Here is a 57671-nt window from a genome sequence, read left to right as displayed (position 1 = left end):
GTTTGTCTTGAGGGATACTCGGAAAACATTTTTGCACATCTAATTGCGCAACGTATTTAACTTCTTTGTTTCGCAGCCATCTGCACACATGTTGCATGCCCCACACAGGACCGCGACCGGGAATACTCGCACATTGATATTCACCAATACGTTTCATCAAATCACGCATTGAATAAACGGCAACGTAGTCAAATAACTGTTGGCTTACATGTTGAATACCGATACGTCTTACTTTTTTACTGGATTCATCAACTTTTGTTTTGTACCAAATTGGAATGAAATGAAGATTATGATTTACAAGAGAATCATGTATGTAGTTTGCTGCAACGTTGATGAGAAGATCTTTGTCACCTCGCCGTATTATGTCGTGAATGGATCTTTTGTTTGTTCCGATTAGCTTTACGAAAAACTCTATTGTATCACGGCGTTTCCATTTCTTTTTTAAACAATCCGCTGCACATATTTTTAAAAATTGTATGTTTGTAATATCTATATCTTTACAATATCTTTTCGTGTTGATTCCCTTTCTAAATGTTAGGTCAATCGCTATACGCGATTGTTTGTCATACAGGGCTTTCGACTAACTACTAACCCCGTCCTATTTACGACAATTTTCAGCCACTAATTTTTTAGTCGGCTGTGGAGTATTAAACTACAACTTCTCGTTGCGAAAAATAGAGCAATAAAATAAAAAGATTGCAAACAATCCGCGGACAAGTAGTTCCAGTTCGCCCTGTCAAGCCTGTTCCTGCAATTCAAGTAAGAAGAACCTGCATTCGAACCATTCCTGAGATTACCGCTGCTCTATCAGTCCCAATATAAAAAATAGGGGATTACTCCCCTCTGCTACGCATTCACCCCTCTATAGGGTCAATCGGCGGACAAGTAGAACCAGAACACCCCGGCAAGCCAGTTCCAGCAAGCCAAGCAAGAAGAACCAGCATTCGAACCAAGCCAGAGAGCACCGCCCTGTAAATATTCTCTAGCACCAGAAGTTACTGTACCTCCGGCGTAACATCTGTCTCCATAACCTTGAGCTTCACTGGTTGCAGATATAGCAGGATACCAAGCGCCGGTTTCGGTATCTACTCCAATGTCTCCAACCCACCAGTCTGCTCCGGAGTAATCTGGAATAGTTCCAACCTCTTTATATGTGCTGCGAATTTTTGATGTATCAGTAACGTGCGTTACACCATTTTTGGCAGCGTACACTTTTTTTGAACTATCTGCCTGAAACTCCATCACTGTATCACTGGATACAATATAACCGCCAACAGCATACTCAGTACCCTGCACACGATACGGATGTTTACCAGAAGTATTACTCCCCACAGACCCATCGTGTTTTCCAATGACGCGATTGGTTTCGCCAGTATATGCGTGCATTGTTGATAAAATTACAGACGATGACAAGGAGTCAGTAAGAGCAACCTTAGTAGTATTAAACCCATCAGATATATCTAGGTAAACTGCTTTATTACCATCATCCATATCTTCAATTCTCAGTATCTTAACATCGTCAGCATAAGTGTGCATTGATATTTGTCCTCTGTCTTTGTTTAAAGAACCATTGTTATTAGAGGCATATCCTACGGATACACAAGTACCAACCTCTAAGTTTGCTGCTTGCGCGGAAGTTACAGGGAAATAGGTATCTTTCTCAGAACGCTCAACAGCAGCGTCATACTGTAAATTATAATTCGTCAAGCCTGCACATATTCTTTGCGAGTTTTTTATGTTTCCTTTGATTGCATTAAACACGATCTGAAAAGTATTACGAACTGTTCCGGCACCTTTATATCCAGCACCTTTTTTACCATAGTTAGTAATAATATTCTGATAAGATTGATTTCGTGCTACTTTTGCATTTGGTTGCGAACGAAGTTTTCCATCGGAAGCTATTACAGACGGGTACGCAGAATGGCACCAGTATGCATTTACTGTTCCATTTGCATTTACACATTCTGGCCACGGAACTAAACCATATTGTTCGTTCGGAGAATCCGAAATGGTTACTAAGGTGTATTGCTCATTTGAATCATCCCAATTCCAATAAAATGACATACCAAAAGAACCAACATCTACAGCTCCGGATTCCGCGTAATTACTATCGCCCTCGATAGCTGTAATTTTAATATCTCCGTTATCTTCGCGGATATAGTTGCAATGCCACCAATCAAACAACGGAATGGTTGCGTAATCATCTACTCCCTCGTCAGTATCAGTAGACGGAGTGAAGCTCAGTCCTTCGTTGTCTAATAACTTAATTCCGGTTGGAGTAGGGTTAGTTGCTGATTTCCATAATTTTGTTTGATATACTTTGCCGTCTCTATGATAATTAAAATAATCTGTAAGGGTATTTATACTTGGACGATTGCGCATTAAATCTAATAGAAGCTGAATTTTATCACCTGTGGTTTTAGCTTCGGCAGCAACGTTTTCTTTTGTTAAAGTGGTATCAACAGAGACATTTATATCCTTAATCTTTTCTTCGATCTGTGGAATTATCGGATCACCATTAGCATCCAAAAGCGCTTCGGATATTGTAACTGGATAAATGGTTTCATTTTTTGAGTCTTTGAGTGTTTTTATTTTTGCCATAATCGTCCTCCTGAAAAGCTCTGCCGCCACGGCGGCAGAGCTTTAAATCTATAATCATTCGCCACGAATTCATCCGGCGCGTAAAATTTCATAGTAAATCTTGTTGTCTTTTACTGAGATGTGAGAATATAAATCTCCGGTTGATAATGACAACATGTGCGTTTGACTATTCTGTTTATATAATAAAACAAGTTGATCTGAGATATTTTCGAAAGTATCAATGTTGCTATATAAATTTAAGTTGTCTACGAAATACAGTTCGCAAAAACTATCCTGAGTTTCTAAAACAGGGATTTTATCAACCGACAGAGTTTTTATAGGACTAACCTCTGAGTTGGCAACCTTGTCTTCCAGAGCAATTACTCTTGAATTCAGTTCTTCATATTCTGTTGGCTCTCAGTATCGGGAAAGAAGTTAGACTAACAGTTTGTTCCATATCTCCATCTATAACTCTCTTCTATGTAAACGTTGGATTGATCAAAAGCTCTGCCGCCGCGGCGGCAGAGCTTTTGAGTTTATTTTGCAAACAACGATCTTTGCAAAACCGGAAATAAAGAGTTTAATTTTCTATCGGCGTTAAAGTTATTGCGCCGTCTGCAACATTGACCGTATATTGCTGAGTCACATCGCCGTTGGAATTTGTGACACGAATCAAACTGCATTGACTGACTGTATCACATTCAACAGCAAGTAACGAGTTTGGTGTTGGTGACAACGGTTGTCCTTCCCAATCATAAAATGGGAACGGATGACTCGTTTTGAAAAACTTCGTATCAAACTCAAAACGAACATAATCCCAAGCACCGTTTGTCTTAACCCTGACCCCAGTGCCGCTATTTCTTGAATCGACATGTATAGTGCCATATTCACCTAAGTCGTAAATTTTCACCCATCTATCTTGTGATACTGTAAATGTGTTTGCTGTGTCGTTAGGTGCCCGTCCTTTAAGATATATAATAGCCACGTAATTCTTGTGGTTGCTGCCGTTATATAAATATATTGTATTTGCATTATTGACAGCCATCCACTCACTAGAGGTAAAATCCTCACGAGGCATAGTAAAGCTATTGTCTGAAACGGTATACGAATAATCGTGATACTTGTTAGAATAAAGCGTTTTGTAATCGAAGGGAATACCTAGAATATATGCCATTGAATTTGTATTAGTTTCATTCCAATCACTCTGTACAATCCGATCTTTTACACTCTTAACTTGAGATACGGTGACTAATTTATTTGAAACATCACTCATATAATCACCTTCTTTATGATTGCATTGCTTCGTTAAACTCATCATCTATAGCAACCAAAGCAGAAATTGCATCATCTACATACTTCTTTGTTGCTGGATGATAGTCCGCTGTCGGAGTATATTCAGTTGTGTTTCTTATACCCAGAACATCGGCTTTGTAAGCATAACTAAGATTTCTGACGCTTTTAAACGTTCCGTCTGAATTATAATCGAATACTGTTGAGCCGTTAGTTCCATAACTAACAATAACACCGGTTCCGTTATTTTTAATAACTACAAGTTGTCGACCAGCCTTTCCACTGGCAACCCCACTTTGACGTCCATTCTTATCCCAGAATTGGAACATTATAAAGCCATCATCTTCCGTAATGAAAACGAAATCATTTGCATTAACTTCTGATGTTATCTTAATAATTTCTTGCTTACCAAGAACATCATCAACCTCGTATGTATATTCAGCACCATATTTAGCAATCTCAGACAAAGGACGAATAGCCTTTATAGCAGAGTTTAAATCTAATGACTCTTTAACTTCTGCACCCTTATCTACAATTTCTTGCTTAATAGCCTCAATAGATGAAGATATTTCTTCTATATCCTTCTCATCTGTCGCACGTACATACTCATCTTCTATTTTCTGTACCTTTTGTGCTAATTCTGCTGACGCTCCGGAAGACGAACCGTTGTTGCGTAAAGCTAGTGCTCTAGCAATTATATCTTGCATATCCTCCCCTACCCTTTACATTTCCCACCATTTATGTTCATCTTCGTCATAAATATAAATCTTCTTAGTGTCCATCTCATACAGCGTTGACCCATTGCCGATTGCTCTGCCATCAAATATTTTGATTGGTTTTGAGTCAGTGCTTTTAGCCACTAACTCCATTTTTGCATGAGATGGGGCATCCATATAAGTATTTAAAGTAATCATTCTATCCCTTCTTCTTTATAGTTGCTCAGAATAGGCAATTGATTTACTCTCGCTATTTGACTGCTAACATAGCTATTACCATTGAACACGTGTACATATTCCTCGTATAATTCATTTAACGACTTCTTTTTCTCAGGCGTGATAGCACCTTTTTCCAATGCTAAATCGCATTGATGTACAATTGTATTTCTTACCTGCTTAAAATTAAATTCTTTTTGTTCTTTGAATGATTCTCGCATCAAAGCAAGCGCAGCTTCAATTTTATCAAAACGATTATTTTGTTGCTTGACTGCTTCGATTAGTTCAGAGTATTCGACTTGATGTTCTCTGATTTCATCGAACCAATTAAAAATCTTAATGAAAAATTTATATGCAGTTCCACCGATAACGCCTAGCACAATAAGCCAAGTTACCAAATCGTTCAGAGCAATATTACCTATGAGAGTCCAAGCATCTTCGGTATTCATAAGCTCTCCTTACTTGCTAACACCTGTACCAATAAATCCTAAATTCTTTAACACCTGTGCAAGCATTTCACGTGAAACATAAGCGTGCGGATCAGAACCATCTAAAATTCCAGCTTCGGTAGCTGCGCTGAATGCAGTCTTTGCCCAAGATGACGGTTCTGCACTACGATCAAATACGCCAATCTTTTTGAGTACAATCGCAAATTCCTGTCGGGTTAGCGGTGCTTGTGGACGGTCGTTATCTAAAATGCCCGCTGCTACAGCATCCGTCCATACAGACTTTGCCCAGTCGGACACAGCAAGTTTCGCTTGCTTGTTTGCTTCATCAGCAATTATTTTTCTTACTTCTGCTTCTGTCATATCTTCAACCTTTTCTGTTTTTGTTGCACTGTTTGTATGATTCTCAGACGCTTTGCTAATCATGTAATAATAGTCAAAAGACGCATCAGATGTTACCGGAGATACATATACAACGCCTTTTGTACTGCTGGTTGTTACTTTGGATTTTCTCCCATAAATCGACCACTTCTTTGATGTGATATACGGATCTATGATCGTCACTCTATTTGATGTAGCAGCCACCATGGCTACAAAATGTCCTGAGTTCGAGAACACTTTATTTGAACCAGTGGTATGGCACAAACACATGCCGCCGGTAGCAGCGTGCTTACGTGCTTTGCTATCGCTGGTAGTGTACTCATACACAAAACCGCCGTATTTCTTTTTTGCAGCGGATAAGAGAGTAGATGGAATAGTTCCCCCATCTACTCTTGCACCACATGAACGAGCCAATGAGCACATCTCTTTGATAGACGTTTTTGTTCCGCAAAGATTAACTAAAATATTTCGCAGTGATGACGGACAACAACCAGAAGTATAAATAGTTTTACCTCTACCTCCGACCCAGTTATAAGAGGAGTTAGGGTAATTTGTTTGAAGGTCTACGTTGTAAGCCATTACTTCATCGCTGCCTTTTTAACTTCCTTTTCCAGTTTCATCTGTTTGTCTGCTTGAATTGCTGACTGAGTAAAGCTGTTGTTTTTCCACCACGAAACACCAGTCATAACGATGGTGCATCCCAGCGATACAATCTGATAAATATCACTCTCGGCTAAGTCAAGCGGAGTGTGGCCGGTAACAGCTAATACCTGATTAAATAATGCCAAACCTGTAACAATTGTGCGCGCAATAGTATCAGAAGAAATCTTATACATAAAACAAACCTCCTAAGTGAAAAGCTCTGCCGCCGCAGCGGCAGAGCTTTTGTTACACGTAAAATTCCTCTTTTATGTTGTTGATGTTGTTGGATAATTACCCATGCCCTCTGCTGTGATATGTAGATAACCACTCACCGTGCCGGATGCGTGGCGAACCAAATATCCGGTTGGCGGCGTAACTTTACCAGCTTTATCAGCAGGCCAGAAAAAAGCACCGTTATTATTCGTAGAATAGAATTGAATATGAACTACAGGATCATCCGTGAATCCATAACAGTAGTTGTACCATGACGGCTTAAACGCATTATTAGAACGGTACAGCGATCCCATCTGTATATTACATGCGAGATTGGTAACTGGAATACGTCCGACTAAACGCAAGTATCCGTCAGAGAATCTTTCAACGTGCCAAATACCCGGATCTTTTTTCGCTGAATCATGAATGTATTTGGAAGCTACGTCAAAACCGTTTCTTTTAACGTCAGAATTAAAAGCAGCAGTTCCGTGAAAAGATGCCGTATCCGAGAGCGTGAGGCTACTAAAAGTAGATACTGGCTGATGGAATATTACTGATCCGTTAAAATCACAGTTTGGTTTAATGTCGAAGTTGCCCATGGACATTGATGTAGTGCCACCGGTTCCGCCTACAACGTGGGAAAAAGAAGTTCCTGTGCGTTCACCGAGCTGAATATCATAGTGTCCACTCGAAGTGTCTTGATATTTAATGACATCCAACTGGCCTTTGTAATTGCTTTGATAGAGCGCAATTGTATCATAAGCAACAAAACTTGTTGCAGACACTTTACCTTCAATGGTGCTGTCTCCTGATAAGTGCATGTTGGTTGCATTGATTTCGGTAGAAAATAATTCGTCAGTATTCACAGTTCTTGAAGTCACCGCTTTTGCATCCAATTGGTCGGTAGAAATACAACCATCTTTAATTGAGGTTGTTCCGATTTGATGAATTACCCATTGTGATCCGTCCCAGTGATACATGCCTCCCTTAGATTTATCTTGACTGGTATCGAACCACACATCTCCAACTTGTAAATCTTCTGTTGGAGCAGAATCTTGGTAGAAGACCTTTCGCTGTTTTCGTTCAACAACTTCTTCTATGTTTTGCTCCAAATCAGTAAATGTATGCTGACATGAGGTTAATAAGCTCATTCGATCACTTCCTTACTTTGATACGTCACATTGCAAAGTTGCAATACTATCAATATCATCTGCGGACAAATAAATTACTTTGCCCGTCTTATCAAATGCAGATTCTTTTCCGTTTTTGTCCTGCTTATACCAAGTGTACGTTAACTCTTGCTTATCAGAAGATGACTGCCATGCAGAACCGGAATACTTCATCAGAGTTACAGCTTTGTTCGTATGGTCAATTTTGTACCAATACATTCCGTCAGAAGGAGAGGACGGAGCACTCTCTGAAATAGAGCCTTTGAGTGCATCTACTTCTTTTTGATTAGTGCGAACAATAATGTATGGAACAACGCCACCAATACCATTCTTTACAGTGAAGCCACCAATACTCAACATCTCAGACACATAAGGGTCTGATTTATCTTCAATCGTAATAACATCTACATAAGACTTAGATTTATATGTCATCGTACAGCGATAAGACTGTACGTTAATTACATCAGAGCCTTGTACAGTGTAAGTAGCAGACGTTGCATCACTAATATTTGTCCACTGGCCAGAAATATATTTTGCCCACTGATAAGTAGCCCCACTTGATATTACGGTAGAGCCATCATAAGCAGACGTTGCTAATGTCAAAGAACCGGATTGATTTTGAATCACTGTGCCATTCGGAGCATACACCGAAAACGTGATCGCATTTTCTCCGGCAGCACCAGAGCCACCCTTGGTTGATTTAGACCATGAGAATTTCTTGACTACTGTTGTCCCAGAGATTGTAAATGTCAAATCAATTGTGCCGTTCATAGTAGATGCATTGCCTAAAGTTGAATTTGCAGACACAGATAAAACAATAGAACCGGAAGCGGACGCGGTGGCAGCAGTATTACTTTTTGTCGTTACGCCACTAGGAAGGGTACCAACAGAGCAAGTGCAAGCAGTTTGCACAGTGCCAAGGTATCCGGTAAAGGGGATAGTAATCTCTAAATCGGTTACAACTTTGCCATCACTGGTACAAGCAATGGTTTGCGCCTCGTTGCCTAAAACGATTGACAAACCACCCTGTCCTGTTGAACCAGCAGTACCGTCATAAAGTTTCGAAATAGATACAGTATCATACACATCAGCATCATTAGTGATAACTCGGATCTGCGCAACATCGTTTACAAACACAGAATGAGTAGGCTTAACAATCAAAGTGCTTCCAGTAATAGTTGTATTATCGGAAGTCGTAGGATAATTTACCCATGCACCAGAACTGTTTTTATATTTCCATGCAGAGATAACCACGCCCTGTGCTTGTGCTGTCAGAGTTGCTTGTGCTGTACCTACCAGATTAGCATTCTTATCATACTTAAAAACATATGTATCAGAATCAACACTGACAAGATGTGCGTTAGACGCATTGCGTACCAGCGTATAAGTAATATCAGAACTGATATTGACTGTGTTCTTTGTCTCGGCATCGTAATAACTAATATAACAAATATAAGTTAACATACCGGAATTAGCAGAAGCCAGTGTGTTCTTAGCTACGGTCAGAACGCCTGTTGTAGAAACCGTTTCATTATTAGATGAAGAAACAGAAGTTTCGGTGCCAGAACCATCTTTGCGTTTCCAAGAAATAGTTAATCCAGTAGAACCAAGTGTTACTCCTGTTTGATCTAAAAAAACAACCGGAGTTAAAGTTAACTTCTCTGTTTGCCAGTTTGGAGCATAAGAATCCGTGTCTGGATCATAAACCTGAGACTTCGGTAAATTTGAAGTAATATATGCTGATAACTTTCGCTGGTCTGTAATGTCAACAAAAGTCTGCTGTGAAGATGTTAAAACAGCCATTTACTTTTCCTTTCTTATCTTAGATGGTGACATCACACGAAAAAGATGCGGTCTGATACACATCCTCGGTAGATACCGTAATCGTCTTCATACCTTGATGATGCGAATCCCAGTCGGTGTCAGAATCGGTATCGCCGGAATATCTGTGCCAATTAAATCCAGAAGCATCTAAAGTATCTGTGATGTCCGTGTCCCACGAATACACGTGACACTCAATCTGAGCGGTTTGATCTCGCGTATTAAAAATTGTAGAGCCAACAACCACGGTTTCAACTCGATACATTTTTGAGTTCTGGATATTGTCAATCTTGTCTGTAATATCTCCCAGAGACGAATTTTTATCAGACGAACCAATTTTTACAGATCCATTTAAAACCAGTTCGCCTTCATCATCTAAATATAGAAGGGGAGTGGTTGTTTCTTTTCCGTCTGCGTTTATATCTTTGCGTTGAATTTTAAATATCTTGTCCGGTGCTTTTCCAGATTCTTTATTTGCTGTTAAAGTGAAACCGTCAGAATCCAATTGAATAGAATTATTTGAATTATAAATTCCAACATCTTTGGATAAGATAATATTACCGGTAACTGTGTCGGCAATGAGTCCGTAAGCTTCTACAATCTCATTCGTCTTTGGATCTGTATAATAAAATGTACCGATGCCAGCCTTTGATGTTTTCCATCCATCGTTCGTGTAATACAAGCCATGATTGATGATCTTAACTTGTTTGTCTGCATAAGTATCAGTCATTGGGTCGTATTCTCGTAGTAACATTCCCGAATCTGTGATTTGTAAATTTTGATTCTGAGAATCATTTACGATCTTCATATTCGTCAGAGTCAACCCGTCATTAACCCAAGTGTCTAACTTATTGCTGCTTTGCTGTCCGTGCCCGGCTTGTCGGCTTACGCTGTCGTAAGAGGTTGCCATCGAAGAAGATTTTTCAATTACAGATTGGAGATCAGAATACCCACCAACTATTTTTTCTACGTCCGAAAAGGTCACATCTAATTGCTTGATAGAAGAAAATTTAATTTCGTAATCAATTAACCGAAGACGATTTATTTTGTTATCAACTCTCGCACGCATCCAGTTGCCGACCTGAAATTTATCTACAATAGGAGCAAACTCTGGTATCGTCAACAAATTCGATAAAGTAGCCGTGATTGAATGTTGCAACGTAGCAGAGCGATAAATTTCTTTCGTTGCCGTTTTTATAAATTCTAAAGCGTTGGCTACAAGCTGGGCATTGTCCAAACCATCGGAGATATAATTTGTGTTACTATATTTATCTTCGCGCCGATAAATATAAAGCTCGTTCCACAAATCGTCTCCCAGATTTTTTTTAAAATTCAAAGCATTCTGAATGTTTAAACGTTCCGTTTCTAAAATAGTTTCCATACCGTCAACAATAACACTGCCGTCTGTTGATTTCGTTCCGGCAACTATAGCAATCTCGGATTCTCTTGTCTTAATCTCAGACTCAAGTGCTGTTAGTTTCTCGTGGTAGGGCACGTATAAATCTTTATACAAACTATTTGATTCATCTGCAATACCTTGCTGGATTAACAAATCAATGCAAGCATTACAACAATCATAAAAATCTTTAAGAGATGTTAATCCATATTTTTTAATTGTCTGCGTAAACTCCGCTGTAGTTTGTTTAAATAGACTGACAATATCATTACTGTCGGCAATCTTACGAGACAATACCGAATCTAATCTTTGCTTGATATATGTTTCATTATCATCTGAAATTGAAACAGAGATATTGTTACTGGTCGCAGTATCTTCTTCATTGGAATAGTTCGTCACAATAAAAGTACCAGTCCACGTATGTGTAGAATCATCATAAGAACTTGAGCCAATCCGTGTTTGATACCGCGGGTCAATAAACAATTTAGCTCGGTCAAGCACCATGCTGCTGATTGTAGTCTCACTAGCTTTTTTGAGACTCGATACCGCGACAGGGGAGAGAGGAGTAGAAGGCAGTGTTGTGACCTGTTCTTGGGCAGTGGTATCAGCAGGTTTCGGTGACGGCATCATACTGTGACGCAGATATAATTCAAAATCAATTGTGTCATAGTAATAGTTCATCAATTCCGGAAATCCTGTAATAGTAGCAGGAATAGTTTTATATCCGTTAGTATCTGTTCTATATTTCTCAACTAGCGTGTTGTATTGAGATGTAATTTCCGTATCCGGCTTATATGCGTATTCGTTCTGATATTTTTGATATAACGCATCATAATCATCGAGAGCTTTTACCAATGCCGGTGACATATCCGCTTTATCGTCCTCGGAAAAATAATATATATATGATGAACCATTCGGATTGCAGCTACGAATAACCGCAGTCATTAAATCGTCTCCGCCTTCAAGTCGGAAACAATTCTTTACTGAGCCAGTGTCCGAAGAATAAGTTAAATCGCTTGCTACGTTATCGGCAGAGATAAAGATAGTTGTATCTTCTCCGTACCCCTGTTTGATGTCTGTGTTGCCACACTTCGGACAAACAGAAAAATAATCTTCTCGGTGTCCACACTTAGGACAATACGACTCTAGATCATACAGTGAAATATTTCTGTCAATAGTACCAGAAGAATTTGTCTCCAATGAGATTTCTACATAACAATGAATTTCTTCTGCGATAGCGTCAAGAGCATCGTAAATACTTTTATCATCGAAAGAAAATGTTCTCTGAATATTCTTTAAACTATCGTCTACATATAATATTTTATAATGCGGAGCTTTCTCAAAAATCCGATGCAGCAAAGAAGCATTCTTTTTGTCTGGATTGTATACAACTGTCGGCTCATAGTCATCTCGTGCAATATCATCTTCGGTGTTGATTTCAACATCAAACAATAAAATATTTGATAACTCTACTTTGCCAGCATTCGCTGCGGTAATAGCTTTTACAGTTCCGTCATCTTCTTCTGTTTTAACTTCCATCGACAGCCATGTATTCCATTCTTTGACCCAAATCAACCGGAAATCTTTTATATCGTCCCAGTGTGCAAACAACTCTCCATTATTATATTTTGATACTGTACAAGATAACTCAGAATCGTTTTGCATACTGTCTTTAAAAGTTATGTCTGCTGCGGGTAGTCGACAAATTTTATTGCCAGACTGTTTGCACAAAACTAAGACGGGTTCTTGCACATTATAATTTGCATCAAATACTAAACGACTGCGCATCATAACACGTCCTTTATAACCGGACGATATGTAATCTGAATTGTACAGGGCAGAGAAGATGTGATCGTATTTACACGGTTAGCATAACTATTGCCGATTTGGAAAAATTCAAAATTGAAATCATCACACACAGAGTGTTTAGAGTTGGAAGTTGAGATGAGTAAAGTGTTTCCAGATAACGTAATCACTTCGCCGGAAGAACAATTATTCACTAAAAACGGAGACTGCATCATGTCATTGGTAATCTTCAAGTTTCCGGATGCTTTACACGTAATCACCGTTTTCGGATAAAGCAAACCTATCTCGTCTGATTCATCTGTAAATGTCGCAGATTGCCCAGCAGAAGATATAGTCAAAGTTTGTGTTACTTCATCCGCAAAACCAAACGGAGCATTCGTTGTTGCGCTCAGAACCAAACCATAGAGTTTACCGTCAACTTCACGTTTTTGAATATTAAAGCTGGCGTAATACCAAATAGATTTGTCTGATACAAATGAGAATAACAAAAACTGTTTGCGATTAAGCCAACGCATTAACTCTCTAAACTCTGTACTGGTAATCTCCATCTGATCGTTTTTGCACGGAATTTTGCAAATAGAAATCTCAAACGAGATACAATCTTCGTATCGAGCATCAGTTAAATAAAATACTTTTCCACCGTAATGACCGGATGTATCAAATGTAATCTGTGACCCGACTTCAATTGTGTCCGAGCCGCTAGATTCATCTATTGTACCGATCATAAATCCAAGATCGCTCAACTTTTTCCCGTCATAAATAAAGTCGGTTGCACGCATTTATTACACCACCTCACCGAGTCCAAGTGTTTTTAAACTCTAAAAATTCTTTTGTATATTTTGATTTTAATTGTAAAGCATCGTTCATGAGTTTTTGATAATCTGTAACGATTTGTTTTGCTGATTGAATCGCGTCTTTATATTCCGAGATAGTTCGAGAAACTTCTTCACATTCTTTAACTCTTTCTTCTCGTAATTGAGACAATTCTTGTTCAAGCGACTCACAACGTTCTTTATAGGAATCAATCGTTTGTTTAAATACACTGTTTTGTTCCAACAATTTCTGCATCTTCTTACGAGCAAACTTATCAAACAAAAAAACTTATCCTTTCTCAACTGTTGTTATGATATTGAAAAAGCTCTGCCGCCGCGGCGGCAGAGCTTTCTATTATTTCCAATGGTAATTGTTCTTCGATAAAGAATTCTTACCAGAGATGCAGCCGAGCACCATGTCTTTCATCATACGCTCATACTGCTTGTCCTTTTGCATCTGATTCATAAACTCCTGATAATTAGTTACATTCGGCAGAGAGAAGGTAACATTGATATTTGGAACTTCTACAGATGTCAGGTTACTAGATGGTTGAGCAGTTAACATTTTTGTTAAACTTGGAATGGTTGATGCACTAAGAGCGGCGTCGTACAAGTTAGATGATACACTTGCAATCTTAGTCAGAATTCTAGTTTGCTCCGGTGTGAGTACAGCTTCTCCCTTTTTTAAGGTATTAACTGTTATCATGTCATCACCATTATCAAAAGTGACCTTTTTGAGTCCAGCAATAAAACCACCGTTAGCATAACCTTGGGCTTTATAATTCTTTGACTTCGACCCTTTTCCAGATACCGTAGTATTCTTACTTGGCTGATAGTGTGTTTTCTTGATATTTGTGATGTTTCCCAAAGCAGAATTACTGCGCCGAATCCAACTCTCAATTTTAGACGCAAGTGTTGAAATACTTATGTCTACGTTGTTAATCAGTTCACCGAGAGTGTTTGTAGATGTGTTAAACGATTTGGTCAAAGTATCGGAGATCGTATATCCTACATCGCCGCTAACCTTATTTAACGTATCCATGATCTCAGAAGAATTGATATTAGACGAATTGATAAATTCATCAACAGCAGCTTGCAAATCATCCAGACGAGCATTCAGAAAATCTTCATGCTCAGTCTGCAACTGGTCTGTCAGCTTTTTAAGATCAGATACATACTGGTCGTATTCCGTATCTTGTAAATCTTCCTGAGCTTCCTTCAATTCCTTTTGCAGTTTTTGAATCATAGCTCTGGTTTCTTCGGAATCATCACCAGAATACGCATTCAACTGCTTCTCTAACGTACTTACCTTTTCTGTCGCGTTTGCGATTTTCTTCTGGTAATCGTACAAATCCTTCGCAGAATCAAGAGCATCCTGATAAGAATCAACTAGATCTTTGAAAGCGTCTTGTTGTTTCTTGATTCCATCTTCAATTAAATCTCCGATAGCATCCTTTTCGTCTTTTGCAGACTTGATTGCTTTCTGCTGTAACTCAAGAAGTTTCTCGCGTCTCTCAACAAGATTTTGATTACTTGGATCATTCGCCAGTTCAGCATCAATCTTTTTGATTGCATCTGCATAGTCACGAGCCTGATGAGTATAAGTAGCATAGTTTGCAGCATGTAGCCCAGCAATAGCATTGCCCTCATCGGTAAACGAACCATCATCATTGACTGTCTTTTTACCATCCAGCAAATCAATTAGAAAATCAGATTCCTGAGTTAACTGAGATATTCTGTCTTCTGCCCAGTCAAATTTATCCCAGTCGAGTTCTCTCATAGTTTGCTGCAAGTCGGCAACTGATTTATCGACTTTTTGAATACCAATAACGCAGTCTTCAATTTTGAGACGCATACTCCACCATTCGTCCGACCATTGCTTTACAGCTCCGGAACTAACGGCTTTATCTAACTGAGCTTGCAACTCATTCATCTCTAAGGCGTATTTGTCTCGGATGCGCTGCTGCATAGCAAGCTGATCTTCATAATTAAGAGAAGATGCAAAATGTCCACGCGCTTCTGCGATGCTGACTTTGTTTTCGTATTCGGTCTGATAATCTTCAAGCATTGACATCTCATTGTCAAAATGCTTTTCAATCGCGCTGAACTGATCTGTATATAGCTTTGCGATTTTTTGATCTAACTCAACAATATCTTGAGCAACATCCTGAGCAGCTTCCCAATACTTCTTATACTGTTCAATTAGTTTCTGTTCATCATCAGAATAACCATCATAAACATAATAGCCGCCATCTCGTACACGAGCCTTTAAACTCTCCGAAAGTTTAACTTCATTCGCAGCTTTCATATAAGCTGTATAAGCTGATCTCTGACCAGCCAGATTTTTCTGAGTTTGAGAAATAGCTTGTGCGTATGCGGCAGTTCTTTCATCTAATTGACGATATGCGTTTTCAGCCGCAGTTGTAAACTTATCCAGAGCTGTAGACAGTCTTTTAAGTACAATCTCAATCCAGTCAACAGAGTTCTTATTTGAACCATCTGCAAATGCGGTACCAGAAGCAAAAGCGGTAGGGGAGCCGTTTGCATTTGTGCCATATACACGAGCATGAGAATTGGTGACATAACCACGCTTCAATAATTCTTCGGTCTGCTTGTGATTGAATACAATATCTCCACGGCGTAATTTTGCAAAGGTTGGATAACCATTGTTAAAGGTGTGCCATTTACCATCACGAACGACAATCTCTGGTCCCAGTTCGTTAATAAGAGATGTTTGGTCTTTCTTTAGGCTCCAATCACCAGATGCTTTAGCTGTTCCATTAAAATGAGAATTTTGTTGCGAACGAGCCGTGCCGTTAAAGTGAGCAGTTCCATTGAAGCTCTTGCCATTTCCACCGCCTCCAAAAACTGTTTCCTTAATCGTTTTGAGAACGGTAGTAATCGTGATTGTTTTGCCTTTTAAGCCACTTACCTTATTTGCGATTGATCTAAGCGTATTCGATGCTGCATCCTTAGCAGCTATCTTGAACTGTTTTCCAGCGATACGAATTGCGGATACCGCACCTAAAGTTGAAATTGCTTGAGCTGCGTTTGCGGCAACACGAACAATAGGATTAGAAGCTCCAACCGCAGAAGCAGCAGCTTTTACAGTTCCAAGCTGTCCGGTGGTGCTAGTAGCACCGGAAGACGAAACATTGACTGTTGCACTGCCACTAGCACTATCTTTAGCGGAGGATACGAGTCCAAGTTGAGCTACGACACCATCTGTACCAGAAGTGGTTGTTGTAGTAGTGGTAGTAGTATTAAGCTGTCGAACATAGTCGACTGCTACTTGAAATGCCCCAGAAGCATTGTCCTGAGCCATCATCTGTGTCACGACAAAAGTAGGAAGATCTCCTAAATAAGAAGCACAGGCTAGTACAACACCAGTCATGTCATCTTGCGCGATTAAGTTCGTAACTTCATTCTCTGGAATACCTAAAATAGAAGAAGCAACGCTTTGAATTGTGCCGCTTGCATTATCTTCGGCAATTAAATTGACAACCTTACTATCGTCCAAAGATTGCATACTTTGCTCGGTGGCTTTTAATTTATTATCCGCATCTGTTGAATCTAACCCAAGTTTGACTTTTAGTTCGCCAAGATCTATGCCCATCAGATCAGCAATTTGCTGCAAAGCCTCATCTGTTTTAGCTTCTACTTTTGCTTCAACTTTTTTGCCTTCCTCAGAATTGATCCACTCATTGAACGTAGCTTCGGCTACTGATGTATCAGTTTCCGCAGTAATCTCTGGATGAGCATCCCTGAACGCAGTTAAAATTTCACCCTTGATAGATGAAAGATTACTGATCTGAGTTTGAATGCTAACTATTGCTTTTTCGCTTAGTTGATTTCCATCGAAGTCTTTGCCGGTTGCAAGTAAGCCTTGTAATTTACCAATAGAATCATTCGCCATTTTATATTTAGGCGAAATTGTGATAACTGCTTCTTCTGTCAGGTTCGTACCTTCCAGCAGAATTTTGTTTCTTTGCTCTTTTAAAGCAATCAGTTCAGCAAGATTTTCCGACTTAGATTGATTATCACCACTGTTTGTGACAATATCTTGAACATGGTCAATTTGTGCTTGAATCTCAGCTAAGTCATATGTTAGCTTCATGTTCAAAACGATGTCTTTATCTAGCTTAGATAGATCACCATTTGCAGCATCAATCTGAGCTTGAAAGCTATCAATAGACTCTCCGAGTTTCTTTTTTGTGTCACCAGCATCCATCGAATCGTACAATTCTTGTAAGCTGGTTAACTCTGCTTTAGCTTTTTCTAAATTCTCAGCAGCACGCGGAAGATTATCAAACGGAGTAGAGATGTCATAATCTTGGAATGCTGACAATGCAAGTTCCAGAACGCCAGCAGAAGTACCGAGTTCTTTTGCTAAATCGTCTGTAGTTTCAATCTGTTTACCGGCAGCAAGAGCGTTATTACCAACTTCGGTAATATCTTTTGCCCACTGTTTCATTCCAGATTCAGTGGTAGAATACGCACCTTCTTTATCTTTAGACAGATACTTTTCTAAGTAATCTACATTCTTTTGATAGTTTTCCAGACTGGATTTAATGTCTGTACTACCGCTCATAAATGTAGACACAGATTGGAAGTCATCTGTACCTGTCTTGCCAGCTTTCTTTAACTGGTTTGCTTTACTCAAGAAATCTAAAAACGAATCGAGATTATCTCCACCATTTTGAGATTCAAATGCAGAAGCGATACCAGAGAAGGAACCATCTACCTTTTGTACAGAACTTGAAGCGTCTTCGGCAGCTTTGGCAATATCATTAAAGTAAGCACGTAAATCTTTGTTGTTTGTACCTAAGTCTTTAGCAGTTAGACCTAAGTGGGCCAGTGCTTCGTTTACATCTCCACCAGATTTAGCAACACGAGTCAGATAATCTTCGATACCGCTATGTCCCATATCGGAAGAAAAGAAAGTATTTAGATTGTTCAGAGACTTCTCTGTACCGGTCATATCCAATGAGCTATAATCAGATAAAATCTGTTTTGCAGAGCGCATAGCTTCAATCTGATCGGCATTTAAAACACCTTTTTTATAAGCAGAAGCTAGTGTATCATATTGTTCTTGAATAATAGAAACATTTTCAGAAAGATGATCTCTGTATTCGTCAATTTCTTTTCCGTAATTGTCTACTTGCTTTCTGTATTTATCTTCGCCGCCCGACTCGTTAAAGTTTTTGTATGCTTCTTGCTGATCTTTTTTCAACTCTTGAAGTTTTCGCAGATCTTTCTGGACGGACTCAATAACATTTTTACTGGTTGTATGCTGGTATGGACCAGTAAAAGACGTAGCGTCTCTATCGGATAAAGTTTTAACACCGTTGGTTTCTTTCAAAGCATTTGTTGCTGTTTGAGCAGCTTCGGTAGCTTTTGTTTTAGCAAGTTTTTCTTTGTATTTAACTTGCTGCTCTAATTCTTTTCTTTGAGCTTGCAGCTTAGAAAGTTCAGCTTCATCCGTCAAGCTGATTGTACCAGAAGATTGAATTTCTTTGATTCTTGAATTGGTAGTCTCAAGCTCAGAGTTTAACGAACTCAATTCTGTTTGAGAACTCTGATATTCCGATGCAGAATTTTGCGCTTGCTCTACGGCATCATCAAAAGCATGAGCTGTTTTATATGCAATAGCAGCGGCTATAGTTAATCCAGCTACAAGGTATGTAACCGGATTAGTTGCCAAAGCAACGAAGAATGTTTTAGCTGCTGCTCCGGCTGCTGATAATGCAGCTCCAAATCCTACAGTAGCAGCAGAAGCTCCGGTTTCGGCAGCAGCTAACCCTGCTACATTAGCTGCTGCTGCTGCGGCTTCTCCTGTCAAACCAGACTTAGAGATAGCAAGTTTTTTAAAAATATTTGGGATACCTTGCAGAACTTGTGCTGCTGCTTCAACTTTCTTTAGATCGCCAAATGCACCATTTAACTTTTGTATATCAGAGATAAAAGTACCTATTGATTTAAATGACGTATCATGATATAATATACAAAAGGATGTGATAATATGGCACTAGTAAAATGTCCTGAATGTAATAAAGAATTTTCTGAGCACGCCGAATGTTGTCCGAACTGCGGGTGTCCTATGTCTGTAATCGAGCAGCAGAAAGAAGAAGAAAAAATTATGCAAGAACCTGTTGTTCAAGAATATGCTGCGAAATTTAAATGCGAAAAATGCGGTGGAACAGAGTTTCATCTGAAAACAATAATTCCATATTTGTGTGGAGACTGTTCAAATTGCGGCGAAACATGTACCGTTATTCGTAAACTAACAGATGCGGAATACATTGTAGCAAAACGTAAGATACAAGAAGAAATTGAAGCCAAAAAGCCACACTGTCCGTTTTGCAATTCTACAAACTTAAAAAAGATTGGTGCTGGCAGCAGATTGCTTTCTGTCGGTACATTGGGTTTAGCTGGCGCAAAGATGGGAAAAACATATCATTGCAACAACTGCAAAGCTAATTTTTAAATGATGAAAAGAATCGCTGTAAAGCGGTTCTTTTTATTTGCAATTTTAAATATGGACTATACATTATCTGTCCAGCCTATAAGGTCGGCAGGGCAGAGAGGATCGGTAGTCTCTGAATGTCCAGTCTGTAAAAAAGATTTTCTCGGTTTTATCCGCATATATTCTTTACCATGTGTCAGACTGTGCACTGCTGATTGGAGCACAATAAAAGATGACTTTTATTCGCAACACAATTTTTTAAACCATTACCGTTTATCGTCACCGATTCCGTTTTGGTATTGTGTAACTTCTCGTTCCAGCAAAGCGGATTGCAATACCGCCATTACTCCTCTAGGTAATATAAAGAATCTCATCGAGCATAACGCTCGCCTATATTAACGCCACTTGTTTACAACACCATTTCCGTTGTATTCTTGTGCGCGAAGTAGGCCCGTTTAAATCATAGGTATGCAACCGTGTTTAAGTTGACCAAGATTCTTTACGAGTTCGAAAATGCCAAATGCTCCCGCTCCGGCAATCGGAACTGCAAGACCATGTGTGGCAGATACAATTTTATCAATGACTTGGAGAAACTCGTTAGCTCCTGTCACGGCGGCTTTAAACAAATCAGAACTCAGTAAGTCGGTAGATAATGTCTGGAAGGTAGAGCTTAACTGAGACATTTTACCTTCGATTGAATCCATGTATCGAGAGTTCTCTTGCATAGCAGAGCCACTGCTGTTCAGTGCAGTAGACATAGCTTCCGCACCCTCGCCCATGTTTGTCATCAAAGACGAGAATAAGTTTGCCTGTGTCGCGCCAGCAATCCATGTTGTAATGTTTGCTTGCTGCACAGTATCAAGATCTCCCCACACTTTAGAGAGGTCTGTTAAAATTTCATACGTGCTTTTAAAATCGCCGTTTGCATCGAAGATGTTCACGCGACCATTCGTAGCATTCAAAAGCTGGGTCTGTAATTTTGTAACAGATTCCGCTGCTCCGTCACTCTCTAAACCAAGAGCTTCTAGTTCGCCCTTAGTGCTACGCAGACGCAGAGAAATCGTTTTTAAACCATTACCAACTTTTTCTGGATCTTGTAAGCTGTTGTTACCAGCGACTACTAATCCGATTGACTGCTCAAGAGAGTTGCCAGAAGTAGAAAGAGCAGAACCGGCTCTGGCAAGAGCATCGCCAATACCCTGAGACGTTGTAGCAGTCGTATTACCGACAGCATTGAATTCGTCAACAATTGACGAAACATCTGAAACCTCTTTGCCATATGCTTTCATGGTCGAGATCAAAGACTTGGTTGCTTCTGATACATCGTTGTACTCAGACACGTTTGTGTAAACGTTTGCCCACTTGGACAACTCTTGAGCATCACTCAATGAATTGTAACCAGAGCGTGACCATTCAGCCGCAGATAAAACAAGATCAGATGTTTTGGTGCCAATTTCTTGAGCGGTCTGTTGTGTACCGTTCAAGAAGTTTGCATAATCCTGCTTTGATCCATCAGTTGTTTTCTTTAAATCCGTCATTGCAGAGTCCATCTCTCGGACTTCTGTGGAAATAGATCTAATTCCCTGAATGACGGTTGCAAACATCATACTCGATGCTAAGTAAGTTCCCAGTTCTTTTGCCTTGGAAACAACCTGCTCAAAGGCCGTTGAACCCGTAGCACCAAACTGTTTTGCAGAAGACATTCCATCTCGAATAGAAGTGCTCAGTTTGCTGAACTGCTCGTGGTCAATTGTTTTTGTAGACTCGTATGTGGACTTTACTTCTTTTAGTTGAGCTTGTAACGAAGATAGATTACCGAAGTTTGCTGCTTTCGTATTGTTCGCCATAAACTCGTTAAAAGTGCGAGATAGTGTATTTAATTCTCTGAGATCAGAAGCAAGCTGTTGTGCAGCTTTAGAATCTTGCTTATATTGCTCGGCAGCATTTTTAGTGGCGGATTTCTCGCTGATATTAAGGTTGGCTTTAATAGTTGCCAAAGACTGAGCCAAAGCATTCAGGTCAGACTTAGAAACATTCGCAGCAGACTGTAATTTTTGCAACGCAGCAGTAGCATTATCTAAATCTGGTTTTAAAGATTTTCCGGCAGCAATTTTTAAATCGAGTTTTTCCGCGCCTTTTAATGCATCGAACTTGCCTTGAAGATTCGCAAGTGTTTTACCTAACTGTTCAACTTTTGCGTCTGCATTTGTGATACCGGTTGTATCAATGTTATCGAGAACATAGAAGCGTTGATCTCCTACTTGCTGCAACGTATAATACAGCCGTTGCACAGCACCATCAACACTCGTAATTTCCGCAACAATCTGCTGATCGTTATCAAAAGAAAAATCCCAGTTGAATTTGTAGTTACCTAGTTTATCCAACTGCGACTTGATTTTATTAAATTCTGAAAAGGTCTGGTTCGCATTGAATCCTTCGGAGATATTAACTCCGGAGAATCCTTTTGAGAACTGCTGCTTTAATTTAGCAGCGTTTCTTTCAATGGTTTTTAAGCCACTTGTGACGTTGGAAAAATTGCCGTCAATAGTCAGCTTAATATTTTTATTGCGATACCCAGATATAAAACTGTCGATAGTATTTTTTGCCTTACTAACATCCGCTGTGACATGCACCGGAATATCTGGAATACTACCTTCAAGTTGAGACTTTAGCTGGTTTTTACTATTTGGATCAAGTGTTACACCAACTCTAACTTTCATATCGCTTACAGCCATTCGCTATCACCTACTTTGTGAAACCTTGGTTTACCATATTTTTTACAAGCGTTGCATTCATGGCAGATTGCATGAGTGCATACCGTGGAACAGCCGGTCTACGATAAGAAGTATTTTTATATCCAGAGCGGATGTATTTGATTAAATCCATCTGCCCACCAACTTCCATCATATAAGCGTGACTCATCGGAGTTGGTTGCCTTTTTGGATTTTTCCAGACAGACGAACGCGGAGATGCAACAGGCATGACCGCTCCATCTACAGATGTCCCTGCACGACTAATAAAAGTTGCATAATTACCTACGCTGCTTAACGAAGAACTTTTCCCCGCATAAGAAGCAGCGTATTGTCTCTCTGTCTCAATTACCGTAGTGCGCACCGCAGTCTCGATAGAAGACATAATAATCTTCTCTAGTTGCCTCCACGTAACTTCCATATTATTTATTTACACCTGTCAGCGGCTTAACAGAATCAGACGTTTTGTCTGCTAACCATTGCGGCAATCCGTCAAAGTTGACCAGAGCTTGCATAATATCATTAACATCATTTAAGATGTTCTGAAAACCGATAGCTGAACAAGCTCTCTTTTCATCAGCATCTAACTGTTCCTTAATTGCAAGATAAATATCTGACAACTGATTCATAGAGGTGTTTGCTTCTACGGTATCCCACAAGTCAGAATAACATAACATATAACACATATCAGTTTGGTCGGCTGGCAGATCTGCATCTGTATATGCGTTAATTACAGCAAATCTCCAAAAATACTCCAAAAACTGTGGGTGATATACTTCCTTGCCATCTGCGTTTGCGAACTTAACACTGTTCAAAACAATATTGTATAAGTCATTCATTTCAGACGCATTCAATAATTCTTTGATCTGAATCGGATGAATCTTACCGTTTGGATCAATCCATTCAACAGTTGTTACCTTAGTGTTCAACTCTTTGATGTCTAACATATCATTTTCCTTTCTTATCTAACGCGCGTTGTTTTTTACGAGCTTTTCTTGCTTTTGCAAGGGCTTCGTATGTGATCCAGCCGCCGTCAATTTTTGAGTAAGAGATCCATTGATAATCAATATCTGGATAGCGGTAAAAAAAGAGTTTCCTCTTTAACTTTGCGGTTGCATCCGGCATACCTTTTATATCTATAACAACTTGATGACCATCAGCGTATGTAATTACAAAATCTGCAACGTAGTTGATCGGTCGAATTAACATATCATTATGTTTAAAAGAAGGTTGTAAAATATATTTAATTTGACGTTCTGCTTTTAAAAGTTCTCCGGATAATAATCGTGGTTCTATATAATCTCTTGCAAACTTCATCTCAACAGCAGAATCATATACGACACCATTCCAAGTGCGCTTCGCAATGTCAGAACTTACATTATATTTTGAGGGCATATAATCTCCTTTGTCAAAAAAGGGGACAAGCATAAACCTGTCCCCTTAAAATTTATAAATGATCTTTTGCCCATAAAGCAAAACATGCTGGGGAACAACAGTGATTCTTCCAAAAGAAAAATATTTCTTTGGGACAATCACAAATTCGATACTCCTTCCCGCAGACTTCGCAAGTCTTAATCATTTTTATGCTCTTGTGATTTTTTCTGTTTTCTGTAAATCTCAGTTATCTGATTCTTTACAGAAGGTCTGTATGTAGCAATTGTCTTTTTAGATAATCCAATCCGATCCAAACCTTTTGCAGCAACATCAGCATCTCTATCATTATCATATTGTGATAAGATAGAGTAAATCATATATTCATCTGCGCAGCAAACTAGAGTGCGCCACGGTGAAAAGGTAGCGACCTTTTCACACGTTGGACACACTTTATATTTATTACCGCAGATAACACACTCTTTGATAATCATTATGCTGCGTCATTGTCCGGAACGACAATGTAGAACAAATTCTGATTGGTGCCGCAGTAATCAACCATTGCTTCCAGAGAGAACGGGTGCTTACCATCAGTGGTCAGGTTGATGCTTGCGTTGTTATCCAGTACAGCGTTCGGGAAGACTACGAAACCATAATACTGTAATGCCTGATTACACTTATCACTAAACAGAACCTCAATCCAGAACTCGCCAGCAGAGGTTACAGCGTCAGCATAGTTGGTAATCTGAACAGCATTCTCCATCTCGGTCTTGTAATAAACGCAAACAAAATCACCGTCAGATACACCAGAAGTCGGCATGGTGATAACCTTTGCAGATACACTAGCCTCGCCAGCACTGGAAGCAGTACCGATCTTAATATACTCGCCAGTCAAAGACTTACTAGCGTTCATCTTACCGATAGAAATCGTACCAGTAACCGGAGTGTCTTTCAGAGTTACTTTGCCACCAGTAACTTGAAGCTGCTCTCTACGCATTGCCTGAATCTTTGACTCAGAAGTGCCTACTTTCTTAGCGGCACCAACCTGTTCTGCCATCAGACCAAGAGAGAACAGAGAGTTGGAACCAGAAAACGTTGCAGTCTTGGAACGGTTGAATGCAGCGATATGCTGACCCAGCGGGTCATCTGCATAAACCTTCTCGCCGCCGAGTTCCAGAGTCGGCTCCTCAATCATCTTCAGACAAAACTTCGGAGCACCAGTAGACTTATCGAACATAGTGCCGCTCAGCACATGGTCAATAATAAGCTCATCTACGTTGAAAGTATTAGCCATATATGTAACAACCTCCTAAAAAGTTAAATAAAAAACGCATCCTCAAAGAGGACGCGCATAATCTAAATATTCTTTTACCTCGGACAATTTCAAACCGAAGTATCCACCTGTGTACATCGCAGTAGCCATACGAATTGCTTGTACACGTTTTACTGAATCCATAAAAGCAAAGAAGGACATATCCCAAACTTCTTTGTGAGTGTATTTAAAATCGGAAATATTCACCATGGTTGAAACCAAAGGCATCAGTGTAGACTTTTGTTTCTGTGTAGCCAACATCGCTCTGCGTTCTCTAGCTGCACGAATCATCATTTTACGAGTGAGAGGAGTGGCTGCAACTTTCGGTTCATATTTAAAACCGAATATTTTACGAAGTGTAGAGGTTAATTCCTGATATACTGTTTGATCTATGTACAAACCTGTATCCGGATCAACTCGTAAAATTTCTCCGGTATTTGTTTTTTGATACAAAGTCATTTTACTAACGTTCAAATTTGGGAAAAGAAGTTTGGTATTTTCTTCATTAAAAGATTCAAATAAATTGGCAATAAAAAATATATATTCATCAATATCTTCGTATCTGATTCCTTGATCGTCTAACTCAGACATAAAATCATACGGTGTCGCACAGAACTGATAAACCATGGCAAAAAAATCTGTCTCTCCAAAATCAACAACTTCGCGTAAAGTAGGAGGGTGAAATTCAATTTCGCCAATGTAATCATTTTCTCCACGATAAAGTTTTAATTCATCAATCACAATCGGGCACCTGTGTCTCATTGGACACATACATCATTTCACGATAGCGATGAAACTCATCCAAACTGCTTTCCGTACTAGACATCAAGAACATTTTACCCCTGCCATACTTGTTGCTCAAATTTAGAATGTCATCTATTTTTGATGATATGTAATCTAAAAGCGTAGAACCAAATTCTGTTTTCATGTTCGATTGATGAACAATGACACAAACAGTCAAATAACTTTGCCGAACAAAATTGTCTACATACCGAGTCTCAGGAAATCCTGCGCAGACAGTCACGTAGCTCAACGTCTCAGTATCAGTAATCGGGACACGAAAATACGGAAAAATGTTTTGATAGAGCAAATCTTCGGGATCTTTAGCATTCGGATTCAATGCTTTTACAATATCTGGATCACGAATGATTTCCGTCATTGCTCTATTTTTATAAGTAATAATGGCATTGTGTAAACCCGACATCAAATCAGTCCTTTGATTTTTATTAGCGTATCAGCTTTATGCTGACCAGCAGCATCAGTCACACTGACTTTGACAAAGCTACCAATCAATGCCATATTGTCACTAACAGATAACTGGATGTAGTTATCAAAAACAGAATAGACCACATATTTTTTAATCTCGTCTGTCATTGATATATCAAAAGATAACGGTAAGACTACCGCGTCATCATAATGCGGAGTAATCGTCTTAGTCGAACCTCCGGCACGAACAAACAAATCATCATCGAAATACAGAGAAGGTTTATCTTCTGGCTTTTTGTAAGTATTATAATAATCCGCAATCATCAGTTCGATGTTGTCTGTTTCTCGATTTAGAGCACATTGCAGAAGCACAATGCTCAATAAACCATCATCATATCCGTAAGTCGATGCGTCCACATATGTTAACTTGTAAGCAGATGGAAAGTCTTTTCTCTTATCCAACAAAAATCTAAATCCGTTATCTAATTTGATTGTGTGCTCATCAATCGGAAGTAGCATGGAGAACTGACCGCTTGGTAAAGTGAGTCTCTTGTTTGGTGTTTCGCCTGTATTGAACTTGGTCGTATTTGTTAAGATAGTAGGATACTCTACAATGCTGCCATCATGCGGAGAAATAAAACGAACAACATCCGTGCAGGCAGTCATTTTACCATAGGCATAAATGCCATCATCTGCACTCGCGTCCGTAACCCAGTAATCATGATCGCAATATTTAACATGATTGCCAACACACAAAGGTTCTCCCGGCATTGCGATAATACCTTTAATTGTCGTATCGAATGTCGAATTGACAATCAAATTTCTAGGTTTACCGTTGATCTCCACGCTGCGATAAGAAGGACTTGTTGGTGCTAGTTCACGAATATCGTGAAGCAATTTATTAACACTACGCTCTCTGGTACTATTGCCCTGTTGCGTGAGTAAGGCGGTATAATCAGAAAAATTCAAGTATCCTCACCGGCAAGAATTTTTGCCAAACGAATGCACTCAAACACTGTAGCCTTTATATCTTCGGCAGAACAACCAGTTTCCACAAGGTGATTTAAGTGACCAATAATAGTCATCAAACAAACCTTGTCAAACACCTTTGTTAATATGCCAACGTTTCCGTGAAGTTCTCCAATTAGGTCACGAATATACTTATCGACAGTTTCCGGAAAGTCCTCGGAGATAGGTAAGATTTTGAAAATCTTACCGACAACCTTGTGGAAGTATATACGAGTGTCAGTATCGGAATAACGAATCTCCATTTTTCCTCAACCTCGCAATCTTACCAATATTGTGCGTATATGTATAATTCATCAATCTATTTGTTGCAGACTCACAAGCATTGTTATAAGTATCTCTCAATTCTGCTAACAGATTAGCAGGGGAAAATACCGTATAATCTTTTGTTGACATACCATTTCGTAGCTTTTCCGAATCATATAACTTATGCTTGAGCCATGCGACACGCATCATATCTACCAGAATTTCAATTTCCTCATCGGAAAGATCTTCCATAAAACACCGATTTTCCTCATCTCGGTTTTCAAGATCATGCAGACAAGCAGAGTTGAACTCTGTAGCAGCCGATATGATATAAGCATCTAAGACAGAATTTCTCTGTTCTTCTGTCATCTCAAGCAACATGTATTCTGCTACAGTTGGTAAAAATCTTTCAATGACAACATTATAATTGGTAGCCAAACTTATCACCATCAATTACTGAGAATGCTCAGACCAGTCGCACGCTCGACCGCTTTAATAACACCGATAGAGTCAATTCGTCCAGCAGTATATTCTCGATAAGCAACAATACTTAAAGTCTTTTTTAAATGATCGGGCAAAGTCTTAACAAGCTGCGCAATATGGTTCGGATGCTTTTTGAGAATCCCATATAAATCATCAATAGACTTTGCGCTGCCGTAATATTTGTCAGCGTGTAAAAAGTGCAAAACTTCTTCGTCATCAATTAAGATCCAGTTGTTCTCAAAAAATGCAGGGGAAGAATTTCTCATGCTTTGAAGTTCTGCTAGTTCAATATATTGTTCGCTTCCAAATTCGTCCCATTCAATTATCATGCCTTGCATACGGCGGCTTGTATAAACCAAAGGACCGACTGGGATAGATGATACACAACGCACCTTCATGTCCAAAGGCAAGGCGGTGGATGCCTTGCGCTTTGGAGCAGAAGATGACTGAGTAACAGAAGATCCGGTATCGGACTTTGCTTTAGCACGACTGCACACGAGCTTCTGTTGAGTTGATTCAGCCATTAAACTTTCTTTCCTTTCTTATCATTTATTTCAAATCACGCCATTACATACTTGCCGAACTTCTCATTAACAACAAGTCCAACGCCGTTGCGCTCAGTGTACAGCCACTCGTAAGTCAAGTCTGCATTGCTGGTCGGGTCCTTCTGTAAGATAAAACCGTCACCTTCGGTTACATACTTGATCGGCTTCTCATCAGAAGCAACAACCAGCAGAGCATTGTCGTTCAGGAGCATGGTGCCATCAGCCTTATGAGTCTGACGGAGAGCTACGCAGTCAGTACCAAAGAAACGACCAAGATAACCCTGATTGTTAATCTCATTTCTCATATCGCCGGAAGTCTTGTCAATACCATAAGCAATAGTACGCAAAGCCTTTTTTGTGCCATAAATAGTAGCAGTCTGATTGGTTTCAGCTTCAACTTCTGCAATCAGATCTAACAGAGTAGACTCATTGTAAGAACCGGTCTTGTAATATGTAGAGCCTAGAATCAAGTTGCCACTAGAATCCTTGCTGGTAGCATCCAGTGCGTCCCATGCCTTCATCTGACGCTCGTAAGCATCCTTCGCAGAAGATGCTACAGCTACGTCAATCAGATGATTAAAATCAACGCGACCGGACATTACGCGAACAAGTTCCTCGTATACCTTAATACCGCGAACCTCGGTCGGAATCGTAAATGTACGACCGCCCTCAATACGCTGACGGCGAATATGAGTGCTACCCTCAGCAATCGAAGCTACTGCCAGCAGCTCGCCTTCCTGAACATAAAACTCCTGCTCGTCACCTAGGGCAAGGTTACGATACTCTACAATGCGGTTTACAATCTCGTTATTGGTCCAGTAGTCGTTCAGTTCTTTTTGAATAACTTCTTCTACCAGAGCAAAGGTCTTCGGATCGCAATTACGCAGAGCACGAGCATCGAGCTTAGTGCTACCAAACTGCTCTAACAGAAAATCTCTCAGAGCACCCTGAACCTCAGACTTGCTGTACTTAGCGGCATCGCCAATACCGCGATGAGCATCTACAGCCAACTTTACAAAATCCTGTGCATTAGCCATTTATATCAATTCTCCTTACTCAGTAACCTTGATGGTGTAGAAAGTCATGAACTTCTTAACCTCTACGTCAGTAATAGTGCCAATTTTTGTATCGGTAGCTGCGACTTTCAGCTTGTGAGTGTTTGCTGCTAAACCAACTGCTGCGCCCTTGACCGGAGAACCGTCAATACCGTCAGCGGTAATAGAAAATTCGCAACCCGGAGTCAGACGATAGCCGCGAGAAACAACGCCAGCAGCAACCTCAAAATCACGAATATCTTTACGGACAGAAGTATCCTTAAAGATTTCCGGTACTGCGATCAGGACCAGTTTGTCAATAGATGTGGCAGCCGGAACATCAGAATAAACATGAGACTCGCGCTCACCATCTTCCAAAGCTCCAACCATTACGATTGAGCCGTTATCAATCTTTTCATAAGCGTCACTTTTCTTGTAACGACCATTTTCTAAGAATGCCGGATTTACGGTACCTGCCAGCATATCAGTGCGAACAACGGTATGTGCCATTTGTATTTACCTCCATGTCTTTTATTTGTGTTGCAATAAGCCACCATAGGTGTTATCGCGTTCCTGAACAGAGAACTTGTCTACCGGCATACGGATGCTAGTATCGAGTTCACGCACTTCATTTTTGTGAGAACTAAACGACTGCTTTCCGAACAGTGCAAAACACTGCTGCTCAATATCTTCAATTTCGTATTTTGCTTCGTTCTCTTTTAAAGTGTTGTATTCCTCTACACCGCCCAAAGCAGTATCAAAACGACTAAAAATTTCAGCTACCTGTGTATCACGAGCTTCTTTTAAAGTGTTCTGCTTGAACTCACGAAGGGTAGACAACTCTGCGTTTGCGGATGCTAACTCGGTGGCAAGATCGTTGATTTTCTCTGCGTATTCCTCAGTTACAGTTTGCTTTGCTTGAACAACAGCTTCGTCCACAATACCTGCAATCGGTAACGGTAATGCATCTGATTCATCATCGTAGTCTACATATTGCAACATCTGTCTCTTTTCAGTGTTCTCATCAATAACAGCAGAGCCGTCAATAAATGTATAAGAGTATTTATAAATACAACCGTCATCCCAGTCGTAAATATAAACGTACTCGTTGTCAAAATCCTCGACATAACCGTCTCGGCTAATTTCTGACAGTCCAGCACTCAATCTCTCACGAAGCTCGTTCACAGTTAAAGAGAACTCTGCGTTTTCTTTAACGAGTTTTGGATTTGCATCTTTGTTAAAACCTTGAACGAATTCACCCTGCTGCGGGTCATTAGCTATTGTGCTAATCGGATTTTCCACTTTTGTTCCTCCTATCTTACTTTCGTCATTCATAACTGTGTTATGATATTCCTCGATCATTTCTTTCATCTGCGCTTTAAATTCGTTTTTGCTGTAAACTTCTAATGATGCCTGCTCATAACAAGGCTCTGCGCTTTCTAATAAACAGAATGCTTCGAACTCAAAAGAATTGATATATAAAACACCGTCAGACAAATTCCCGTCATTGATCGCAATTTCCATACTCTGAGAGGTGATACCATTATTTTCGATTTTGTTATAACAAGCCTGCCGTTTCCACAAAATCACATTATCAATACAGAAGTAATCATGGATCACACCATCATCTTCGATTTGCTCCCAACGATAAGTAGCAGATTCGGGAACAACACCAACGGGTTCTGTGAACACAACGTATCTTATTTGTGCATCAGCGGTTGTAACAAACCCTTCATCGTGTTCTCCGATCGTATCATCTACTACACTATAATGAGCAACAATCGGTACGTTAAACATTGTAGAAGCACTTGATTCAAAAGCCTCTTTCGAGATTGAAGATCCATTATAATTCAATCCGGTATATGCAACTTTCAGAGTACCTAAAGCAAAAGATTTATTGAGATCTTGGATGTTTGTGACAGCAGTATCAAAAGTGTATTTTAATTTTTGAGTATTCAATTCTTGTATCACCTCCGTTTGATTATTTATTTATAAAAAAAATAAAAACCGTCAAAGACGGTTAGAAACAAAGTTTGTGCGAGATAATGCAAGAAGTATCTTTTGTAAATTTGAGAACTTGATTATTATCACAAACAAAAACAAATTTATTGTTTTCTTTTCCAATACAAGTCAAGCCTTCTGCTTTTAAATATTCAGCAGTTTTCGCATCAGATGTTTTTACAAAGCATTGCTTATCGGTCATTCGATTCGTGCACCTCCGTTTTTTCCCCAGCAACATCTGTGGTATCTTGAGCAGGTCTGCCAGCAGAAGAAGTAGTGTCAGATGATGATTGAGTATGAGTAGATGCGACCGGAACCATTTTTTCTTGTAAATCCATAATCTGATTTTCAAGCACAAGCAAACCTTCAAAGTCCGCAGACGAAATTCCAAATGAAGCAGCAGCAGCACATTTTACCGGGAAGCTGTACTGAGCTGCGGTCAACAGTTGGTTCTGTATATCTTTTTGGTTGTAAATGGTTTGATGCAAAAAGATCAGTTTGAAATGAATCGTACCCGGAAGTTGTTTTAATTTTTTGTTAATCCATCGTGCAATCTGATCCATGAGACTGTATACGATAGCGGCATCTGCTTCGATAGAAAGAGCAATTGCCGAACTGGATGTCACATCCGGATTGCCAAGAATGGCATTAGATGTACCGGCGGCAGCCCAGAAGTTGTTTTCACTCTGAACAACAGCGTCAGTATCTTGAGTGCTTCCAGATTTTTCAAAGTTTAAAACATTCATGTCCATCGGACTCATGCTGAATCCAATGCTTTCTGGAATCTCCGGAGCAATCTGTTCATAAAAGCTGGTTGCCATCGGCATGGGAATTTTAAATGCACCATTCTCAAATGGTATTTTCATGTTGATTAACTTATAATTACCAGTTTCCGTTTTGGACTTGGTTAATTCTTTGTAATCGGCAATATCGTAAATATCTGGAAACGTTCCGGCAAACGGAGGGATGATCGCTAAGGTGCTAGAATTTAATTTGATACATACAGAATTTTTGGGATTAAGTTCTTGCCATCTTTTATTGGTTTTATCGGTATGATATAATTCATACTTCAATTTAAATTCCATTCCGTAATAATCCAATAATTCCTGACGGCTATCAAAATATCCAAAATCAAATTCAAACGTATAGATACCATCTTCTACTGCAACAATTCTGCAATATTTCGGAGGTAGTTTCTGAATATAATATGAGTCTTTGGTTTCATATTCATACCCATAAAAGACATCTTCCAGAAAGCAGGTTTCCGCAATCTTAATACACTCTACGTGCAGATTCATAAGATCACATTGTTCGACTGCTTTTTTATACGCAGTCATGAAAGATTTCTTATTTACTTTTGAATTGGTATATACTTTCGTAGGGGCGAGAAACCAATTAAATGTGCCCATCTTTGCATAGTAGTTAATCAGTCTGCGATAATGACTCGATATATTATACAGATAAACAGATGCTTCACGCAGTTCATTCTCACGCAATTCTGGTTGATTCAAAATTTCTAATATGCGATCTTTATTAAACTTTGTATATACTTTATTGTAATTGCGATAACTACCCGGCGGTCTTAGATATTGTTTCGCCAATTTTGCATATCTTACAAAAGCATCTAAATCTTCTTGCTTTAAGTTGTTTTCTTTTTTGTCTGCCATTTGTACACCTCGCTAAGAAATTCTTATTTTCGGTGCTCGAAATGGCAACCGTAAATTATCTATGTCAGCCTTTGTTGGCTTGTTTGTAATAATGTCTCCACGTCTTAAATCAGCAAGATACCAGCACAGTAAACCAAATGCGAACGCTCTATCATCGTGCATTTTATTTCTCTTATCGGCAGGGAAGTCATATCTGACACTACCTTGATTTGTATACTTGCACATCGTTACAATTTCTGTTTTTAATAGATCAATCTGAGATGCAGCAACTAATTGTTCTGGACTTAGTTGTGTGATGGTTTCCGTACCGTCATCTGCAATGAAGGTTAAATAATCTCGACCCTCTGGGTCAGCGGGGAAAGAGACTACTCCTAACTTAACCATTTTTTCCAAAGAATCAAAAATCGCATTACGATGTCCGCGCGGATCAACCAGTGTCAACAAATCTAAAGCATCGGGATAAGTAGCGATAGCAGTTTCATTTGCTTTATGGGCTTTGTCGATAATACCTTTATGTTCTACTCCGGCTTTGTCTTTCCAGTTTGCAAGCATATAATCTGTCACGCCGCCGATAATTTGTCCACCGGCACCGGAGTCACATACAATCTGCTTGATATTTTCATAATCAAGTTTTCCGAATTGTGAGCCATTATACGAAAGCAATAACTCTTTAAAGCGTTCTACTTGTTCTGGGAAACGTAAGGGTGTTCGTTGTTTGGTTCTTACGTCAACCAACGAAACAACATTCAAGATTCTCATTTTCCAGCCAACTGATTTTTCTTGGTAAAACTCTGCGATAATTATTACAGAGTTATCGTTAAGACGAGCAGAGTCCCAAGACATAACAATTTGTCGTTTGCCAGTATCGTTTGATAATACCGGAGCATATGTATCAGTGCACTGCATCAAATCTCTACGAGAGATGATTTGTCCCTCAAAAGAATCAGCACTGAATTTGTTATAATATTCTCGCAGTGCTCTATCTCGATCTTCCGACATCATCTTATCAATGTTATCTTGTGATACTAACGGCTTATACGGTTTGCCTCCAAATTTTGCATTCAATAACATGTCAGCATTAAAGTCGATAGCGAAATAGCGGTTGTCTCCGAGAAGCATTCGCTCCGCTATATTCTTAAACTTTTTATAAAATCCAGAAGATGTATCAGAAGCAGAAGATGCGTAGAGTAACTGACGCGGAAACCCTTTTGGCTCAACTGTCACATCTACATTGCCGCCGAGCTTGAAGTCGGCGTTCTGGTTTGCAAAAGCTTCTGCCTGTACAAAGAGTTCGTCCGAAAACCATCCAGCTTCATCAAATACAACAAGCGATGCACGTTTACCCTTAATATTAGTTGGATCTGAGTTCAACGTATGAATAGACGAATTGTTGAACAACTTCATTTCAAAAGAAGTAGGGTCATGTTTGAAACCAGTTGAATTTGCACCATCGCGTACCAGTTCACTTTCGAAGACATCTGTAACGCCAACAAAAGATTCGATTCTACGAGTAGCAATCTGTTCTATCTTTTTAAAAATTTCCTTAGATTGTTCGCCTACCTTGCCTAGCAGGTAAGTAGTATGATACGGAATCAGCAACGACCGCAACATAACATAAATTGCAATCTTTGTAGTTTTACCGGCATTTCGACACTCAAGCCACAATACGAAAGATTTGTTCCATGAGTTGATAATTGCATACTTCTGCAAATCCAATAAATCAATACCGAACACAAGAGATGCAAAATCTACAGGGTTCTTGCGTCCCCACTGAATGAACTTACAAAACCGAGTATACTCTCTAATCTTTTTTGCGCTCAACGCAGGATATGCAGTATATAAAAGTTCCAACAAATCTGGATCGGTCAAATCCATCTCGTCTATATGTAACTGAGCAATGTCAAAGTTGATAGTGTCGAATTTAATATCGTCTATTTTTATTACGTTTTCCATAGGTATCACTTCGACATCTTAGTTTCTAAGTCTTTGATTTTGATATTTAAGAGACGATTGGTTTCCTCAAGATCGTCATTCTGCTTTTGCAACTCAGATAAAAAAGTTCTCTGCTCTGCACATAGTCTCGCGTAATCATCTCCGGTCATACCCATTTCATCTATGAGAGCTTTTGCATTCATCTGTGCAATCTCACGGAATGATTCAGACATATTGACATCATGAATGTTAACCTTAGATAAGGTGAAATTCGCATCAGACATTTCCTTCATCTTGTTAGATAGGGTGTTAACTCCCTGAGTTGATTTGCTACTTGTCTTTTCTGAAAAACCATTCTCATTTGCAATACGTGTAGCAGTAGAGGTTAGTTTCTCTTTCATATTTGCATATGATGTCATCAAACCAATGTCTGGATTATGAGCGTTCATTTCTGCGGTCATGAGTTTATCTAAAGTATCAATTTGCAAAAAGGTCTTAACCATCAATATAACATTCTGTAATTTATGCGGATCTTGCTCAACAGAATCAGTTATGTATCCGGCACTTGTATTGTACAAAAATTTTAGTTGCTCATCTGTATAATTTCCAGACGAAGCGAATGGGTCATATCCTACCAGAGAAACGACATTATCTTTATTCTTTCGGTCCTCAATAGTCCACGATGTTGTTCTATCAAACGACTTCGAGATCTGTTGTTTGTCTTCTGATGTCGTTTGAGGACGAGGTACTGAAACAATATTATCCAAACTGTCTACAAAAGATAAGCCTTTAAAGCTGCGGTTAACAGATGCAATGTAGCTACCGATAGAAAAATTACAATTGTCAAACATAGCCTGAGCCATGTCTTTGTCATAATAATAATTAAATGTACAACAAAAGCGAATGAGTCCATTCATCAGATCGGATTCTTCACAATATTCCTCAAAGATTTTATTCGTGCAATCCTTGCAAACGCAAATGCGATTATTTTGTCCGGCGAAAACCGAAGACCCATCTGTCTTTTTATAAAAACTTGTTTCGGGTCTTTTGGGCACAATCCCACAGCGAGTACATTTTATTTGTCTGCTGGCGAATACAAACATCTCTCCCTGTTTCGTATTCTTTGATTCTGCCAGTCGTTGGTCTGAACGCAATTCAAGAAGATCCATTACAAACCAACCTTTCTATTAAAAATCATACTTGTCTTTCGCCGCACGAATACTATTTGTATCAGCTTGCAAATAATGTTTGCGAGTAGTTTCGGTCGATTCATGGTTTAACAAAGAAGAAATATCCTCAAGCGGCATACCGGCTAATTTAAGTAGCTGGCTGCCGGAATGTCGGAAATCATGAGGGTGTAGAGTAGGAACCCCAATCATACGACCAACTTTACGTGCCCAGCTATATAAAGTAGAAGTAGTAGCTGCGCCGACCTTGCCATCTTTTCCCTTACCATAAAATACATAACCGCCGTCATTCACACAGTTAATATCTCTGAACTGCTGTAACTGCAATAATTTATGACACACCTCAGTAGAGAAAAACAACGTCACAAACTTACCTTCTTTTTCAAGCACGTCTGTAACAATTCTTTCGCCAAAGTTAATTTGCTCCCATCGGATGTTTGCTACTGCATTCACTCTCGCCATAGTAGACAAAGAAAAAAGAGCATAGCATTCCAATGTCAAGTCACCGTTTTCAAACAGTTTCTTTTTCATTTTCTCTACTTGCTCTATAGTTAAATATGTCTGAGTAATTACATCGACATCTTTGACTGGGCGATCTACAAACTCCATTGGATTTTCTTGTATCTTTCGTTTCTTTCGTAAGAATTTGTAAAACGCCGAAATGCTAGAATAACGCCGTCTCATACGGCGAGTATTGTTGCCCTGCATTTTACAATAATAAAAGAAGTCTGTCAGGTCATCTTCGGTCAGTTGTAAAACAGATTTATTATCTTGATTGTCATACACGTAGATCAGCCATGAATCCAAATCATTTAAATACCCTGTAATAGTTCCCGGAGATAATTCACGCAATGCCATATCCTTACGATACGCTCTCAGCAAACTTTTAGTTTCCGGATTGAAAGCAGAAATTTTTTCTGCATCAAAAGTCTTGATTGGCTTACTCCGATTAGCTCTCGCCATCGTCATCGACCTTCTTATACTTAGTTTCCAGTTCAGCCAAACGTCTGCGCTGTTCAATCTGGGATACCGGCTGCTCTGCAACACTATCACGCAATTTGCCAGTGGGAGTAGCAACTACTTTATATTTGAGCGGAAGGTAGACGGTGCCCTGCTTCTGATAACTGTAGTGATAATGACCCCCAGTCGTTTTAATCTGGTATCTCATGAAGCCACGCTGGAACACTTCTTCACCTGTATTCAAAGCGTCCAGAATTACTTCTTCATATGCTTTCACGAACTCTTTCGCAAAGTCCTGCGTGATATTCATTTTATAAGCAATTTCTTTTACAATGTTTTTTGTTGTCATTAAATCACCCCTATCAGTTAACGTGTACAGTCTTTTTAGACACAATTGATATTGTGACTTCCGTGTCTGCAAAACATGACAGCCAATCATTTACGTTCCAATAATTATTATCGTACCAAACACACCAGCCGCCGTAGTCCGGATCGTATTCCAGCACGCCTGTAACTTCTTGTTTTGTGGTTGACTGTATTCCGAACATCATGCGTAATTCAAACCTTCGACACACTTGTGATAAAAAGTGTTTGCATCATGGCCACGCATACGTGCAACAATGTAGAGTGCGTCCCAATCATCGTTACACATGTAATACTTGTGTCCGCATGTCTTCACAAGTCTATGGTTTTTATTTCGCTTGCGGAGTTCCTTCACTTCGGAGGTCTGTAAAATAATCAAAAAATTTTCCCTTTCTTTTCTAAATTTGGGGCATAACCCCTTAGGTAGATCAACAAGATTCTTGTCAAAAGTTATTGTCAAAAATCGTTGTCAGATTTTATTGTCAAAATTTCTTGCGACATATTTAGTATTCATAATAGCAAAGTAAAAACCTCCCCGCTCTGGGGAGGTTTTCTTTAATTAAAGCATTCATCATACAAAGCGTCAATGTTGTTATCAATCAATTGATGTTCGCCAACATTTTTAAAATTCACAAGAAACTTAAATCTCTGCATATTCGACTTGACTTTAGAATCCCACGCATGTATCTTTTTGTTCGACATAGTTACTTTTTTCAAATAGCCAAGAAAAATGATCTCCGATAAATAAGTCATTCGCACTGAACTATATGAGAGGTGCAGCCAGTTGCTAAAAGCAAGAAGGGATACGTCAAATTCATTGTCCGAATTCGCAGCAGCTTTTGCATAACACAAAAACGCGAGAGCAACTTTACGAACTTTCGGGTTATCGAATTTCTTTTTGATTTCTTCAATGTCGCGCGAAGAAATCATCACAGCGGTATTTTCTCGCAATCTGACTTTATCATGAGAAGCACGATAAATAATTTGATTAACGTTGATTTCTCTAACGTTTAAAAAAATCTTTTGGCTAGTAGCCCAAGAAAAAATTTTCTCTCTTACTTCCGAAGGGTCAAGTCCCTGCTGTAAGAAATATTTTGACATCAGATAACAATGCTGATACATGCACTGCTTGTTCACTCCTTTGCCGTTTAATAAATCTTCCACCAGTAAAACTTCGTTAATCAAATAATCTGCTCCATTCTGTAATGATTTCCTAAATACTCGTATTCACCATCTGGATCTCGCATAGGGAGAGCAGTCTCAACATTCTTTAAGTTTGATAAAACACCCTCGCTGCCTACGATCCAAATAAATTTCTTATTCTTCTTTGGATGTCTCTCATAACACACCCTGACAATCAAGTTCGCAAGCTCACACGGGTTCGGGCACACATCTAAGCATTGCAGCCGATATGAGTTGTAAAAGGCAGTCCAGTCAGGAGCGTCAACATACTCTGTTGGAGATTGGCTTACTGTCAAGCCGAGAGCACGCCGGTATTCCTTTACAACCTCATTGTTCTCTTTTAAAAACTTTTTGTAGATGACTTCCAGTTTATCCAGTTTTGATTCATCTACGGGGATAGATGGGTCAATCATAATCGTCCAGTCAAAGTTGCGCTGTAAAAAATGCTCTGGCAAATTTAACTCTTTCGCTATATGATAGCGGATCTTGTGTTTGTTCTTTCGGCCCTTTTGCTCTTGGTGCCACGACTCAAGCTGCCAACAGAGACGATTCATGTTGCTATTCGCCTGAGATAAATGCTTCATACTCGCATAGTAATCAGAAGCATACTTCATAAAATAGGGAAGGGGTCTGCCATACTTAGCGATATAACGCGGGACATTGTATACAACACCCGTCTTTGCAGAGTCGATAACCTTTCCATTGATAACCGATAATAAGTCTACAAAAGACTCATACTGCTGGCGTGTTTTCTCTGAGGTTGGCTTTTTGTTGTGGTATGCAGTGGCATAGTTCGATACCTCTCCGATCATGTTACTATGATCTCTCAAGATCATGCTGGCACGATTTTCTAATGTATCTTCTTCATCTAACACTGTAATCTTATCTTCTATATCAATGGTGATTGGTGCATCTCTGTGAACACCCTTCATCATGATTCTATTATCGGTAACAAAAACTAAGTCTCCGTCAAAGTCACAACCGTTCAAGCGTTGCGGAGTAATTGAATGACCGTTCACCATACACACGTTGACCAAATGTCTGCAATACTTGTTCGTTAAATCATTATTGACGGCATTCAAAATCACGTGTTCAGATCGGCATATGTGCGGGTTACGCTCGATCAGATATTCTCCATTAAATTCTCCTTCGCGGTTAAACGTAAAGAACTCGTCAGCAGCAAGGCAGCCAGTAGGGGAGAGGCCGCCTATATGTTCCATCAGCATAATCAGGTCCGGTGCAATAAATTTGAAGCACGCTTTCAAATACAGCTTACCGCATTTCATCTCGTCAATCGTTTTATCAATCAAAGAGAAGATATAGTGACGCACGCTTTCTTCGTCAATCATGCGCCTGTCTTTCAACAATGCTTCCATGTATTGATTCAAACCTTTGTGTTGATCCGCATACAATCCGAGAAAAGCATATAATGCAACCGGTTCGCCAGATAAGATACGTTCCATGTTGTGTACAGAATAAGCAGCCAGCGGGGCGAACTCATCAAACGGTAAATCTAAATCTTGTAATATCTGATAATTGGCTCTGGTATAGATAGGTTCTTCATCGAGAGAGAAGTTCCACTTAGCAATTCCGATGCAGTGATTATATTGACGGAACAGTTTCCAGTAACGCTCCCAGTCAGCGTATGTCCCCGTATCTTTAAAATACTTTTTACCCTTATACATGCTTTCGCACATGATAATAGCTGGGGGAGCAGTCGGAGAAACATCATGCTTCATACCCCAAACATCTGTGATCTCTGTCACGCCGCGCTCCGCAAAAAAAGTAGTATAATCCATCTCATGAGTAACGCCTTTAATAAATGGAGCACGCCATAATATAGTAGTAGGGTCGGTCTTTGAGTCTAACATACCGCGTACCGCATCCGTAATATCTGGATGATGAATACCGCAGCCATCAAATACATTTATATCAATGTCTCTCGTACCTGTTGCAATATCTTTCTGTTTCCACGTAAAAGGTTCGCCAGTGTCATGATTTACCAGCTCGACTTCTTTGTCATAGACATACTTAATTTTTTGATTTGGGATTGTCTTTTCATAGTCCGGTACAATAATGATGCGCGGATACCAATCTTCTAAGCAATGACAAGAGCTTAACATCAGCCCTCGATACGCATACCATTTAGAAAGTACGGTAGACTTTAAATGTATTCCCATAGTGACACGCTCAGTAAGTTCTGCATTGATAGTTTCATCTACAAAAGATAATATAGATGTTCGTGTCATTGAAGCAGAACGTTCGCAGATAACATAGTGCCTTGAGCCAACATAAAATCCTTCGCAGATTAAACGATTCATTTCATCTGCGTGAGATTTTCCCGTCTTACAATTCACAAAGATAATGTAATCGTTGCGCTTGCCGCAGTCTCCCGTAATCAATCTGATTTGACGGAACAACATATTGTCTTGCTGATTTACATAATATGCGGCAAGACTCTCTGCCTCTGTAAAATCAAAATCATGATTCATCAACAGGGGCAGAGAGATCTTTAACACTTTATAAAGCGGTGGTGCAAAAATCTCGCGTCACCTCAGTTTGTATACTCGGAGCAATAGATACTCCAATCATTGAACCATTCGTCAAAATATTCTTCGTATTCGCACACTCCTATATTATCGTAGCTGCATACACTATAATGGTCGCATACACTGCATTCTTCGTCAGTAATCGTTCCTTGGCAGAGAGGTGCAAACAAACACTCACACATGTTCCTCACCTCCAACACAGGGATAACCTAGTAAACGATGTAATTCATATATGTTGCGAATCAAATCTCGATAGGTATCTTCTGCGTTAGATTCACGATTAACCCAGTTTATCTGTTCATGTTTCGGACGCAAACACATAGTCTTGCGTATCTCGGCGTTATAATCTAATAAATGCCGATGCAGTAAATATGCGTTGTTTTTGATTTCCGACATGCATGTTTCTATCACTACTTCATTCAGCTTAACCACCGCCATTGTGAATAAAATGTATCGTGTGGCATTAGACCAACATTCGCTTGCCACAGTTCGGACAGTACGGAAAACGGTCTTTATAGACCATGCCACAAGAAGCACACGAGTACAAGTCTCCGACATCTTTACTTTCTAATGTTACCCATGCAGATGATTTAGATACGATTTCATCTTGAATCGTATCGTGAATCTTTTCCAATGCAACCACACGATTAAAGCATACGGTTTTATAGTATTCAAAAATTGAACCGGGTTTCTTAGCACGCGAATCTTTTTTTAATATATCATATGCTGCATCCGCAGACATAATCTCATATCGTAAAAAAGACAAAGCCGTTTCTAACGTCATAATACAGAATCACTCCTATTATATCAATTTACGTCCGCAGTTCGGGCAATACTTAAAAGAGAATTCCTCAAAAGCACAAGCGTCACTCGATACATCTCCGATAACTTTACGCCATCCTTCTAATTCGATGCCGCAACAACTACAAATAAAATCATCAGACGGATGCCAAACAGACACATTCTCTGCTCGATTGTCGTTCTCTTTATAAAGCAAAGCATTGATAGACATCCGGCGAACCTCTAACTCGCGAACAGTGTTACGCAAGCATTCTTCATTTTCCGGACAATCTTCAAGATCCGTGCTGGCAAAATAACTTTCGACTTCTTCCAGAGTGTTTACCTCATCTTCTAAGTACGTGATTGCCTCATTCGTTGTCATTGTTAATTCCTTCTTTCAGCGTGCTTTCTACAATATCGGTACGATAATGATAAGCTCTGTTGGTTTGATACTGTTCTTCTTTGCGAATACTACCAAGAACCTGTTGCAATTCAGACAGAGCTTTTTTATTGCTACGTGACCATTTAACCAAAGGGGAGAGAATAGCGTTTGTATCTTTCGCTTTTCGTCTCTCACGGCGGATAGAGGGAAGAAGATCAGTGATCTTCTTCCGTTCTAAATACGGATCGTCATTGAATTCTAAGTAATGCAATATATCTTGAGTTTTCTTATCGCATTCCTCTAAAGTTTCCTTTGCCAGTTCTGCTTCTGTCTCAGAGTGGGAAACAAAATCTAAAAAGGACTTAACTGTTAAACTGTTCTTCATATGCCTCCGGTGCGAACTTCTTGTACAACTTTCTCAATCTATTTTTATTTCCTACAGCGTGTTCAGCCAGACAGATGTTAATGCCTGTAATAGCGTCAAACTCATCTTCCGGAAAATTCTTTGCGGTTGTCACGCTGCCATCAGACCAATCCATCGTGGTTACAACGGTACCGTCATCATTGCGATGAAAAATTACGTGCTTCGGTTTAGCTACGATAGGCTGGTCCTCTACAAGATTATTCAGTAAATCAGTCTGTCCCCAAAGTAATTTGAGAATCACAGAGAGAGTATCCGCAGCGCGATGCAATTGAGTCGTGATGCTTTCAGCATCTCCACGCGACATTGCTAATAACTTCGGCATATCAACACCGTAAGGTGTTTTCTGCAACATCTCCACGTATTCATCAATACGCTTTCCACACTCGTTAAGGTTTTCTAAGTTCACTGTACTGCACCTCCATAAATATTATTTAACTCGATCAAAGTATTTCCTGAGAGTGTCTTCGACTTTACCCTCATATTCCGGCAACAAAGGACCATCATATCCGGCTGCTACCTCAAATAGATGATTCAATACATCTTCTGGGTGCCGAGACATCGACTTTCCATACGCACAAGAGAAGATGGTCAGAGTAGAATGTAATGCTTTGTTAAAAACTTCTGTACTGCATTTCTCGCCGCTCTCCGTCCTGATAATATAATATAGAATCGCGGGACACAAAGATTTAATGTTTCGCATCAGTTCTTCGTGGCTTGATAATAAGTCTTCTGCTGCGGATACAATCTCTTTCTTTCTTTTACCAAACAAAAAATCACCTACCATTCTTTTATTATTATACCATATTTGACAAAATAATGCAATATTAAAATGTTAAAACTATTAGCTAGTCTATATCAAAGGTTGCACTTGAAGATAACCCACGTGCAGAAAACGGTAACACCCTGGTTGGACGGTAAAAAAGGGTATGGGAAAAAACTCACGCAGAAAAAACTCACGCCGGATACGATGGAAAAAACTTACGCATATATATATTTATATAAGGGTATGGGAAAAAACTCACGCAGAAACCCTCCCTTTTTCGCTTAGAATTATTCGATTAGCGTTACCATCCAAAACGTTTGTTTCTTAACAATAATCTTTTGCACTTCGAACGGGAGGCATTCTGCTTGTAGTTCTTTGTTTATTTTATCTATTGTCTTTACTAAATTCCTGTATGTGTCTCTATAGTTGAGTTGTCGGCAAAATTCCTTACGTTCTTGTAAATCAAATTCTTTACCGACAACTCTAAGTAAATATACATACCTCACGATATTAGAGTGTAAAGCAATTTCACGGTCAATAGTATTACAATCAAACTCGCCTTGAAGAAAGCTGAGAAAATTTTTTCCTGAATTTAACACCTCGCGGCAGCGTTTGATTCGATGTACATAATACCGATACGTTAACTCTGATGCCTGTAAAAGTGGATTGCCACGCTCATCGCTCCCCCAAAAAATAAGTCTGGAAGGTTTATATTGATGTCGTTGTAGATACCGTTGCTTGTAAGCTACCTCTCCATACCTGTTAAGATAAATGACAGGCTCAATCTTTTTCTCCCAATCTTTGATAGATCGTTGCATCATGCTAGTAGATTGATCCTTTACATATACTTGTAGGGAATCAGTTTCGTGTTTTATTCTGCGTCTGCCAATACACTGCTTGATTTGATCTATATCATCCAGATCGCAGATGATATATTTGATACTGGTATCGTTCAGATTGAATCCAATATCAAGACAAGTAGTCGCAAACAGAATGATGCAAGGTAGCTTTTCTGACTCCAACATTGCTTGCTTACTATCTTCATCAACATACTTTGAATACTCGTTATTGGCTTCTGAACAGATGAACAGAGAGCATTCTCTATATTTCTGGTACAAGTCTCGTAGAAGCTGAATGTTGGTTGAGAAACAAACAGCTTTTACATTTTCATTGATGGCTTTAGATAGAACGTGTTCGATGCTGATTTGATTCTGATACACACGAAGCGTCATTGATTTGTAGCAAGCTGGCAGATAATAAGAAGTATAATAGATATTTTTTTGTGAAAACCTTTGCTGTAAATAGGTATCCATACCATATGGCGTAGCAGATAAAAAGAAACGTACAGCAGAACAATTGAATACTTCTTTCAATAACAAATCTGTATTGGTATCTATGATAGAGTCGGATATAAAACGATGATATTCGTCAAATACAATGTAATCGTACTTGTATAAGACGTATGGTTCTCCTGCTAATATACGAGACTCAAGAGCTTGATAGGTGGTAATAGAGATGTAATCTTGCTTGCCAGCTTTTACAATCTCGTTGTAAAACTGATCGCGCGGGTTAGCTCTACTGATTATGTAGAGGACTCTTTTATTTTGCTTGGCTGCTACATTATATAATGTATGTTTACAGAAGTAACTTTTGCCACCGCCTGTACCTACATTTAAAAAGATAGCAGAGTTAGAGGGAAAAGATACAATGTCGGCAGCATGAATCAAATCTGATACATGTGTATTCAGCGTATGTTTACTGGTAGTTAGTTGATAAATAACAATCAGTCCTTTACAAGAAATTTTACCTGTGCTATCCACTTTTCAGGAGGAGGGCTTAATGCAGAAAGCTACGAATCCCCCCCACCCCCCCTAGGGGGCTTTCTTTTTTTGCGGAAAGATAGTATACATCTACCTTTGGCAGTTTAGATTGGCAGCTCGATAGACAGAGATAGTTTATGTTTTTAACAATAATATGTTTCAACAATCTATTCTAGCATGATCTAAAGTGGTTGTCAATGTAACATTGTAGCGTGAAATGGAAACATTTTCATAGTTTGAACATATCGGTTCTGTGAGAAAAATGGATAGATATAGAGGAAAGATTGAAAATATTTGTGAAAATAAACGTACATTTTTTGTAAGAAAACAGTATTTTCTATAAGAAAAACTCTGCATTTTGTAGAAAAAATGGTGGTTTATTTGAAGAAAATGTATAGTTTTTTTGAAAAATTTTATAGAAAAAGTATGGTTAAATGCAGAAAAAAGTTATATTTTTTAATGTTTTTAGTAGATATTTGGAATGTTTATGGAGTAAAAGGTGAAATAGTTTGAATAGATTTTTTGATAAACTATGGGAAATATCTTCTTGAAAGTGCTCAAAAAGTTGTAAAATAACCCCTATTTGGCTTATTTTAGCTGTCTAAACGGGTTGAAAATGTTCGCAATGCTAGACAAAAAAATAAGTACGTGCACGGTCTTTTTAATTTTTATGTGCAAAATGCTGTAAATTAGCACATACTAACAAATTTTTTTATGCAAGTTTACAATTTTGATAAAAAAGGCGGTTTGAGTCCATTTTTTGTCCATTTATTGCAATATTTTAACATATTTACACCATTTTTGCGCTATTTTCGTACTATTTATGCCACTGTGTTATATATTTATACATACTATTTAACATAGTATGTAATACTATATTGTATCAATATATATCATATCAAATAGTATACAATACTATATCATAGTATATATACTATACTAAGTAGTATGTAATACTATATTATATTACTATATCATATACATCATATAGTATCGAATACCACTTGCTATATATATAATATAATGTATATATATCTCGAAAAAAATTTTAAAAAAGTGCTTGACAAGCTCGCAAACGAGTGATATAATACAAGCATCAACAAAAGACCGATGCACGGCGGCTTGAGTGTCCCCGCGGTCAGTTGATAAAAAACATTTTAAAAAAGTGCTTGACAAGCTCGCAAACGAGTGATATAATACAAGCACAAACAAAAACAAACGGCACGTATTCAGCGTGTAATCTGGATGTAGTAGCTTATAGTATTATCAATAATCATGGCACGCACTCAGCGTGTAATCTGAGTATCAAAAGTTGATAATGACCCGCGCTGGTTGACGGTCACGAAAACCAGCATACCGCGTGACGGGTTGCCGTCACAACGTAGGCAAGTTGTTAACAATTGACAAGCAAGTGAAAAGCCTGCATTGTATCTCGATAATTTTATATCGTTTGAGTGCTCAAACAGCCTTACAAACTGCTGAGAACAACGCTAATGCTGTATTTGTCTTTACAGCTATATCAAATAAAAGGCGGTATAGTACAGAGTGAAAACTATACTTAATGGGTAGTTATACCCTAAAGTTGAGAAAAATAATCGGCTATGCAGTTACCGTGATATGTCCGGTAAAATCTGCATAGTTGTACAATATATTCAGTGTAAAGTATTCACAAGATATTTTGCACAAAAAACAGTTTTCGAGAGGGTCTGTATAAAAACCCTCTTGTCCATAGAAGTTTATTCACAAACGCCGCTAAAAAGCGGCACGGAGAAAGGACAAAATCATGAAAGGTATCAACGTAAAGAAGAATGAGAATAACCAGTACGAAACCAAACGTGTGTGTGACCCGGAAGGGAAAGAGCATACTATTCGCTGGTCTGCTTTGGGCGCGGCGTGTGTCAAGGCTGGTTGGAACAACGGTTTCCCGTCTCTTGACATGGACACGGAACCGCTGAAACAGTCGTTACATGCACTCTACGTGCATCTGTCCGATGCATATAGAGCCGCGCATGACATCGGCTTAGCTGATACCAGCAAAGCCGATGAAGCAAAAGCCGCTCTGTCTAACAGTAAGACCGCGAAAACGGGCGCGGTTCAGGCGTTGAAAAACGTCTGCGGGTTGCTTGCAACCCGAATTAACCATAAGGGTACCCGTAAAGCTGCCCTTGTGGTTACCGATACGTCCATAGAGTATCTCTATGGTGTTCTCACCAAGTCCGGCGGACTGGTGACAGAGGCAACATTCGTAAAGAACGCCATGCCGCACATTATCCGTTGGATCGTCGGCTACTCAGTAGCCGATGCCGAAAAGGCTGCTTCCGCTGAGAATAAAGCGGAAGCAGACAAGAAGAAGGAGAAGAAAGACAGAAATGCCGAAAAGGACAACGCTCAAGCAGCGTTGAACGCCACTGAGGAGAAAGTGGCGAAGTTAGAAAAGGCGGCTACTGAACAGCGTGTAAACGCTCAAAAGCTGAGAGATGCAATCTATGCCGGTGTAGAAGCTGGCAAGATTGACCGCGAATACAGTCAGGTCTTGCTTGACCTGATTGGCTAACATCGGGCGGTTTTCAAGGGCATCCGCACAAAAACCCTTGTCCATGGAAGTTATTCACAAAATGCCGCCAAAAAGGCGGCACGGAGAAAGGATAGAACAATGAACGAAAACAAGAACAACCGCGTTGGCGGTATCACTCTCATGCACAAGGATTCCCGCAAGGATTTCACCAAGGATTCCACGCCGGAATCCTGCGTGAAGATTGTCAACCTCACGCCGCACGCCATCACCGTTTTGAAGAATGGTGAGGAAATCGCCGTTTATAAGGCGTCCGGATACATCGCAAGATGCGAATCCGACACCGTTGTGGTCGGGGAAATCGCAGGAATTCCCCTGACGAAAACAGAGTTTGGGGAACTCTATCTCATTGACAGAGACAAGTTTCGATACGAACTTCCTGCGCAGCAGGACGGAACGTTCTATATCGTGTCCGCTCTGGTTGCCCGCGCCGCTGGGCGTGAGGATTTCGTTATTGTGAACGATACAGTTCGTGATAACGATGGACGCATCATTGGCTGTCAATCGTTTGCCCGTGTATAACGGGCAGGTTCTCGCGGGTTTATCCTAAAGCCCGCATCCATAGAATGTATTCACAAAAGAATCCACTAAGGATTTCGCCGGAGAAAGGAAATGAATTATGAAAAAGAAAACCATGAAAAAGGCTGTACGTGCGCTGGTTAACGCTTGCGCGAAAGAGAACCGTTGGCGTACAGGATGGGAATTTCTCCCTGCCCGCAAACCGCTTAACGGTAGTTACATGCGTCACGCGATGCATGTGGCTCGTGTATACCAGTCCGGCGGTGGCTGGATTCCGCTCGTATGGACTCCGGACGGGATGCTGTGCGGCACCATCCGTGAAAGTTATCTCTTTTGCGGCACGCCAAGGTTTTCGGATAAGCGCAAATACGCGCTTATCTGGCAGGATGACAACGAGCGGTTTACAGTCCTGCGCGTGGATACCCACGCAGATAATGTATACGAAACACGAAGCTGGGAGGATTGAAAAAAATACAGACTCAATGCAAACGAACACAAAAACGGAGGAAACGAACATGAAGAAGATTATGAGCATCATCGCGGTTATTTTGACCGCAACGATTCTGGGCGGCTGTACGGCTGCTCCGGCTGCAAACGCCGAGGATTTGAACAGCGTTCCCAGCGCGGGAACGCAGGAAGTCAGCATTTTCGAACCGGATACAGCGGTATTGGATTCCGTACCGGACACGATTGTGCCAGACGCAGGAAGGGAAACCGGTGAGGATTTCACCAAGGATTCCAGCGAGGATTCCGGCTCTGTATTGGAATCGCGCGAGGAAAACGCGGAGGAAATCAGTGCAGATACCGCGAAAGAGGATTCCAGCAGCGTTTCAGACGCAAATATTCTGCGATTTATGCAGGAAGTTGCGCCCGAAATGGGCTATACAGTTCGTGTCGTGGATTCGGATCAGCTCACGCTCCGCGATTTAGAGGAGCGTAAGGATTCTTATGTTCTAGTAGAACGCATGGAATCCATCGTAGAGGATACCGAAGGAAATGGACGCATCCTCAATGCTGCTGCTGATAGTGGCAACTACATCAAGTTTGACGCTGGGGAATTCAACGTTGGTGACTTGGTGGAAACATACTGTGTATATGACAATTCACAGTATACTGACACCGTGGAAATGAGATTTGATTTTCTGGTTGGAAACGTACAGGAAATCACCAAGTAAAGACACAACAAAGAAAAGGCAACGAGTTTTCGTTGTCTTTTTTAATTACAGAAAAAAACGGAGGGAACGATATGAACGAAAGAGAAATTCAGGAAGTGTTGGAAATCGCCAACACACCGGCACGGCGCAAGGAATTGGATTGTGCCATGGATTTCATGAAAACATGTGATTCAAAACACGACAAGACTGAAAACCATGAGGAAATCAGTCTGGTTGAGACAGTATTCACAAGTTTCATGTTTTGCCTTGTTATTGGTTTGATGCTGATAACAGGGATTCTGTTCGGATAAAAGAGGAGGACGAGGAAATGAACATACGGCAGATTGAAAGCAATTTGTATATTGCAGTAGCTTGCTTGATGGCGGCTACAGGTCTTACCAAGAAGGAATTCACAACGGCAGCAGGAGTATCATATTGCACACCGTATTTCTGGGAAACCAGAACGTTTCTGCCGTCTAGGAAAACGGTAGATAAGTTGGCAGAAGTATTTTCTGAGGAATTTCCAACAGAAATACGGAAGCTGGAAGCCGCCCGCTCTGCGGTCGAGGATTTAAGACGCAGCGAACGAGAAAGTTTGGTGGATCGCCTGCCGAGTCCAAGTTTACGCAACCAATTCGAACACAAGGCACCGTATTGTATCATTGGAACGACTGAGAAGGTCGGAATTTACGACTACGGCACCACGCATGAAGGATTCGGAACCGTTTTAGCTGCTTGGATGCAGCCGAAAGATGGGAATCCAATGTTCCGCAGGACACAGGTTCGTAGGAATGGAACCGGTGTATATCTGGTAAAGTGCGGAAGCCAAATCTACTTTATCGGAAAAGAAAATATGTCCGAGGATTTCAGAACGTTCTTGGAAGGAATAGAGGAGGGATAAGCATGAAAAGATATGTGATTTGGAACTCCGATGCTGTTGATGAGGAATTCGTTAAGGCAGAACGAGCAGAAATGGAAGCTGTATATCCGAATCAGACCGATGATTGGTGGTGGAGATTCGCTGAGGACACCAATCAGGAATATCTGAATTGTGAAAAGATGAATCTGAGTGGTATTGAATTCCCAAAGGAAATCATTATCTTCGCGGAGTTAGGTTTGTGGAGCGGAAGGAGACAAGCATACCGTAAAACCCACACAAACCGAGTATCCGATGTTTTAAAGACAGGATACCTGAGAGGACCATCCAATATTGAATATTGGGTAGATGCCTATGGAAACCTGCGTGCTGAGGAATCGCACCATGATGCCACGAATACATATTTGTTCCGTGTTTTTAAGGATTCTGTTTCTGAGGAAACCGAACAGTTTATCTTGGACAAGGCGGCACGTGGAACTCTGACAAAGGATGATATTACACGGTATACGCGCCGTGTTGGCAAGGAAATTGCCGATGTTTACGGCTGGAAAGTGAGGAGCTGAGATGAAAATTGACGAAGCATTCCTGAGTAAGGAACGAATTATAACACCACGTGGAAGTTTTCGCATTGCGAACCTTTCCGAGACTCGCATGAAGGAAATGGGATACGGTTATCACTGCGACACGGAAGACGGTTTATTCATTATCATGGGAGATGGTAAACGAGCTTTTGCTGTGCAGAAGAAAGTGAGGAATTGAGATGGATAAGTATGAAAAGATTATGAATCTTCTCAAAGAAGAAGATCCAGGAACGCTTATGTGGCTTAATAACGCATATTGCGAGGAATGCAACATACAAAACAACGGTTGTTTTCAGATGAAACGCGGAGATGTTGTGATTCTGACTTCCAAACAAAAGAAAGAACAGGATATTTTAAAAGAGCAGTTTGAGAAAAGAGGGAGAACGTGAGAGAAATTATTTTTAACGACAACAACGAGGAACGTCTGCGAAAAGAATTAACCGGAGCGCAGAAGTGTGCGAGAACCAGAAAGATTATGATAGAGGATATTCGCGGCGCGATCAAGGATATTGAAAACAAATACTCGCAGGTATCCGATACAGTATTAGAGGATTGTACTTTTTGGTGCAATCCTCACGCTCAAAGATTTGCAAATGCGTATAGAGGAGTTCCTGAGAGTACACAGTTCAAGCTGCGTAGGAAATATCATTCATGGAGAATAGTCGAGATTCGCAGATGCAGATGCACAGGAATTCGTATTAAGGCAGATCTGACACGAGATGCCAAAGAGCGTATCATCGAAATGTACGAAAGGTTTTGACAGTATGCCAAGACTGAGCAAGCAAAATAAACAACGATTAGAAAATCGTTATTTGAACCTGTGTAATCGGCTGAAAGATGCCCAAAAAGATACACAGGACTATTGGTTGATTGTTGGAGAATTGCAAGGGATTGAGCTTACAGTAAAGACAATGAATGGAGTCATCTATCAGGCGCAAAATGGTACGATAAAATGTGGATTTTAAGGAGATGGAAACATGTACATGAAGATGAAAATGACAAGGAATCAGGTCGCTGATTTGCCAGTAGATAAGATTGTGACGGCTAGAGCCTGTGAGTTGCAGGATTTGCTGTCCGGTGTTGATCCCATTGGTTACAATGCCGGGATCTGCGGATGGAATTACGATGTGTATGTCATCGGAGACGTTTGTATTTTGACCGGTTATCGGGTGCTGAAAAAGTATCCAAGAGCTGAGAAGATTGAGGAATACGAACGGGAAGCATCCAAGATTGTAAGCTCTAGGATGCCTTCGTTGGCTATTATCAGCGAGTTGAACAAGTTGAGAGAAGCATTCGTTGCAGAACAGGTGCATGACTGATAGAGGAGTTTATTGATGTGAACTACCCACCACCTAAAGGTAGAGGGCTTCCGTTAAATAGTTTACCAGACTAAGTATTCAAAAATGGGTACTACGATATTTAGGTTATGATACCTTCGGTTGACGCAACAGACCATTGCTCTATCGTACATGTTTAAGTTAGGTCGGAGTAAGAACAGCCTTGTGATATGTACTTAAAAAGCCTTTATATCATTGTCGAGTTGAGGTCGGAACAACTGCATGGTTATAGTGCAGTGCAGTACGCAACACCTACCATTTGGTAGAGTATTTATAAGGAACGACTTTTTTATCAAGGGCAGAATGTCCGCAGGGTATGCAACTCTTATGGATATGGATGGCAACACAGTAGACTTTTCATCAATGCCCAGAGGATACAAAACACCAAAGTTAAGGAACTGTAAACGGGTTGCAGCAAGAACATCACAAATGATTCAGATTGTGATGGTATAGTGCCATTCATCCCATCACCTAAAGGTAATGGGTTTTCTGGTTGACTATTATAAAGACGAAAGGAATTGAATCGTATGTTTAAGATTGGAGACATTGTAAGAATCAAAAAGATATTGCAGGATGTGTTGTGCAACGATATTGCTTACCCTGTAAATACCGTTGGTGTAGTATGTAGTCGCGCTTTGAGTGGAGAGGAATCTGCGTATGAAGTAATTGCTTTGAACGAATGTGTACGATTTTCTCATACCGGAGCAACGCTGATCCTTGACGTAAAAGGCAAAGATGGATTCTTGTACGAAGAATGCGAATTGGAAAAGGTGAGCTTGACGGATATGAAAGTAGTATTGGAGTTTAGCAAAGATGAAAAGACATACATCAAGTGGAGCTGAAAGGAAGGGAAGACATGTTAGACGAATTGTACACACTGCTTTTCAAGCGTATGGCAGAGGAACAGGACCGGTACAGAGCTTGGCTGGTAGGATTACCACCAGAAGAAATTCTGGATTATGCGCATGACTACTACGTGAGACTAGATATTCTCATAGCGATACAGGATATGAACTTGACAGAGGAACAATTGCTTGCATTGTTGGATTCTCCAACGCCTTTGGAAGACGTTGTTCGAACGTTTTGGAAGGCAGATATAGACCAATTGGAAACAATCAAGTATTCCATTGAGCAAACGGCAGACGATGCGATAAATCGGAGGAATTGGCTATGAGAGATGATAGTAAATACATGCCGTTATATGGATATAACCCGCTGGTGTATGATTACAGAAAACATATGCGAGACGATATTGAAGCATGGCTTATGAAACGTTATTCGTATAACGATATGACAGACATAGGCTTTGAGGAGAGGGTGTATAAAATACTGTTAAAGGAATACAGTGTTGTAGGATCTGGTATGAGTGAAAGTAACTCATGGATTGCCGAAGAAAAGCTCTGTCACAATTGGGCACTGTTGAAGGAAGCATGTAGATATTTTGGTGTTGATCCAAATCTGGACGATATGAGAGAGTGTGATCTCATCATCCGGCAGTATCTTCTGAGTGAATGTTTGCATGAAGTTTTGTCGGGGATATATGAAAAAATTGAACAATGGAGCAAGTTCGCTCCTGCAAGGTTTTGGGATTGATATTAAAACAGAATGGAGGAATTGACTATGAGAGAAATTACATATAGAGAAGGAAATCACGGCGCGACATATGTACGAATATCGAAAGCTCGTGCTCGTAAACTGCATGAGGAAGGAAAGGAAGTCACGATCCATCCGTGTAACCTTTCGCCAGAATCTCCGTGGGGTTATCCGCCACATTTGAATTGGGAACCAGATCAGGATTTTGACAATCTTGTAAATACTTTTGAGTATTACAACTGCATCAATTCGGAGACTGGATATTATGCTGCGTTCTATGCCAAATTGGAGGAGGAACAGAAATGAAAACAGAAGTAAGAAAGTGGTACGAACACCTGTCGGAAAACACACCCAGCCATTTTTTGAATAAGGAAACCCATCTTGCACTGTCTTATAACGGCAATGGTGAACACTTAATTCGTGTGCATCCATGCGGGTTTTGTGTCAAACTTCACGATAATGGCGCAAGATTTGCGTACAAGGAAGCGATAAGAAAGGCGAAATCTTTGCATCTGCGGGTTTATGAGAACGAAGATAAGAATTCGTTTAATATTCGCGTGGTGTATCATAAAGAAGTTCACAGAATGGAGGAATTGTGGAAGTATTTAACCGGTAAAACCTTCAATAAGAGAATCTTGAATAACGGATGGTGGGGATAATTATGCAAAATGAAAGACTGATTTCTATATTGGAAGAGGTATTGGAAGGATATGTCTCGACTACGGAGATAGAAGAAGTGATTGCTACTCTGCGGCAGGAAGTTGCAGTTAAGAATGCAAAGTCCGCAGGAAAACAGGATTTGTATAAAGCAATGATGGCTGTAATCAAGTCTGCTAAAAAACATCATCCGCACCAAGAGGGGCTGCACGGCGCGTGGATTGACGATGGAAAGCAGTATGTCAGCAACGGATATATGCTTATCGAGAACAGCGGAACACCGCTCGACTTACCTACTCTGCCTGATGACGCAAAGCCGATGAACGTGCAGCCCATCATAAAAGCACGAGCGGAAAAAGAATATCCTGACACGTTGGTTTGTCCCACAATAGCCGAGCTGAAATCCGGCATCAAGGAACAGAAAGCGCTTGCAAAATACAAATATGATAAGATTAGGGATGTACGGTGCCATCTTGGTGGTGGCCATGTTGCCAATGCAGAGTATTTGCAAATTGCAGTACAAGCAACAGGTAGCACTACAGTTCATGCGGAAAATCATATTGCGGGGCGTGATGACCAATACCAAGTAGGTGAACTCTGGTTTGAGTCGGATGACGGGACGGTGCGAGTATTGGTTTTGCCGGTGCGCGGACGTCCTTCGGATGATTCTATAGGATTTGACTACAGTAAATAGTCGAAACCGCCCACACGGGCGGTCTGGCAAAACTAACCTACTGCCACTGATGAGACAGGTTAAAATCTCGTATAACAAGAGTAAACACAGGACAAAATATCGGTAAAATAAAAAGGAGGATCTACATGAAGAATTTAAAGGTCGGGGATCTTGTGGAAACCAAGAAAAATCTGTATGATATGAATGGTGATCGGTATGGATACAAAGTAGGAACGAGAGGATTTGTAGAAAGCATTTCTACGAATCATCTTGGAGCAGCATTGTATCATGTAATCGCTCTGTGTGATGGTGAGACAATGAACGGTACAGAGTTCTATGCAGTAGATCCGAACAGAGGCGGAAACTATCTCCGCGAAGAACTGAAAAAAGGAAATCTTACATGGACGGAGGATGACGAATGAGAGATTTAGAAGCAGTACTACAGGAGTGTGAAAGGAAATTGGAAGCAATCCATATTCCTTTCAACAAAAACGTAACGGTAAGAGCCGGAAAATTAAATGCAAGAACGTGGGGGCGATACTGGATATACAAAAATATGATTGTACTAGATCCTGTGTTCACTGACGATCGGATGCAAACATTTGCTACGGAAAATGTGTTAATGCATGAATTGCTGCATAGCTGCAATGATTGTATATCACACAGCGGACTTTGGAAACATTATGCACAGAAGGTAAACCGTACATATCAGTATAAGATTAAACGGTGTTCGGATTATAAACCGTACATGAATGAAGAACTTCTTGGCGAATTCATGCAGCGGTTTAAATATGTAGCACGATGCGAAGGATGCGGAACATATGTAACACAGGTTCGTATCAGCGATTTTATTCGCAATATGGATCAATACAGATGTTCTGCATGTAAAGGAAAATTCAAGAGGATCAAGTGATGTTAAAGCCCTTCCTGACTAGGAAGGGCTTTAATAAAAGTTTAATAAAAGAGTGAATTTATTGGTAAAATCGAGTCAGATGTTAAGAAATATCTGAATGAAATGCTCCAATCCTTGAGTATGGATGTCATTGCAATGGAAGTCATGCCAGACCACATACATCTGCTTGTAAACTGCAAACCGCAGCTTAGGTTGCCAGATGCTGTAAAAATACTCAAAGGTAATATTGCCAGATGGTTGTTTTTAAGTCATCCAGAAATCAAAGAACAGCTTTGGGGTGGGCATTTATGGAATCCATCATACTTTGTGGCAACTGTAAGCAACAGAAGTCTGGAACAGGTCGCAGGCTATATTAATTCCCAGAAAAACAAATAGGAAAGGAGGTCTGCAGCATGCAAATGTACACCACATACAGTGTAAAAATCAAACATTATAACAGCATTTTCAAAGAGACTGTTGCCATATACAGGCATGCTGTGGACTACATTCTTAATGCCTGTCTTGAAAACTGGGAAGAAATATCTTCTTTAGAAGGCAGAGACAGATCTGCTTATGTTGAACACCTTATCCATGCCACAAAAAATAATCCAAATCCGGCGTATAATTTTGACTCAAAGTTTTATAAAATGCCAAGCTACATGCGTCGCGGGGCAATTAATGAGGCTATTGGTAAGGTTTCATCATATAAAAGTAATCTTTCAAACTGGAAAGAAAAGCCAAACGGCAAAAGACCTTCACCACCTAAAGCCGGATATGTTTACCCTTCAATGTACCGCTCTGGAATGTATAACCAGACCGGGGACTACACTGCACAGGTTAAGGTATACACCCGCAATACATGGGACTGGATTAACATCA

Annotated in this window: 64 protein-coding genes, 1 other RNA gene and 1 pseudogene (1 of these 66 running past the window's edge); 24 read left to right on the top strand and 42 right to left on the bottom strand. The window is 39.9% G+C overall.

From position 1 onward, the window contains the following. The 14 genes from KQI75_RS11875 to KQI75_RS11810 form a co-directional block, all read right to left on the bottom strand. Positions 1-271, bottom strand: partial view of an RNA-directed DNA polymerase gene (locus KQI75_RS11875; protein WP_330655585.1) — the start only. Its footprint begins 623 nt before the window's first position; 271 of the gene's 894 nt are visible here — the first part of the coding sequence; it begins with the start codon at positions 269-271; its stop codon lies off the left edge, out of view. A 599-nt stretch (positions 272-870) separates the two neighbouring features. Further along, positions 871-2601 carry a hypothetical protein gene (locus KQI75_RS11870; RefSeq protein ID WP_216471018.1) on the bottom strand — a complete coding sequence of 577 codons (1731 nt, stop codon included), beginning with the start codon at positions 2599-2601 and terminating at the stop codon, positions 871-873. 559 nt (positions 2602-3160) lie between these two features. Further along, complete coding sequence (locus KQI75_RS11865; protein ID WP_216471017.1) at positions 3161-3853, bottom strand: hypothetical protein; 693 nt, start codon at positions 3851-3853, stop codon at positions 3161-3163. A gap of 13 nt (positions 3854-3866) precedes the next feature. Continuing rightward, positions 3867-4577, bottom strand: a complete 711-nt coding sequence (locus KQI75_RS11860) for a hypothetical protein (protein WP_216471016.1) — start codon at positions 4575-4577, stop codon at positions 3867-3869. Between the two features lie 15 nt (positions 4578-4592). Beyond that, complete coding sequence (locus KQI75_RS11855) at positions 4593-4784, bottom strand: hypothetical protein (RefSeq protein ID WP_216471015.1); 192 nt, start codon at positions 4782-4784, stop codon at positions 4593-4595. Then, on the bottom strand, positions 4781-5251 hold the full coding sequence (locus KQI75_RS11850) for a hypothetical protein (protein WP_216471014.1): 471 nt from the start codon (positions 5249-5251) through the stop codon (positions 4781-4783). Before KQI75_RS11850 ends, KQI75_RS11855 begins: the two co-directional genes overlap by 4 nt. 9 nt (positions 5252-5260) lie before the next feature. Further along, positions 5261-6208 carry a hypothetical protein gene (locus tag KQI75_RS11845; protein ID WP_216471013.1) on the bottom strand — a complete coding sequence of 316 codons (948 nt, stop codon included), beginning with the start codon at positions 6206-6208 and terminating at the stop codon, positions 5261-5263. Continuing rightward, entirely contained in the window at positions 6208-6465 is a 258-nt protein-coding gene (locus KQI75_RS11840; protein ID WP_216471012.1) for a phage holin, read from the bottom strand. The genes KQI75_RS11845 and KQI75_RS11840 overlap by 1 nt, the downstream gene beginning before the upstream one ends. Before the next feature lie 72 nt (positions 6466-6537). Next, positions 6538-7635: a hypothetical protein gene (locus tag KQI75_RS11835; protein ID WP_216471011.1), complete on the bottom strand. Its 1098-nt coding sequence runs from the start codon at positions 7633-7635 to the stop codon at positions 6538-6540. A 12-nt stretch (positions 7636-7647) separates the two neighbouring features. Next, positions 7648-9456, bottom strand: coding sequence for a hypothetical protein (locus KQI75_RS11830; protein ID WP_216471010.1), 1809 nt, complete (start codon positions 9454-9456; stop codon positions 7648-7650). A 19-nt stretch (positions 9457-9475) separates the two neighbouring features. Further along, on the bottom strand, positions 9476-12661 hold the full coding sequence (locus tag KQI75_RS11825) for a hypothetical protein (protein WP_216471009.1): 3186 nt from the start codon (positions 12659-12661) through the stop codon (positions 9476-9478). Beyond that, positions 12658-13455: a phage tail domain-containing protein gene (locus tag KQI75_RS11820; protein WP_216471008.1), complete on the bottom strand. Its 798-nt coding sequence runs from the start codon at positions 13453-13455 to the stop codon at positions 12658-12660. Before KQI75_RS11820 ends, KQI75_RS11825 begins: the two co-directional genes overlap by 4 nt. Positions 13456-13468: 13 nt before the next feature. After that, positions 13469-13771, bottom strand: a complete 303-nt coding sequence (locus tag KQI75_RS11815) for a hypothetical protein (RefSeq protein ID WP_216471007.1) — start codon at positions 13769-13771, stop codon at positions 13469-13471. Between the two features lie 72 nt (positions 13772-13843). Continuing rightward, positions 13844-19330 (bottom strand): hypothetical protein, encoded by a 5487-nt coding sequence (locus KQI75_RS11810; protein WP_216471006.1) that lies wholly within the window; start codon positions 19328-19330, stop codon positions 13844-13846. Between the two features lie 180 nt (positions 19331-19510). Between KQI75_RS11810 and KQI75_RS11805 the strand changes: the two genes are divergently transcribed. After that, on the top strand, positions 19511-19975 hold the full coding sequence (locus tag KQI75_RS11805; protein ID WP_216471005.1) for a hypothetical protein: 465 nt from the start codon (positions 19511-19513) through the stop codon (positions 19973-19975). 434 nt (positions 19976-20409) lie between these two features. Here the strand turns inward: KQI75_RS11805 and KQI75_RS11800 are convergent, their stop codons facing one another. The 28 genes from KQI75_RS11800 to KQI75_RS11665 all read right to left on the bottom strand — a co-directional run bounded on the left by KQI75_RS11800 (position 20410) and on the right by KQI75_RS11665 (position 45937). Continuing rightward, positions 20410-22689 carry a phage tail tape measure protein gene (locus KQI75_RS11800; protein WP_216471004.1) on the bottom strand — a complete coding sequence of 760 codons (2280 nt, stop codon included), beginning with the start codon at positions 22687-22689 and terminating at the stop codon, positions 20410-20412. Between the two features lie 10 nt (positions 22690-22699). Beyond that, positions 22700-23125, bottom strand: coding sequence for a hypothetical protein (locus tag KQI75_RS11795; RefSeq protein WP_216471003.1), 426 nt, complete (start codon positions 23123-23125; stop codon positions 22700-22702). A gap of 1 nt (position 23126) precedes the next feature. After that, complete coding sequence (locus tag KQI75_RS11790) at positions 23127-23651, bottom strand: hypothetical protein (protein ID WP_216471002.1); 525 nt, start codon at positions 23649-23651, stop codon at positions 23127-23129. Between the two features lies 1 nt (position 23652). Next, complete coding sequence (locus KQI75_RS11785; protein WP_246566649.1) at positions 23653-24132, bottom strand: DUF1064 domain-containing protein; 480 nt, start codon at positions 24130-24132, stop codon at positions 23653-23655. 143 nt (positions 24133-24275) lie between these two features. Continuing rightward, the gene (locus KQI75_RS11780) at positions 24276-24569 is read right to left on the bottom strand and encodes a hypothetical protein (RefSeq protein ID WP_216471001.1); all 294 of its coding nucleotides are present in this window, start codon (positions 24567-24569) and stop codon (positions 24276-24278) included. Further along, positions 24569-25369: a hypothetical protein gene (locus KQI75_RS11775; protein WP_216471000.1), complete on the bottom strand. Its 801-nt coding sequence runs from the start codon at positions 25367-25369 to the stop codon at positions 24569-24571. The genes KQI75_RS11780 and KQI75_RS11775 overlap by 1 nt, the downstream gene beginning before the upstream one ends. A 42-nt stretch (positions 25370-25411) precedes the next feature. After that, positions 25412-26128 (bottom strand): hypothetical protein, encoded by a 717-nt coding sequence (locus KQI75_RS11770; RefSeq protein WP_216470999.1) that lies wholly within the window; start codon positions 26126-26128, stop codon positions 25412-25414. Next, positions 26121-26591, bottom strand: a complete 471-nt coding sequence (locus tag KQI75_RS11765; RefSeq protein ID WP_216470998.1) for a hypothetical protein — start codon at positions 26589-26591, stop codon at positions 26121-26123. The genes KQI75_RS11770 and KQI75_RS11765 overlap by 8 nt, the downstream gene beginning before the upstream one ends. After that, complete coding sequence (locus KQI75_RS11760) at positions 26591-27562, bottom strand: hypothetical protein (RefSeq protein ID WP_216470997.1); 972 nt, start codon at positions 27560-27562, stop codon at positions 26591-26593. Before KQI75_RS11760 ends, KQI75_RS11765 begins: the two co-directional genes overlap by 1 nt. Continuing rightward, positions 27559-27864 carry a hypothetical protein gene (locus KQI75_RS11755; protein WP_216470996.1) on the bottom strand — a complete coding sequence of 102 codons (306 nt, stop codon included), beginning with the start codon at positions 27862-27864 and terminating at the stop codon, positions 27559-27561. The genes KQI75_RS11760 and KQI75_RS11755 overlap by 4 nt, the downstream gene beginning before the upstream one ends. Beyond that, positions 27839-28303, bottom strand: a complete 465-nt coding sequence (locus KQI75_RS11750) for a hypothetical protein (RefSeq protein WP_216470995.1) — start codon at positions 28301-28303, stop codon at positions 27839-27841. The genes KQI75_RS11755 and KQI75_RS11750 overlap by 26 nt, the downstream gene beginning before the upstream one ends. An 11-nt stretch (positions 28304-28314) precedes the next feature. Next, positions 28315-28872: a hypothetical protein gene (locus KQI75_RS11745; protein WP_216470994.1), complete on the bottom strand. Its 558-nt coding sequence runs from the start codon at positions 28870-28872 to the stop codon at positions 28315-28317. 35 nt (positions 28873-28907) lie between these two features. Beyond that, complete coding sequence (locus KQI75_RS11740; protein ID WP_216470993.1) at positions 28908-29930, bottom strand: hypothetical protein; 1023 nt, start codon at positions 29928-29930, stop codon at positions 28908-28910. Between the two features lie 15 nt (positions 29931-29945). Continuing rightward, complete coding sequence (locus KQI75_RS11735) at positions 29946-30437, bottom strand: hypothetical protein (protein ID WP_216470992.1); 492 nt, start codon at positions 30435-30437, stop codon at positions 29946-29948. A 21-nt stretch (positions 30438-30458) separates the two neighbouring features. Beyond that, on the bottom strand, positions 30459-31886 hold the full coding sequence (locus tag KQI75_RS11730; RefSeq protein ID WP_216470991.1) for a hypothetical protein: 1428 nt from the start codon (positions 31884-31886) through the stop codon (positions 30459-30461). Between the two features lie 61 nt (positions 31887-31947). Next, entirely contained in the window at positions 31948-32130 is a 183-nt protein-coding gene (locus KQI75_RS11725) for a hypothetical protein (RefSeq protein WP_216470990.1), read from the bottom strand. Next, the gene (locus KQI75_RS11720) at positions 32120-33595 is read right to left on the bottom strand and encodes a hypothetical protein (protein ID WP_216470989.1); all 1476 of its coding nucleotides are present in this window, start codon (positions 33593-33595) and stop codon (positions 32120-32122) included. The genes KQI75_RS11725 and KQI75_RS11720 overlap by 11 nt, the downstream gene beginning before the upstream one ends. A 12-nt stretch (positions 33596-33607) precedes the next feature. Further along, positions 33608-35548 carry a hypothetical protein gene (locus tag KQI75_RS11715; RefSeq protein ID WP_216470988.1) on the bottom strand — a complete coding sequence of 647 codons (1941 nt, stop codon included), beginning with the start codon at positions 35546-35548 and terminating at the stop codon, positions 33608-33610. 5 nt (positions 35549-35553) lie between these two features. Then, positions 35554-36696 (bottom strand): hypothetical protein, encoded by a 1143-nt coding sequence (locus KQI75_RS11710; protein WP_216470987.1) that lies wholly within the window; start codon positions 36694-36696, stop codon positions 35554-35556. Between the two features lie 18 nt (positions 36697-36714). Then, on the bottom strand, positions 36715-37677 hold the full coding sequence (locus KQI75_RS11705; RefSeq protein ID WP_216470986.1) for a tyrosine-type recombinase/integrase: 963 nt from the start codon (positions 37675-37677) through the stop codon (positions 36715-36717). Then, positions 37664-38023: an HU family DNA-binding protein gene (locus KQI75_RS11700; RefSeq protein WP_216470985.1), complete on the bottom strand. Its 360-nt coding sequence runs from the start codon at positions 38021-38023 to the stop codon at positions 37664-37666. Before KQI75_RS11700 ends, KQI75_RS11705 begins: the two co-directional genes overlap by 14 nt. Before the next feature lie 569 nt (positions 38024-38592). Next, entirely contained in the window at positions 38593-39222 is a 630-nt protein-coding gene (locus KQI75_RS11695) for a hypothetical protein (protein WP_216470984.1), read from the bottom strand. After that, entirely contained in the window at positions 39219-41711 is a 2493-nt protein-coding gene (locus tag KQI75_RS11690) for an RNA dependent RNA polymerase (RefSeq protein WP_246566659.1), read from the bottom strand. Before KQI75_RS11690 ends, KQI75_RS11695 begins: the two co-directional genes overlap by 4 nt. A gap of 520 nt (positions 41712-42231) precedes the next feature. Beyond that, positions 42232-42552, bottom strand: coding sequence for a hypothetical protein (locus KQI75_RS11685; protein ID WP_216470982.1), 321 nt, complete (start codon positions 42550-42552; stop codon positions 42232-42234). A gap of 18 nt (positions 42553-42570) precedes the next feature. Beyond that, positions 42571-42930: a hypothetical protein gene (locus KQI75_RS11680; protein WP_216470981.1), complete on the bottom strand. Its 360-nt coding sequence runs from the start codon at positions 42928-42930 to the stop codon at positions 42571-42573. Further along, the gene (locus KQI75_RS11675) at positions 42917-43315 is read right to left on the bottom strand and encodes a hypothetical protein (protein ID WP_216470980.1); all 399 of its coding nucleotides are present in this window, start codon (positions 43313-43315) and stop codon (positions 42917-42919) included. Before KQI75_RS11675 ends, KQI75_RS11680 begins: the two co-directional genes overlap by 14 nt. Continuing rightward, complete coding sequence (locus KQI75_RS11670; RefSeq protein ID WP_216470979.1) at positions 43293-43760, bottom strand: hypothetical protein; 468 nt, start codon at positions 43758-43760, stop codon at positions 43293-43295. Before KQI75_RS11670 ends, KQI75_RS11675 begins: the two co-directional genes overlap by 23 nt. A 644-nt stretch (positions 43761-44404) precedes the next feature. Then, positions 44405-45937 carry a DEAD/DEAH box helicase family protein gene (locus tag KQI75_RS11665; RefSeq protein WP_216470978.1) on the bottom strand — a complete coding sequence of 511 codons (1533 nt, stop codon included), beginning with the start codon at positions 45935-45937 and terminating at the stop codon, positions 44405-44407. Between the two features lie 1783 nt (positions 45938-47720). Here KQI75_RS11665 and KQI75_RS11660 point away from each other — a divergent pair. The 23 genes and pseudogenes from KQI75_RS11660 to KQI75_RS11550 all read left to right on the top strand — a co-directional run. After that, positions 47721-48491, top strand: coding sequence for a hypothetical protein (locus KQI75_RS11660; protein WP_216470977.1), 771 nt, complete (start codon positions 47721-47723; stop codon positions 48489-48491). A gap of 99 nt (positions 48492-48590) precedes the next feature. Beyond that, the gene (locus KQI75_RS11655; RefSeq protein ID WP_216470976.1) at positions 48591-49031 is read left to right on the top strand and encodes a hypothetical protein; all 441 of its coding nucleotides are present in this window, start codon (positions 48591-48593) and stop codon (positions 49029-49031) included. Positions 49032-49128: 97 nt separating this feature from the next. After that, positions 49129-49494 carry a hypothetical protein gene (locus KQI75_RS11650; RefSeq protein ID WP_216470975.1) on the top strand — a complete coding sequence of 122 codons (366 nt, stop codon included), beginning with the start codon at positions 49129-49131 and terminating at the stop codon, positions 49492-49494. A gap of 49 nt (positions 49495-49543) precedes the next feature. After that, positions 49544-50203 carry a hypothetical protein gene (locus KQI75_RS11645; RefSeq protein ID WP_216470974.1) on the top strand — a complete coding sequence of 220 codons (660 nt, stop codon included), beginning with the start codon at positions 49544-49546 and terminating at the stop codon, positions 50201-50203. A 71-nt stretch (positions 50204-50274) separates the two neighbouring features. Next, entirely contained in the window at positions 50275-50493 is a 219-nt protein-coding gene (locus tag KQI75_RS11640) for a hypothetical protein (RefSeq protein ID WP_216470973.1), read from the top strand. A gap of 17 nt (positions 50494-50510) precedes the next feature. After that, a complete protein-coding gene (locus tag KQI75_RS11635) occupies positions 50511-51083 on the top strand; it encodes a hypothetical protein (protein WP_216470972.1) in 573 nt (190 codons plus the stop codon). 2 nt (positions 51084-51085) lie between these two features. Next, positions 51086-51622, top strand: a complete 537-nt coding sequence (locus tag KQI75_RS11630; protein WP_216470971.1) for a hypothetical protein — start codon at positions 51086-51088, stop codon at positions 51620-51622. Between the two features lies 1 nt (position 51623). Beyond that, entirely contained in the window at positions 51624-51818 is a 195-nt protein-coding gene (locus KQI75_RS11625) for a hypothetical protein (protein WP_216470970.1), read from the top strand. A 1-nt stretch (position 51819) separates the two neighbouring features. Continuing rightward, positions 51820-52029 carry a hypothetical protein gene (locus KQI75_RS11620; RefSeq protein WP_216470969.1) on the top strand — a complete coding sequence of 70 codons (210 nt, stop codon included), beginning with the start codon at positions 51820-51822 and terminating at the stop codon, positions 52027-52029. Continuing rightward, positions 52026-52400, top strand: coding sequence for a hypothetical protein (locus KQI75_RS11615; RefSeq protein ID WP_216470968.1), 375 nt, complete (start codon positions 52026-52028; stop codon positions 52398-52400). Before KQI75_RS11620 ends, KQI75_RS11615 begins: the two co-directional genes overlap by 4 nt. A gap of 4 nt (positions 52401-52404) precedes the next feature. After that, complete coding sequence (locus KQI75_RS11610; RefSeq protein ID WP_216470967.1) at positions 52405-52605, top strand: hypothetical protein; 201 nt, start codon at positions 52405-52407, stop codon at positions 52603-52605. A gap of 12 nt (positions 52606-52617) precedes the next feature. After that, a complete protein-coding gene (locus tag KQI75_RS11605; protein ID WP_216470966.1) occupies positions 52618-52959 on the top strand; it encodes a hypothetical protein in 342 nt (113 codons plus the stop codon). 545 nt (positions 52960-53504) lie between these two features. Further along, positions 53505-53819 carry a hypothetical protein gene (locus KQI75_RS11600; protein ID WP_216470965.1) on the top strand — a complete coding sequence of 105 codons (315 nt, stop codon included), beginning with the start codon at positions 53505-53507 and terminating at the stop codon, positions 53817-53819. A gap of 14 nt (positions 53820-53833) precedes the next feature. After that, the gene (locus KQI75_RS11595) at positions 53834-54151 is read left to right on the top strand and encodes a DUF3848 domain-containing protein (RefSeq protein WP_216470964.1); all 318 of its coding nucleotides are present in this window, start codon (positions 53834-53836) and stop codon (positions 54149-54151) included. Next, positions 54148-54570 carry a hypothetical protein gene (locus KQI75_RS11590; RefSeq protein ID WP_216470963.1) on the top strand — a complete coding sequence of 141 codons (423 nt, stop codon included), beginning with the start codon at positions 54148-54150 and terminating at the stop codon, positions 54568-54570. Before KQI75_RS11595 ends, KQI75_RS11590 begins: the two co-directional genes overlap by 4 nt. Before the next feature lie 27 nt (positions 54571-54597). Beyond that, positions 54598-54876: a hypothetical protein gene (locus KQI75_RS11585; protein ID WP_216470962.1), complete on the top strand. Its 279-nt coding sequence runs from the start codon at positions 54598-54600 to the stop codon at positions 54874-54876. After that, entirely contained in the window at positions 54873-55229 is a 357-nt protein-coding gene (locus KQI75_RS11580; RefSeq protein ID WP_216470961.1) for a hypothetical protein, read from the top strand. The genes KQI75_RS11585 and KQI75_RS11580 overlap by 4 nt, the downstream gene beginning before the upstream one ends. A gap of 2 nt (positions 55230-55231) precedes the next feature. Then, positions 55232-55921, top strand: coding sequence for a hypothetical protein (locus KQI75_RS11575; RefSeq protein ID WP_216470960.1), 690 nt, complete (start codon positions 55232-55234; stop codon positions 55919-55921). After that, an RNA gene (locus KQI75_RS11570) (hammerhead ribozyme type II) lies at positions 55920-55985 on the top strand. The genes KQI75_RS11575 and KQI75_RS11570 overlap by 2 nt, the downstream gene beginning before the upstream one ends. Before the next feature lie 61 nt (positions 55986-56046). Next, positions 56047-56322 (top strand): hypothetical protein, encoded by a 276-nt coding sequence (locus tag KQI75_RS11565; protein ID WP_216470959.1) that lies wholly within the window; start codon positions 56047-56049, stop codon positions 56320-56322. Then, the gene (locus tag KQI75_RS11560) at positions 56319-56813 is read left to right on the top strand and encodes a SprT family zinc-dependent metalloprotease (RefSeq protein WP_216470958.1); all 495 of its coding nucleotides are present in this window, start codon (positions 56319-56321) and stop codon (positions 56811-56813) included. Before KQI75_RS11565 ends, KQI75_RS11560 begins: the two co-directional genes overlap by 4 nt. Positions 56814-56873: 60 nt before the next feature. Then, on the top strand, positions 56874-57188 hold the full coding sequence (gene tnpA / locus KQI75_RS11555; RefSeq protein WP_407927193.1) for an IS200/IS605 family transposase: 315 nt from the start codon (positions 56874-56876) through the stop codon (positions 57186-57188). A 17-nt stretch (positions 57189-57205) separates the two neighbouring features. Then, positions 57206-57671, top strand: a pseudogene (locus KQI75_RS11550) (IS200/IS605 family accessory protein TnpB-related protein); the annotation flags it as partial.

The sequence above is a fragment of the Butyricicoccus intestinisimiae genome, assembly GCF_018918345.1.
GTDB classification, from domain to species: domain Bacteria; phylum Bacillota; class Clostridia; order Oscillospirales; family Butyricicoccaceae; genus Butyricicoccus_A; species Butyricicoccus_A intestinisimiae.
This window is presented reverse-complemented; position numbering and strand designations above follow the sequence as displayed.

What these genes read in the sequence shown, in the direction of transcription:
- KQI75_RS11870 (WP_216471018.1), bottom strand. Translation starts at nt 2,601, where the DNA reads ATGGCAAAAATAAAAACACTCAAAGACTCAAAAAATGAAACCATTTAT.
- KQI75_RS11865 (WP_216471017.1), bottom strand. Translation starts at nt 3,853, where the DNA reads ATGAGTGATGTTTCAAATAAATTAGTCACCGTATCTCAAGTTAAGAGT.
- KQI75_RS11860 (WP_216471016.1), bottom strand. Translation starts at nt 4,577, where the DNA reads ATGCAAGATATAATTGCTAGAGCACTAGCTTTACGCAACAACGGTTCG.
- KQI75_RS11855 (WP_216471015.1), bottom strand. Translation starts at nt 4,784, where the DNA reads ATGATTACTTTAAATACTTATATGGATGCCCCATCTCATGCAAAAATG.
- KQI75_RS11850 (WP_216471014.1), bottom strand. Translation starts at nt 5,251, where the DNA reads ATGAATACCGAAGATGCTTGGACTCTCATAGGTAATATTGCTCTGAAC.
- KQI75_RS11845 (WP_216471013.1), bottom strand. Translation starts at nt 6,208, where the DNA reads ATGGCTTACAACGTAGACCTTCAAACAAATTACCCTAACTCCTCTTAT.
- KQI75_RS11840 (WP_216471012.1), bottom strand. Translation starts at nt 6,465, where the DNA reads ATGTATAAGATTTCTTCTGATACTATTGCGCGCACAATTGTTACAGGT.
- KQI75_RS11835 (WP_216471011.1), bottom strand. Translation starts at nt 7,635, where the DNA reads ATGAGCTTATTAACCTCATGTCAGCATACATTTACTGATTTGGAGCAA.
- KQI75_RS11830 (WP_216471010.1), bottom strand. Translation starts at nt 9,456, where the DNA reads ATGGCTGTTTTAACATCTTCACAGCAGACTTTTGTTGACATTACAGAC.
- KQI75_RS11825 (WP_216471009.1), bottom strand. Translation starts at nt 12,661, where the DNA reads ATGATGCGCAGTCGTTTAGTATTTGATGCAAATTATAATGTGCAAGAA.
- KQI75_RS11820 (WP_216471008.1), bottom strand. Translation starts at nt 13,455, where the DNA reads ATGCGTGCAACCGACTTTATTTATGACGGGAAAAAGTTGAGCGATCTT.
- KQI75_RS11805 (WP_216471005.1), top strand. Translation starts at nt 19,511, where the DNA reads ATGGCACTAGTAAAATGTCCTGAATGTAATAAAGAATTTTCTGAGCAC.
- KQI75_RS11800 (WP_216471004.1), bottom strand. Translation starts at nt 22,689, where the DNA reads ATGGCTGTAAGCGATATGAAAGTTAGAGTTGGTGTAACACTTGATCCA.
- KQI75_RS11795 (WP_216471003.1), bottom strand. Translation starts at nt 23,125, where the DNA reads ATGGAAGTTACGTGGAGGCAACTAGAGAAGATTATTATGTCTTCTATC.
- KQI75_RS11790 (WP_216471002.1), bottom strand. Translation starts at nt 23,651, where the DNA reads ATGTTAGACATCAAAGAGTTGAACACTAAGGTAACAACTGTTGAATGG.
- KQI75_RS11785 (WP_246566649.1), bottom strand. Translation starts at nt 24,132, where the DNA reads ATGCTTGTCCCCTTTTTTGACAAAGGAGATTATATGCCCTCAAAATAT.
- KQI75_RS11780 (WP_216471001.1), bottom strand. Translation starts at nt 24,569, where the DNA reads ATGATTATCAAAGAGTGTGTTATCTGCGGTAATAAATATAAAGTGTGT.
- KQI75_RS11775 (WP_216471000.1), bottom strand. Translation starts at nt 25,369, where the DNA reads ATGGCTAATACTTTCAACGTAGATGAGCTTATTATTGACCATGTGCTG.
- KQI75_RS11765 (WP_216470998.1), bottom strand. Translation starts at nt 26,591, where the DNA reads ATGTCGGGTTTACACAATGCCATTATTACTTATAAAAATAGAGCAATG.
- KQI75_RS11755 (WP_216470996.1), bottom strand. Translation starts at nt 27,864, where the DNA reads ATGGAGATTCGTTATTCCGATACTGACACTCGTATATACTTCCACAAG.
- KQI75_RS11745 (WP_216470994.1), bottom strand. Translation starts at nt 28,872, where the DNA reads ATGGCTGAATCAACTCAACAGAAGCTCGTGTGCAGTCGTGCTAAAGCA.
- KQI75_RS11740 (WP_216470993.1), bottom strand. Translation starts at nt 29,930, where the DNA reads ATGGCTAATGCACAGGATTTTGTAAAGTTGGCTGTAGATGCTCATCGC.
- KQI75_RS11735 (WP_216470992.1), bottom strand. Translation starts at nt 30,437, where the DNA reads ATGGCACATACCGTTGTTCGCACTGATATGCTGGCAGGTACCGTAAAT.
- KQI75_RS11725 (WP_216470990.1), bottom strand. Translation starts at nt 32,130, where the DNA reads ATGACCGATAAGCAATGCTTTGTAAAAACATCTGATGCGAAAACTGCT.
- KQI75_RS11720 (WP_216470989.1), bottom strand. Translation starts at nt 33,595, where the DNA reads ATGGCAGACAAAAAAGAAAACAACTTAAAGCAAGAAGATTTAGATGCT.
- KQI75_RS11715 (WP_216470988.1), bottom strand. Translation starts at nt 35,548, where the DNA reads ATGGAAAACGTAATAAAAATAGACGATATTAAATTCGACACTATCAAC.
- KQI75_RS11710 (WP_216470987.1), bottom strand. Translation starts at nt 36,696, where the DNA reads ATGGATCTTCTTGAATTGCGTTCAGACCAACGACTGGCAGAATCAAAG.
- KQI75_RS11705 (WP_216470986.1), bottom strand. Translation starts at nt 37,677, where the DNA reads ATGGCGAGAGCTAATCGGAGTAAGCCAATCAAGACTTTTGATGCAGAA.
- KQI75_RS11700 (WP_216470985.1), bottom strand. Translation starts at nt 38,023, where the DNA reads ATGACAACAAAAAACATTGTAAAAGAAATTGCTTATAAAATGAATATC.
- KQI75_RS11690 (WP_246566659.1), bottom strand. Translation starts at nt 41,711, where the DNA reads ATGAATCATGATTTTGATTTTACAGAGGCAGAGAGTCTTGCCGCATAT.
- KQI75_RS11685 (WP_216470982.1), bottom strand. Translation starts at nt 42,552, where the DNA reads ATGACGTTAGAAACGGCTTTGTCTTTTTTACGATATGAGATTATGTCT.
- KQI75_RS11680 (WP_216470981.1), bottom strand. Translation starts at nt 42,930, where the DNA reads ATGACAACGAATGAGGCAATCACGTACTTAGAAGATGAGGTAAACACT.
- KQI75_RS11675 (WP_216470980.1), bottom strand. Translation starts at nt 43,315, where the DNA reads ATGAAGAACAGTTTAACAGTTAAGTCCTTTTTAGATTTTGTTTCCCAC.
- KQI75_RS11660 (WP_216470977.1), top strand. Translation starts at nt 47,721, where the DNA reads ATGAAAGGTATCAACGTAAAGAAGAATGAGAATAACCAGTACGAAACC.
- KQI75_RS11655 (WP_216470976.1), top strand. Translation starts at nt 48,591, where the DNA reads ATGAACGAAAACAAGAACAACCGCGTTGGCGGTATCACTCTCATGCAC.
- KQI75_RS11650 (WP_216470975.1), top strand. Translation starts at nt 49,129, where the DNA reads ATGAAAAAGAAAACCATGAAAAAGGCTGTACGTGCGCTGGTTAACGCT.
- KQI75_RS11645 (WP_216470974.1), top strand. Translation starts at nt 49,544, where the DNA reads ATGAAGAAGATTATGAGCATCATCGCGGTTATTTTGACCGCAACGATT.
- KQI75_RS11640 (WP_216470973.1), top strand. Translation starts at nt 50,275, where the DNA reads ATGAACGAAAGAGAAATTCAGGAAGTGTTGGAAATCGCCAACACACCG.
- KQI75_RS11635 (WP_216470972.1), top strand. Translation starts at nt 50,511, where the DNA reads ATGAACATACGGCAGATTGAAAGCAATTTGTATATTGCAGTAGCTTGC.
- KQI75_RS11630 (WP_216470971.1), top strand. Translation starts at nt 51,086, where the DNA reads ATGAAAAGATATGTGATTTGGAACTCCGATGCTGTTGATGAGGAATTC.
- KQI75_RS11625 (WP_216470970.1), top strand. Translation starts at nt 51,624, where the DNA reads ATGAAAATTGACGAAGCATTCCTGAGTAAGGAACGAATTATAACACCA.
- KQI75_RS11620 (WP_216470969.1), top strand. Translation starts at nt 51,820, where the DNA reads ATGGATAAGTATGAAAAGATTATGAATCTTCTCAAAGAAGAAGATCCA.
- KQI75_RS11610 (WP_216470967.1), top strand. Translation starts at nt 52,405, where the DNA reads ATGCCAAGACTGAGCAAGCAAAATAAACAACGATTAGAAAATCGTTAT.
- KQI75_RS11605 (WP_216470966.1), top strand. Translation starts at nt 52,618, where the DNA reads ATGTACATGAAGATGAAAATGACAAGGAATCAGGTCGCTGATTTGCCA.
- KQI75_RS11600 (WP_216470965.1), top strand. Translation starts at nt 53,505, where the DNA reads ATGTTTAAGATTGGAGACATTGTAAGAATCAAAAAGATATTGCAGGAT.
- KQI75_RS11595 (WP_216470964.1), top strand. Translation starts at nt 53,834, where the DNA reads ATGTTAGACGAATTGTACACACTGCTTTTCAAGCGTATGGCAGAGGAA.
- KQI75_RS11590 (WP_216470963.1), top strand. Translation starts at nt 54,148, where the DNA reads ATGAGAGATGATAGTAAATACATGCCGTTATATGGATATAACCCGCTG.
- KQI75_RS11585 (WP_216470962.1), top strand. Translation starts at nt 54,598, where the DNA reads ATGAGAGAAATTACATATAGAGAAGGAAATCACGGCGCGACATATGTA.
- KQI75_RS11580 (WP_216470961.1), top strand. Translation starts at nt 54,873, where the DNA reads ATGAAAACAGAAGTAAGAAAGTGGTACGAACACCTGTCGGAAAACACA.
- KQI75_RS11575 (WP_216470960.1), top strand. Translation starts at nt 55,232, where the DNA reads ATGCAAAATGAAAGACTGATTTCTATATTGGAAGAGGTATTGGAAGGA.
- KQI75_RS11565 (WP_216470959.1), top strand. Translation starts at nt 56,047, where the DNA reads ATGAAGAATTTAAAGGTCGGGGATCTTGTGGAAACCAAGAAAAATCTG.
- KQI75_RS11560 (WP_216470958.1), top strand. Translation starts at nt 56,319, where the DNA reads ATGAGAGATTTAGAAGCAGTACTACAGGAGTGTGAAAGGAAATTGGAA.